Origin of the sequence: Rhizobium sp. Root1220 (assembly GCF_001426265.1) — a bacterium.
GTDB lineage: Bacteria > Pseudomonadota > Alphaproteobacteria > Rhizobiales > Rhizobiaceae > Rhizobium.
Genome location: NZ_LMDG01000002.1, coordinates 113,107 through 169,068, shown reverse-complemented (window position 1 = coordinate 169,068; position 55,962 = coordinate 113,107). Strand labels below are relative to the sequence as shown.

Annotated in this window: 54 protein-coding genes and 1 pseudogene (2 of these 55 cut by a window edge); 23 read left to right on the top strand and 32 right to left on the bottom strand. The window is 59.6% G+C overall.

All coding sequences use genetic code 11. The features are described from left to right. On the bottom strand, positions 1-177 hold the beginning of the coding sequence (greA, locus tag ASC90_RS03890; RefSeq protein ID WP_056535610.1) for a transcription elongation factor GreA. 306 nt of this gene lie to the left of the window's left edge; the window shows 177 of its 483 coding nt (coding positions 1-177); the start codon lies at positions 175-177; its stop codon lies off the left edge, out of view. 83 nt (positions 178-260) lie between these two features. Continuing rightward, a complete protein-coding gene (locus tag ASC90_RS03885) occupies positions 261-542 on the bottom strand; it encodes a hypothetical protein (protein ID WP_056535608.1) in 282 nt (93 codons plus the stop codon). A 170-nt stretch (positions 543-712) separates the two neighbouring features. Between ASC90_RS03885 and ASC90_RS27605 the strand changes: the two genes are divergently transcribed. Further along, complete coding sequence (locus ASC90_RS27605) at positions 713-1,255, top strand: CAP domain-containing protein (RefSeq protein ID WP_348270860.1); 543 nt, start codon at positions 713-715, stop codon at positions 1,253-1,255. 101 nt (positions 1,256-1,356) lie between these two features. Then, positions 1,357-2,820, top strand: a complete 1,464-nt coding sequence (locus tag ASC90_RS03880; protein ID WP_056535606.1) for an FAD-dependent monooxygenase — start codon at positions 1,357-1,359, stop codon at positions 2,818-2,820. Positions 2,821-3,015: 195 nt separating this feature from the next. On the opposite strand, the gene ASC90_RS03875 is transcribed toward ASC90_RS03880, so the two are convergent. The 5 genes from ASC90_RS03875 to ASC90_RS03855 all read right to left on the bottom strand — a co-directional run bounded on the left by ASC90_RS03875 (position 3,016) and on the right by ASC90_RS03855 (position 8,594). Next, positions 3,016-4,680 (bottom strand): arylsulfatase, encoded by a 1,665-nt coding sequence (locus ASC90_RS03875; RefSeq protein ID WP_056535603.1) that lies wholly within the window; start codon positions 4,678-4,680, stop codon positions 3,016-3,018. A 181-nt stretch (positions 4,681-4,861) separates the two neighbouring features. After that, positions 4,862-5,842, bottom strand: coding sequence for an HAD family hydrolase (locus tag ASC90_RS03870; protein ID WP_244480293.1), 981 nt, complete (start codon positions 5,840-5,842; stop codon positions 4,862-4,864). 26 nt (positions 5,843-5,868) lie between these two features. After that, positions 5,869-6,834, bottom strand: coding sequence for a formylglycine-generating enzyme family protein (locus ASC90_RS03865; RefSeq protein ID WP_056535598.1), 966 nt, complete (start codon positions 6,832-6,834; stop codon positions 5,869-5,871). A gap of 118 nt (positions 6,835-6,952) precedes the next feature. Then, the gene (locus tag ASC90_RS03860) at positions 6,953-7,141 is read right to left on the bottom strand and encodes a hypothetical protein (RefSeq protein ID WP_056535595.1); all 189 of its coding nucleotides are present in this window, start codon (positions 7,139-7,141) and stop codon (positions 6,953-6,955) included. Between the two features lie 202 nt (positions 7,142-7,343). Then, positions 7,344-8,594, bottom strand: coding sequence for an FAD-dependent oxidoreductase (locus ASC90_RS03855; protein ID WP_056535593.1), 1,251 nt, complete (start codon positions 8,592-8,594; stop codon positions 7,344-7,346). Positions 8,595-8,885: 291 nt separating this feature from the next. Between ASC90_RS03855 and ASC90_RS03850 the strand changes: the two genes are divergently transcribed. Then, positions 8,886-9,914: a CorA family divalent cation transporter gene (locus ASC90_RS03850; protein WP_056535736.1), complete on the top strand. Its 1,029-nt coding sequence runs from the start codon at positions 8,886-8,888 to the stop codon at positions 9,912-9,914. Between the two features lie 73 nt (positions 9,915-9,987). On the opposite strand, the gene ASC90_RS03845 is transcribed toward ASC90_RS03850, so the two are convergent. The 7 genes from ASC90_RS03845 to ASC90_RS03815 form a co-directional block, all read right to left on the bottom strand. Beyond that, entirely contained in the window at positions 9,988-10,614 is a 627-nt protein-coding gene (locus tag ASC90_RS03845; RefSeq protein ID WP_056535590.1) for a hypothetical protein, read from the bottom strand. A 113-nt stretch (positions 10,615-10,727) separates the two neighbouring features. After that, the gene (locus tag ASC90_RS03840) at positions 10,728-11,987 is read right to left on the bottom strand and encodes an ABC transporter substrate-binding protein (protein WP_056535588.1); all 1,260 of its coding nucleotides are present in this window, start codon (positions 11,985-11,987) and stop codon (positions 10,728-10,730) included. A 48-nt stretch (positions 11,988-12,035) separates the two neighbouring features. Continuing rightward, complete coding sequence (locus ASC90_RS03835) at positions 12,036-12,452, bottom strand: DUF4440 domain-containing protein (protein WP_056535585.1); 417 nt, start codon at positions 12,450-12,452, stop codon at positions 12,036-12,038. Continuing rightward, positions 12,449-13,504, bottom strand: coding sequence for an aldo/keto reductase (locus ASC90_RS03830; RefSeq protein WP_056535582.1), 1,056 nt, complete (start codon positions 13,502-13,504; stop codon positions 12,449-12,451). The genes ASC90_RS03835 and ASC90_RS03830 overlap by 4 nt, the downstream gene beginning before the upstream one ends. Continuing rightward, on the bottom strand, positions 13,501-13,860 hold the full coding sequence (locus tag ASC90_RS03825; protein WP_056535580.1) for a TIGR04076 family protein: 360 nt from the start codon (positions 13,858-13,860) through the stop codon (positions 13,501-13,503). The genes ASC90_RS03830 and ASC90_RS03825 overlap by 4 nt, the downstream gene beginning before the upstream one ends. Beyond that, positions 13,861-14,349: a DUF3830 family protein gene (locus ASC90_RS03820; RefSeq protein WP_056535577.1), complete on the bottom strand. Its 489-nt coding sequence runs from the start codon at positions 14,347-14,349 to the stop codon at positions 13,861-13,863. Positions 14,350-14,356: 7 nt separating this feature from the next. Continuing rightward, entirely contained in the window at positions 14,357-15,085 is a 729-nt protein-coding gene (locus ASC90_RS03815) for a GntR family transcriptional regulator (RefSeq protein WP_156392827.1), read from the bottom strand. A 118-nt stretch (positions 15,086-15,203) separates the two neighbouring features. Between ASC90_RS03815 and ASC90_RS03810 the strand changes: the two genes are divergently transcribed. From ASC90_RS03810 to ASC90_RS03790, 5 genes are read left to right on the top strand one after another with little or no spacing between them, the layout of a single operon-like run. Then, positions 15,204-16,004, top strand: coding sequence for an ABC transporter ATP-binding protein (locus ASC90_RS03810; protein ID WP_056535574.1), 801 nt, complete (start codon positions 15,204-15,206; stop codon positions 16,002-16,004). After that, positions 16,001-16,750 carry an ABC transporter ATP-binding protein gene (locus ASC90_RS03805; protein ID WP_056535571.1) on the top strand — a complete coding sequence of 250 codons (750 nt, stop codon included), beginning with the start codon at positions 16,001-16,003 and terminating at the stop codon, positions 16,748-16,750. Before ASC90_RS03810 ends, ASC90_RS03805 begins: the two co-directional genes overlap by 4 nt. Further along, on the top strand, positions 16,747-17,655 hold the full coding sequence (locus ASC90_RS03800) for a branched-chain amino acid ABC transporter permease (RefSeq protein WP_056535568.1): 909 nt from the start codon (positions 16,747-16,749) through the stop codon (positions 17,653-17,655). Before ASC90_RS03805 ends, ASC90_RS03800 begins: the two co-directional genes overlap by 4 nt. After that, complete coding sequence (locus ASC90_RS03795; protein ID WP_056535565.1) at positions 17,652-18,635, top strand: branched-chain amino acid ABC transporter permease; 984 nt, start codon at positions 17,652-17,654, stop codon at positions 18,633-18,635. The genes ASC90_RS03800 and ASC90_RS03795 overlap by 4 nt, the downstream gene beginning before the upstream one ends. Next, a complete protein-coding gene (locus ASC90_RS03790) occupies positions 18,632-19,924 on the top strand; it encodes an FAD-dependent oxidoreductase (RefSeq protein WP_056535563.1) in 1,293 nt (430 codons plus the stop codon). Before ASC90_RS03795 ends, ASC90_RS03790 begins: the two co-directional genes overlap by 4 nt. Positions 19,925-19,929: 5 nt before the next feature. Here the strand turns inward: ASC90_RS03790 and ASC90_RS03785 are convergent, their stop codons facing one another. Then, the gene (locus ASC90_RS03785; protein WP_056535560.1) at positions 19,930-20,682 is read right to left on the bottom strand and encodes a tryptophan 2,3-dioxygenase family protein; all 753 of its coding nucleotides are present in this window, start codon (positions 20,680-20,682) and stop codon (positions 19,930-19,932) included. Between the two features lie 135 nt (positions 20,683-20,817). Here ASC90_RS03785 and ASC90_RS03780 point away from each other — a divergent pair, with 135 nt between their 5' ends. Further along, positions 20,818-21,315, top strand: a complete 498-nt coding sequence (locus ASC90_RS03780) for an Lrp/AsnC family transcriptional regulator (protein WP_244480289.1) — start codon at positions 20,818-20,820, stop codon at positions 21,313-21,315. A 144-nt stretch (positions 21,316-21,459) separates the two neighbouring features. Next, positions 21,460-21,909, top strand: a complete 450-nt coding sequence (locus ASC90_RS03775; protein WP_056535557.1) for an Rrf2 family transcriptional regulator — start codon at positions 21,460-21,462, stop codon at positions 21,907-21,909. Between the two features lie 127 nt (positions 21,910-22,036). On the opposite strand, the gene ASC90_RS03770 is transcribed toward ASC90_RS03775, so the two are convergent. Beyond that, positions 22,037-23,065, bottom strand: a complete 1,029-nt coding sequence (locus ASC90_RS03770; protein WP_056535554.1) for a porin — start codon at positions 23,063-23,065, stop codon at positions 22,037-22,039. Positions 23,066-23,429: 364 nt separating this feature from the next. Next, complete coding sequence (locus tag ASC90_RS03765) at positions 23,430-24,530, bottom strand: NAD/NADP transhydrogenase subunit alpha (protein ID WP_056535551.1); 1,101 nt, start codon at positions 24,528-24,530, stop codon at positions 23,430-23,432. Between the two features lie 261 nt (positions 24,531-24,791). Here ASC90_RS03765 and ASC90_RS03760 point away from each other — a divergent pair, with 261 nt between their 5' ends. The 4 genes from ASC90_RS03760 (at position 24,792) to ASC90_RS03745 (ending at position 28,077) form a co-directional block, all read left to right on the top strand. Continuing rightward, positions 24,792-26,843 (top strand): NAD(+) synthase, encoded by a 2,052-nt coding sequence (locus ASC90_RS03760; protein ID WP_056535548.1) that lies wholly within the window; start codon positions 24,792-24,794, stop codon positions 26,841-26,843. A gap of 75 nt (positions 26,844-26,918) precedes the next feature. Then, on the top strand, positions 26,919-27,125 hold the full coding sequence (locus ASC90_RS03755) for a hypothetical protein (protein ID WP_056535545.1): 207 nt from the start codon (positions 26,919-26,921) through the stop codon (positions 27,123-27,125). Between the two features lie 52 nt (positions 27,126-27,177). Then, positions 27,178-27,432, top strand: coding sequence for a hypothetical protein (locus ASC90_RS03750; RefSeq protein ID WP_056535541.1), 255 nt, complete (start codon positions 27,178-27,180; stop codon positions 27,430-27,432). A 180-nt stretch (positions 27,433-27,612) separates the two neighbouring features. Beyond that, positions 27,613-28,077: an Rrf2 family transcriptional regulator gene (locus ASC90_RS03745; RefSeq protein ID WP_056535537.1), complete on the top strand. Its 465-nt coding sequence runs from the start codon at positions 27,613-27,615 to the stop codon at positions 28,075-28,077. Positions 28,078-28,081: 4 nt separating this feature from the next. On the opposite strand, the gene ASC90_RS03740 is transcribed toward ASC90_RS03745, so the two are convergent. After that, positions 28,082-29,185 (bottom strand): acyl-CoA dehydrogenase family protein, encoded by a 1,104-nt coding sequence (locus ASC90_RS03740; RefSeq protein ID WP_056535533.1) that lies wholly within the window; start codon positions 29,183-29,185, stop codon positions 28,082-28,084. A 208-nt stretch (positions 29,186-29,393) separates the two neighbouring features. Here ASC90_RS03740 and ASC90_RS03735 point away from each other — a divergent pair, with 208 nt between their 5' ends. Further along, positions 29,394-30,131 carry a metallophosphoesterase family protein gene (locus ASC90_RS03735; RefSeq protein ID WP_056535530.1) on the top strand — a complete coding sequence of 246 codons (738 nt, stop codon included), beginning with the start codon at positions 29,394-29,396 and terminating at the stop codon, positions 30,129-30,131. On the opposite strand, the gene ASC90_RS03730 is transcribed toward ASC90_RS03735, so the two are convergent. The 7 genes and pseudogenes from ASC90_RS03730 to ASC90_RS03705 all read right to left on the bottom strand — a co-directional run bounded on the left by ASC90_RS03730 (position 30,132) and on the right by ASC90_RS03705 (position 38,559). Next, the gene (locus ASC90_RS03730; RefSeq protein ID WP_056535527.1) at positions 30,132-32,483 is read right to left on the bottom strand and encodes a polysaccharide biosynthesis tyrosine autokinase; all 2,352 of its coding nucleotides are present in this window, start codon (positions 32,481-32,483) and stop codon (positions 30,132-30,134) included. A 4-nt stretch (positions 32,484-32,487) separates the two neighbouring features. After that, on the bottom strand, positions 32,488-33,495 hold the full coding sequence (locus tag ASC90_RS03725) for a glycosyltransferase family 2 protein (RefSeq protein ID WP_056535524.1): 1,008 nt from the start codon (positions 33,493-33,495) through the stop codon (positions 32,488-32,490). After that, positions 33,492-34,418, bottom strand: a complete 927-nt coding sequence (locus ASC90_RS03720) for a glycosyltransferase family 2 protein (RefSeq protein WP_056535522.1) — start codon at positions 34,416-34,418, stop codon at positions 33,492-33,494. Before ASC90_RS03720 ends, ASC90_RS03725 begins: the two co-directional genes overlap by 4 nt. Next, a complete protein-coding gene (locus tag ASC90_RS29195; protein ID WP_056535726.1) occupies positions 34,418-35,413 on the bottom strand; it encodes a glycosyltransferase family 2 protein in 996 nt (331 codons plus the stop codon). The genes ASC90_RS03720 and ASC90_RS29195 overlap by 1 nt, the downstream gene beginning before the upstream one ends. Before the next feature lie 75 nt (positions 35,414-35,488). Continuing rightward, positions 35,489-36,622: pseudogene (locus ASC90_RS30335) on the bottom strand (glycosyl transferase); the annotation flags it as partial. Positions 36,623-36,678: 56 nt separating this feature from the next. Beyond that, positions 36,679-37,473, bottom strand: coding sequence for a glycoside hydrolase family 16 protein (locus tag ASC90_RS03710; RefSeq protein WP_056535519.1), 795 nt, complete (start codon positions 37,471-37,473; stop codon positions 36,679-36,681). Positions 37,474-37,476: 3 nt separating this feature from the next. Continuing rightward, positions 37,477-38,559, bottom strand: a complete 1,083-nt coding sequence (locus tag ASC90_RS03705; RefSeq protein WP_244480288.1) for an acyltransferase — start codon at positions 38,557-38,559, stop codon at positions 37,477-37,479. Between the two features lie 582 nt (positions 38,560-39,141). Here ASC90_RS03705 and ASC90_RS03700 point away from each other — a divergent pair. Beyond that, on the top strand, positions 39,142-40,101 hold the full coding sequence (locus ASC90_RS03700; RefSeq protein ID WP_056535513.1) for a glycosyltransferase family 2 protein: 960 nt from the start codon (positions 39,142-39,144) through the stop codon (positions 40,099-40,101). A gap of 5 nt (positions 40,102-40,106) precedes the next feature. Here the strand turns inward: ASC90_RS03700 and ASC90_RS03695 are convergent, their stop codons facing one another. Both ASC90_RS03695 and ASC90_RS03690 read right to left on the bottom strand, forming a co-directional pair. Continuing rightward, complete coding sequence (locus ASC90_RS03695; RefSeq protein ID WP_056535510.1) at positions 40,107-41,108, bottom strand: glycosyltransferase family 2 protein; 1,002 nt, start codon at positions 41,106-41,108, stop codon at positions 40,107-40,109. Positions 41,109-41,238: 130 nt separating this feature from the next. Continuing rightward, a complete protein-coding gene (locus ASC90_RS03690) occupies positions 41,239-41,511 on the bottom strand; it encodes an exopolysaccharide production repressor protein (RefSeq protein WP_056535507.1) in 273 nt (90 codons plus the stop codon). A 770-nt stretch (positions 41,512-42,281) separates the two neighbouring features. On the opposite strand from ASC90_RS03690, the gene ASC90_RS03685 reads away from it, so the two are divergent. The 4 genes from ASC90_RS03685 to ASC90_RS03670 all read left to right on the top strand — a co-directional run bounded on the left by ASC90_RS03685 (position 42,282) and on the right by ASC90_RS03670 (position 46,635). Further along, on the top strand, positions 42,282-42,962 hold the full coding sequence (locus ASC90_RS03685; protein ID WP_056535504.1) for a sugar transferase: 681 nt from the start codon (positions 42,282-42,284) through the stop codon (positions 42,960-42,962). Positions 42,963-43,037: 75 nt separating this feature from the next. Continuing rightward, positions 43,038-44,309 carry a polysaccharide biosynthesis/export family protein gene (locus tag ASC90_RS03680; protein ID WP_056535501.1) on the top strand — a complete coding sequence of 424 codons (1,272 nt, stop codon included), beginning with the start codon at positions 43,038-43,040 and terminating at the stop codon, positions 44,307-44,309. 9 nt (positions 44,310-44,318) lie between these two features. Further along, positions 44,319-45,584: an O-antigen ligase gene (locus tag ASC90_RS03675; protein ID WP_056535498.1), complete on the top strand. Its 1,266-nt coding sequence runs from the start codon at positions 44,319-44,321 to the stop codon at positions 45,582-45,584. A gap of 43 nt (positions 45,585-45,627) precedes the next feature. After that, entirely contained in the window at positions 45,628-46,635 is a 1,008-nt protein-coding gene (locus ASC90_RS03670) for an acyltransferase (protein WP_056535495.1), read from the top strand. Positions 46,636-46,648: 13 nt separating this feature from the next. On the opposite strand, the gene ASC90_RS03665 is transcribed toward ASC90_RS03670, so the two are convergent. Both ASC90_RS03665 and ASC90_RS03660 read right to left on the bottom strand, forming a co-directional pair. Next, entirely contained in the window at positions 46,649-49,831 is a 3,183-nt protein-coding gene (locus tag ASC90_RS03665) for a multidrug efflux RND transporter permease subunit (RefSeq protein ID WP_056535492.1), read from the bottom strand. Next, the gene (locus ASC90_RS03660) at positions 49,828-51,003 is read right to left on the bottom strand and encodes an efflux RND transporter periplasmic adaptor subunit (protein ID WP_056535488.1); all 1,176 of its coding nucleotides are present in this window, start codon (positions 51,001-51,003) and stop codon (positions 49,828-49,830) included. The genes ASC90_RS03665 and ASC90_RS03660 overlap by 4 nt, the downstream gene beginning before the upstream one ends. Positions 51,004-51,503: 500 nt before the next feature. Here ASC90_RS03660 and ASC90_RS03655 point away from each other — a divergent pair, with 500 nt between their 5' ends. From ASC90_RS03655 to ASC90_RS03645, 3 genes are read left to right on the top strand one after another with little or no spacing between them, the layout of a single operon-like run. Next, positions 51,504-51,968: a MarR family transcriptional regulator gene (locus ASC90_RS03655; protein WP_056535485.1), complete on the top strand. Its 465-nt coding sequence runs from the start codon at positions 51,504-51,506 to the stop codon at positions 51,966-51,968. After that, complete coding sequence (locus tag ASC90_RS03650; protein WP_056535482.1) at positions 51,961-53,187, top strand: HlyD family secretion protein; 1,227 nt, start codon at positions 51,961-51,963, stop codon at positions 53,185-53,187. The genes ASC90_RS03655 and ASC90_RS03650 overlap by 8 nt, the downstream gene beginning before the upstream one ends. Next, entirely contained in the window at positions 53,180-54,724 is a 1,545-nt protein-coding gene (locus ASC90_RS03645; RefSeq protein ID WP_056535478.1) for a DHA2 family efflux MFS transporter permease subunit, read from the top strand. Before ASC90_RS03650 ends, ASC90_RS03645 begins: the two co-directional genes overlap by 8 nt. Here the strand turns inward: ASC90_RS03645 and ASC90_RS03640 are convergent, their stop codons facing one another. The 3 genes in view from ASC90_RS03640 to ASC90_RS03630 are tightly spaced (at most 47 nt apart) and all read right to left on the bottom strand, a layout consistent with a single transcriptional unit that may run on beyond the window. Next, on the bottom strand, positions 54,725-55,315 hold the full coding sequence (locus ASC90_RS03640) for a DNA-3-methyladenine glycosylase (protein ID WP_056535468.1): 591 nt from the start codon (positions 55,313-55,315) through the stop codon (positions 54,725-54,727). 33 nt (positions 55,316-55,348) lie between these two features. Then, positions 55,349-55,666 (bottom strand): hypothetical protein, encoded by a 318-nt coding sequence (locus ASC90_RS03635; protein ID WP_056535466.1) that lies wholly within the window; start codon positions 55,664-55,666, stop codon positions 55,349-55,351. A 47-nt stretch (positions 55,667-55,713) separates the two neighbouring features. Continuing rightward, positions 55,714-55,962 carry the 3' end of a LysR family transcriptional regulator gene (locus tag ASC90_RS03630; RefSeq protein WP_056535465.1) on the bottom strand. It continues 642 nt past the right edge of the window, so the window shows 249 of its 891 coding nt (coding positions 643-891); its start codon lies beyond the right edge, outside the window; its stop codon occupies positions 55,714-55,716.

The following is a 55,962-nucleotide window of genomic DNA, read 5'->3' as shown; positions in this document are numbered from 1 at the left end:
CACGTCTTCGATTGAGCGTGCGGCGTCGTAGGTTTCGCGCGCCTGCTGAAGCTGCGCTTCCAGCATCCCCAAGCCCGCTTGGGTAACGAGATTGGGATGCAACGAAATCGGGCGGTCAGGCAGCAGGGTTTCCGAGGCTGTTTCGAAACTCTCTTCCTTGGTGAAGGCAACGGCCAATTTCAAACTCCGTTCAGACGCGGTTCTGTGAGCAATACGTTTTCTGGATCGTGCACTCAACGGCAATCGGCGATGCTTCGGCTCTAGTGCGTGTCGCGCGGGCCTCGGCATAGCAGTCGATTGCGGACATAGGCGTGCCCGACGATGGAGGCCACCGTCTCCACGGCCAGTTCGTCATCGCCGCGACACCGCACGAAGCCTTCAAGCACTACATAATCGCCAAGCATCGATACCGTAATTTGCGTCCCGTCAAACGTAGACGCGGCTTGAAGTGCGCATTTCACGCTGGCTACTGTTGCTGCCGTGCAATGCCCGGCTTCGACGCTACTCAGCGACCATCCACTACCATCCAAACGCAGGACCATGCTCACCTCCAATTCGAAAAAGGAAGGCTATAGATTGGTAAATTAGCAGTCTATTAAATAAGACATGTGGGCGCCAACTGCTTTGTCGACCGTTTGCCGGTTGATTTTCGGTCTGGCGAGGATACCTCGTCGAGACAGGGATTCGCCACGCAGTGCATTTCAACCAGCGCATGAGGCAATGGTACGCAGGGTGCTTCAACCGCCCGGCGACTAAAGAGAGGAATGGGGCTCCATCTATGATGCGAGGCAGCATCGGAGCCGCAGCGAGAGGTCCGACAATGAGGATGCTAAAGGCAGTTGCACTAGGGTTGCTGATTTCCGGATGTCTTGGGGCTGCAAAGCCGCCTGCCGCGTCAGGCGACTTTGGCCATCAGACGCTTACCCTTATCAATAACTATCGGGTGAGCCGTGGATTAACTCCTCTAAAGGAGAATGCAACGTTGAAAGCTCTGGCACGGCAACACAGTCGGTCCCAGGCAACCCGACGAACCCTTGGCCATGATGGTTTCCGCCAGAGATCCGCCCAAGCCAGAGCTGCCGGCCTCAGCATCGTGTGTTCAGAAAACGTCGGTGTCGGCTATCGAAATCCGCAGCAGCTGTTTTACGGATGGAGGAATTCGCCGGGCCACAACACAAACTTGCTTCGACCTAACCTGCGATATGCAGGGGTCTCTGTTGTCGGCAGCTACTCGACGTTCTTTGCATGCCAATAGTATTCTGCGCGTAGGCTCGCTCAAGTGGCTGTGGAAACGAATTGCAGCAAAATCTGTGTCAATACGGCGGCATATATCTCCGCTAACCAAGGAGCAGTGACATGCCGACCTCAGTTTTGATTTCGGGCGCTGGTCCCGTTGGCCTGACGATGGCGGTCGAACTAGCGCGCTACCAAGTACCCATTCGTATCATCGACAAGGCTACAGCGCGCACAGACAAGTCGAAGGCTCTGGCTGTCTGGAGCAGAACGCTCGAATTGCTGGACGGGAGCGGTTGCGCCCGGGACCTCATCCAGGCCGGGCTTAAAACCCGGGCCGTCGTCATCATGTCAGGCACGAAAACAATCGCCCGCGTTGCGCTGGACGAACTCGATTCTCCATTTCCATTCGTTTTGATGGCGCCGCAGTCCGAAACCGAGCGCGTTCTCGAGGAGCGGCTTGCGTCTCTTGGCGTCGCGGTCGAACGAAATGTCGAATTCATCGATCTGGAACAGAGCGACCGGGGGGTGCGATGCAAAGTGCGCCGCCCGGATGGTGAGATCGAAGTTGTCGAGTCCGATTGGCTTATCGGCTGCGACGGTGCGCATTCGCCGATCCGCCACCAGCTTGGCATGCCGTTCGAAGGTGAAACGGTTCCGGGCAATTTCGTCTTGGCGGACGTCCATGTTTCGGGTCTGGAAGTGCCTGACGCCGAGTTTCCGATCTTCTGGCACAGGAGCGGCATGGTCGGCTTCTTCCCGATCGCCCGGGATCGATACCGGGTCATAGCCGATGTCGGCATCGGTGAGAAGCAGGAGCCGACGTTGGAAGACGTTCAGGTCATCGTCGATCAGCGTGGATCTGGTGGGATCAAGCTGACCGACTGCATATGGATCGCCTCGTTTGGCGTCAACGAGCGCAAAGTGAAGGAATTCCGCAAGGGACGAACGTTCCTCGCGGGGGACGCGGCCCATATTCATAGCCCCGCAGGCGGTCAGGGCATGAATACTGGCATGCAGGATGCATTCAATCTCGCGTGGAAACTGGCGATGGTGGTCAACGGCGATGCTAAAGCCGATCGCCTTCTCGACAGCTACGATGTCGAGCGCAGCGACAACGCCGCGCAGGTCCTTAAAGATTCAGGCCGGATGCTACGGATCGGCACCATGCAGAATGTAGCTGGTCAGGCCGTTCGAGATTTTCTCGTGCATCAATTGGTCGGACTGTCGTTCGTCGAACACGCTGCGGCCGAGCGTCTTTCGGAGTTGACGGTCGGATATGCACAGAGCCCCCTCAACGGCGGTGCCGCCAAAGGCGCAACCTTTGCGAAACCCGGCCAACGCATGCCGATCGATGCGCAGTATGGCGGCGGGAGCAGTCCTCGGTTTGTTGTCTTTGCCAACGACCGCAATCAGGCCGGGCCAACGCTGAAACGCTACAGCAACCTCGTCGAGGAGACCATCCGCGGGCCTTCCGGTGGGGAGGGTATCTGCCTGGTGCGTCCAGACGGCTATGTCGCGATGACGGCGCACGACGGTGAATGGGATCAGGTGGACACATATCTCGATCGGCTCACGACCACCTGAACCCACCCAGGCCATAGTGCACGCAGAGCTGAGAACCGGCGGATTGCTTGTCGATCTGAACCGGGCTCGCCGCAGATCCCTTTGTCGATGCGCACCATTGATCGCCGTGTGTGCTCTCGGTGTTGCGTGCATACAGCCACGCATCTTGCGGCGTTCGTTGGGAGACCGTGCACGACCTCCCAACTCCCGGACGACCTACTGTGGTGCCAAGCGTTCCAATTCATTCAGTCGCTTCATTGCCGCCTGTTGTCGCAGGAGGCCGTAGTTGATGTTGCTGGCGTTAAGCGTGCTGCCTTCCTGGTAGGGGAACTCCGTGAAGTCGGAGAAGAACTCCTTGATCTTCCCCTGTACAGGCACGAGTAGCCACATGTTCCGAGCGAGAAAATCTATCGCGCCTCCGCCCTCGTGAAGCCCACGCTCGTAGGGATCCATCCTCAGATTCGCGATATTCGCCCAACTCGGGATCTCTCGTGTCGCGGTCGCGATGTTGCCTTCGCTGTTGATCGCAAAGCTCAGCTTCCAGTCGTTCCAGCGGATTGCGTTAAGATTGCCACCCTGGTCGAAGTAGTAGACCGCGTCACGCGGGCCGGTCGTGACTTCGCCCTTCAGCAAGGGAACCAGATCATAGCCATCCAGGTGTACCTTGAAGTCCTTGGTTCCGGCCTTGAAGCCTGCCTTCATCTGCTCCTTGACGTCAGGAATCCCAGCGACATTTGCGAATGTCGGCATCCAGTCCATCAGGGTGACGATATCGTTGATTTCGGTTCCCGGTTTGACGACACCTGGCCAGCGAACCATCATGGGAATGCGGAAGCCGCCCTCCCATGTCGTGCCCTTTTCTCCATGGAACGGCGTCATGGCGCCATCCGGCCATAGGGCTATCTCCGCGCCATTGTCGGTGGTGTAGAGAACGATGGTGTTGTCCGCGATGCCGAGCTGGTCCAACTGATCGAGAAGCTGGCCAACGTGGCCGTCATGCTCGACCATACCGTCGGCATGGATGCCTTTACCGGTCTTGCCAAGCGAGTCCGGCTTCAGATGGGTAAAGACGTGCATCCGGGTTGCGTTGAACCAGACGAAGAAGGGCTTGTCTGCCTTCGCTTGGCGATCGATGAAGTCCTTTGCGGCTCCAAGAAACTCTTCGTCGACCGTTTCCATGCGTTTCGTGGTGAGCGCTCCGGTATCTTCGATCTTGCCATCCGCACTCGACTTGATCACGCCGCGTGGGCCGAACTGTCTGCGGAAGGCGGGATCCTTCGGATAGAAATAGCCTTCCGGCTCTTCCTCGGCGTTGAGGTGGTAAAGATTGCCGAAGAATTCGTCGAAGCCGTGCTTGGTCGGCAGGTGCTGGTCCTGATCGCCGAGATGGTTCTTGCCGAACTGTCCCGTTGCATAGCCCTGTGTCTTCATCGCGTCGGCGATGGTCGGCATCCAGTCCTGAATGCCGTGCGGGTCGCCGGGCATGCCGATCGTCAACAGGCCGGTCCGAAACGGTTCCTGTCCGAGAATGAAGGAGGCGCGGCCCGCGGTGCAACTCTGCTGACCGTAGGAATCGGTAAAGATCGCGCCTTCTTTTGCAATGCGGTCGATATTGGGCGTGCGGTAACCCATCAGCCCCATCGTGTAGGCGCTGATCTGCGGGATGCCGATGTCATCGCCAAATATGACAAGAATGTTCGGCTGTTTTCCGGATCCGCCCGCTGGAGATTGGGCAGGCTGCTGGGTTTGCGCGCTTGCGTGTTCAGTAGTCGATGCAACGGCAAGCGCCGTGATCGCGAGTGAGCTGCCTGCAAGCAGCAGATCGCGGCGGCTGACAGATGCTGGCGCATCGGTCGGTCGCCTGGTTTCACAATCTTTCATCGGGTGTACTCCTCAACGGGGAACTATACACCGGAAGCTTGCTTGTAAGCTGGCAGCTTCGGAAGTACGTTACGGTAAACGTCGCCGTAAATTCACGGCTCAAACGTGTAAGCCGGGGTGTGATCTACAGTCTCCGGTTCTGCCGCTGGGCGCCGCTCATCTTTCTCGGGGCGCACGAGTGTCAGTTCCAGGCGAATATCTTGCCCCAATCGTTCTTCATGTCCACGACCAGCCAGTTGCGGGCCTCGGCTTCATCCAGTGCCTTGTCCAGCTTTCCGAAAGCCGACTTGCGGTCATAGGCGTATTCACGAACCGCGTCTGTATGGTGGACGATCAGGCCGAAGCCGGGCGGTTTGGCGGTTCCCCATTGCAGCATCTCGTAGTCGCCATCGGAATTTCCCGCGACGAATATCGGTCGGCGTCCGATGAACATGTTGATGCCCACCGGCTTGCCGGGTCCGTCGTCGATGAAATCGATTTTTGGCAATCGCCTCAACACCGGCACGTCGTCAACCAATGCGTATTCGGTGACAATCGTGCTGCCAACGACCTGTTCGGGCGGGATACCGTACAGTTTCTGGGTAACGGGGCGCATGAACTCGACGCCGCCTCCCGAGACAATAAACGTCTTGAAGCCGTTGGCGCGCAGGTAATCGAGCAGTTCCCGCATCGGAAGATATGTCATTTCGGTATAAAGTCTGCCGGTCTTCGGGTGTTTGGCGGTCGCAAACCAGTCTGTCGCGATCTTGTTGAACTCATCCGTTGTCATTCCGGCATGGGTCGCCATGACAAGCTCGATCACACCCTTTTCTCCTGAAGCGGCGATCGCTTTCAGGTCGCCGCCCAAGACGCTTTTGAACGGCTCCTTGGTCTTCCATTCGGGATGTTGGGGTGCAAGCGCCCTCACGCGATCGAGCGCGAAGCCGAGTTGGATGTAGTATGGCTGCTCCGTCCAAAGCGTACCGTCATTGTCGAATACCGCAATGCGATCGTCCGGAGCAACGTAGCCGCTGCCGCCCTCGGTTACGGTTGCACTCACGAAGTCCATGATACGCGTCTTGGCCGACGTAGCGTTCCATGACGGAAGCGCATCTGCCGCAACGGCCGGGATCGCCAGCAACAAGACGACGGAAACGGAAGCGAAAATCTTGCTAAACGGCATACGGGATATGTACATCTCGGTCTCCTTCAAGCCGAAACCCTTTTGATGCAGCGGAATCCGACATGGCTTGTCGATGTATCTTCCGGTTCGGCGTGGCGCGCCGCGGGGCGGTAGCGGCGGCAATAGTTGGGCGCACACAGATGCGACCCTCCCTTGAGAACGCGCCGAGCAATGCGGATTTCCGGCTGGCGCGGATCATAACTGCCATCGATCGCGCCTCCGCGGGGGTTCTGCGGAATGCAGCAGGATTTCGCCGCTGGCTCCGCGTGACGAGTGGTCCAGTAGTCGCTCGTCCATTCCCAGACGTTGCCGATCATGTCGTAGAGACCATAGGCGTTGGGAGGAAACGACCGGACGGCGGATGTGCGCTCGTGACCCTTGGGTTTTGTCGACAGGGTCGGGAATGTACCTTGCCAGGTATTGGCCATCAGCTTGCCATCGGGTGCCAGCTCGTTGCCCCAGGCGAATTCGTTGTCGTCCAGGCCTCCGCGAGCGGCCAGTTCCCACTCGGCTTCGCTCGGCAGATCGAGCCCGGCCCAATCGGCGTAGGCTTTCGCGTCGGACCAGGCCACGTGGACAACGGGGTGATCAAGCTTGCCGCGTAGGTCACTCAGGCCGCCCAGAGGCCTGCGCCAGGTGGCGCCAAACTTGAAGGTCCACCATTGCCGGATGTCGGGTCCATCGACGCCTTTCGGCTGAAAGAACACCAACGATCCCGCACGCAGCATCTCGGGTCTAGCGCCGGGATAGTCTTTTGCATCCGGCACCTTTTCGGCCACTGTCACATGGCCTGTCGCATCGACGAACTCCATGAACTTACGGTTCGTGACAGGTATTTCGTCGATCCAGAAGCCGTCGACCGCTACCGGATGGGCAGGAGCCTCCTCCTTGTAATGATCGTTCGATCCCATGACGAACGTGCGACCGGGGATCCAGATCATGCCATCTGGCATCTCACCGGGAGAATGCTCGCCGTTGAATGCAAATGACATCGCCGCCTCCAGGTTTCGAGTTCGTCAGCTTCGCGCAATGCGATCCCGGATGGAAGTACTTTACAGTAAATGCCCCCGCATTATGCCAAAGATCCGACAGGCAGCTCCTGCCCGAATCCTAGTTCGGGTCGATGTTCACCACTTTGATTGCCTTGCGGCGATACTTGGCTTCGACTGCCTGCCGCAGCAGGGCGAACTGCAGTTCCAGAGCTGTGGTTTCGACGGACGATGGAAGCTTGTTTAGCTCATCGGCAAAACGCTCGAATTCCTTGAGGAGAAATGGGAGATCATTGCCTTCTGTGTCCATTGTTGCCGCCCTGCGATTCATACAAGCGATTCTTGCTTGCGAGTGTGTACACGCTCTCGCATCTGCTCGGTCCAAGCACCTTCGGAGTTGTTAATATCCAATGACCGATAATACGCTGATGACACAAAATGGCACGATCCGCTCGTACGTCATAGCGCGGCCGTGGGTCGGCCACGCTGAAGTCGGTACGTCCGAGGTCGGACTATCTAGCGAGTGCATGCGGGGCGAGCGCTGCGATCGCCTCCTCTGCAGCGCGCACGCCGCTTTCATAAGCGCCATGCGCGGTTGAGAAATCAGTTCGGTGTGTTGCTTCGCCAGCAAAGAAAATTCGACTGTCGAACGGTGTTGCCAGCGCGATTCGGGCTGCGGCTTGCCCCGGCAGGGCGTGGCTATAGCCGCCGCCGATCGATGGCGTGCCCGCCCAGTCGGAGCCAACGAGCGGCCGCAGGCACCGGCGCACCGACGAGCCGAACTGTGATGCAAGCTGGTCTATGGCGCGGTCGAACGCGGCGTCCTGTCCTTCGGCGGCAGCCCTCCTTGCTCCGGCGCCGCCCAGGAAGCATTCGATCACAGGCGATCCGAAAGGGCGAATGTAGTAGGTTCCGGTTGCCGGATCGCGTGGATTGCCGAGGACATGACTTTCGGCTGCGAACGGACTGCTGCCGACGATTTCCAGGTAGAGTTTTTCGTTGTCGCCCAGTGGCAGGCGCGCGGCGGCGTCACGCCATGGATCGAGCGACGATGGCAAGACAATCGTCTCGCCTGCGAGAACGTTCGTCGAAGCGGTGAAAATGACTGCGAGAGGCTGGATGGTGCCAACGGTGGTCTGTAGTGCGACACGCTGCCCGGCGAGCCTCAGGGCTTCGACGGGCGTCGAGAGATGAAGGTGCGCGCTGGCGGGCAAGCTTGCCGAAATCAGCGTGCCGTAGCCAGCCATTACACGCCAGTTGTGATCGGTCGATGCCGCATCATAGGCGGCATAGTCTTTCGCCGAGATACGCTCGAGTTCGTCGCCGCTGATGTATCCACTCAACGCCTGCAGATAAGGTCGCCAGGGCTCATCCTTGTCCAGCGCGTCCGAGGCTCTGTCGCTGGCTGGCGGTGTTGTTGAAATCTGCTCGCTCCACCGCGCAAACACGTGCCTTGCGGCTTCCTGGTCGGCTTTCGGAAAGCCGAGGTTGCGAAACTGTTCGCCCCATGCCGTCGCCCGGCGGTCGACCTCGAATCCACTTTCTTCGGCAATGTGCGTCCACGGGTTGCGGTCTCCCGAATGAAGCCAGCCGCAACCAAGATCGACAGCGGCGACCGGCGTCTTGAAAGTCCAGGCGCGTCCCCCGAGACGCGGCAAGGAATCGAGGATCGAAACGCAGAGACCGGTTCCTGCCAGACGTCGTGCAGCGCCAATGCCGGCCGCACCTGCGCCAATGATTGCTATGTCTGGTTCTGAACTCATTGCTGGAACTGGAGTCTGTGCGGGTGACCCGCATCATGCGCCAACTCCGGTGCGCCGCGCAAGTGAGCCTCGTGCTCCTTTGCGGGGGCACGTCCGCCGGCAATCTGCGGAATTACGCTTGCCGAAACAATGGCCGAACTACGTGGCGAATGCAGCATGTGGCGCAGTTTCGGTGTGGACTGCAAGGTATTGCACCTTGCATCCTACCTGATAAAATCCCAAAGGCTTGCTCGAGCAAGCCTTTGGGTCGGCGGCGTTTTTCGGTTCGCTGATTGGATGTGGCGGGGTGCGATGGATACGCCAAATACCTCGACGGTCAGCTATGGCGCCGAACCCGGATTGCGGTTCGCATTGCTGCTGGATGGGCGCGGCGGGTGCAGGCAGCTGGATATGGCTCAGGCCCGCGCTTGGAGGCCCGAGGATGGCGTGATCTGGTTGCACTTCGAGCGGGATCATGCCGCGGCGACCGAATGGGTGTGTCGAGAGAGCGGCCTGGATACCTTCGTCAGCGAAGCGCTTCTCGCCGAGGAGAGCCGGCCTCGCGTCGAGCCGGTAGACGAGGGGTTGCTGATCATCCTGCGCGGCGTGTGCGCAACCGCGCCCGACGAGGCGCAGGGGAAACCCACGGACATCGATCTCGTGCCCCTCCATCTCTGGGTCGACAGCAAACGGGTTGTGTCTCTACGCGATAGCGGCCACTACATCACGGCATTGCGCGACATTCGCCTCGCGCTTGAAAAGTGCAAAGGCCCGCATCGCACCGGTGACTTGCTGGCCCTGATTGGCGACAAGCTCGTGCGTGATCTAGAGCCGGTGCTCGACGGGATGGATGAAGAGGTCGACGAACTCGACGAGATGATCTTCCACGGCGACGCCAGCGCGGTGAGGGAGCGCCTTAAGCTGCTTCGCCGGCGCTCCGTCCAGCTTCGTCGCTATCTGGCGCCGCAGCGCGACGCCTTGAGCCGTATCGAGCACGACGACGCGCCATGGCTGCTGGAACGCGACAAGCTGCGGATGCGTGAAGTCATCGACAAACTGATGCGTTTCATCGAATATCTCGATGCGATCCGCGACCGAACCGGTATCCTCCACGACGACCTCTCGACGGTGATCAGCGAGCGCATCGCCCGCAATTCCAATCGGCTTGCAGCACTGGCCGCGCTCCTCCTTCCACCGAGTGTGGTCGCGGGTCTGTTCGGAATGAATGTCGGAGGGATTCCCGGCGTCAACGACACATGGGCGTTCATCGTCATTGTCGCGTTTGTAACGATCACGTCGGTTGCGACGCTCTGGGGGCTGCGACGCATCGGATGGCTTTAGGCACTGGCTGGTTCGTCACAAATCTGGACATTGATGGCGCGCCTCCCGCGCCACCCTTATCTCTCGCTGACCGTCAGTTCGCGGCGAAGCAGTAGAACAGGCCATCGCCGCCGGTTGTCTTGAACGCAGCCACCGTGCATCCGCCGCGCGTCGGGTGCGAAGAATTCCAAGACTTGGCCTCCGCTGAATCGTTCAGGCCGGTACGGTCGCTGTGTCCTACCACCGCGGCCCCGTCGGCACCGCCCATTGTCCAGTTGCCGCATGTCTCCGCCGCTGCGGTGCCGTCCGCCTTTGTTCCCGTCAGCATATCGTGCCGGTTCGGCGTGTCGCCGCGTCCGCTGATGACCTGCCCCTTTTCGTCGAGTGCTGTCTGCTTGGTTATGCTGTTGCTGTCGCCATGCAGCGAGGCAACGGAGTCAGCGACTTTCTCGCCCTTGGCGTTGTACCATGGCCCGGCGCCGATGCGATCCTTGGCGTTCTCCGCGTCGGTCGACAGGTAGGCCTTCCAGGTCTTGCCGGTCGAGCCGGCGGCCGCCGCAAGCGTGTTGCAATAGGCATCGGCGCCGGCGAGCCCGCCGAGATCTCCACCCTTGCCTGGATTTACACTGGTGACAAAGAAGCTCATCGCGGTGTCCTGGGCCTGGGTGCCGACGGCTGAGCAGGCCAAGGCGGCCGCAACGAATACAAACCTGCGCTTCATGGTGTCTCTCCCCGGTTGAATTTCAAGCAGGGCGCAGCGTATTTCAGCTTGGCATCAGCGTAAAATCGAAATCGCGTGATGAGGGCGCCCGGCGGGCGGGCGCCTCTCGAAGTCTACTGGATTTTCGCCTGCAAGGCGTTGACCTCGTCCGTTGTCATTTCGCCGTCGGTCGTAACCTTGCCATCGGCGATCTTCCAGAGGCGGAAGGGACCGGTGATGTCGCCATGCTTGTCGAAGGCAACAGGACCGATCACGCCTTCGTAGCGGATCGGCTTGCCGTCCTTGATAAGGTCGAGCGCCTTGGTGAACTCTTCCTTGCCGGCATAGATCGGCGTGCCTGCCGGATCGACGGCCTTGAAGATAGCATCCTTGATCTTGGCGGGATCCTCTGATCCAGCGATGGCAATTGCCAGCCCGACGATTGCGCCGGCGTCATAGGAGCGGTCGGCAGCCGGGTTCGATGGCTCGATACCGGAAAACTCCTTGTAGTTCTTCGTGAAATACTCGGTGGACGCCGTCGGGCTGGTGCCGGAAGAGGTGCCATAGGCATCCTTCAGATAGTCGGCGCCGACGGAATCGATGAAATCAGGGCTGTTCATGCCGTCATTCAGCAGGAACTTCTGGACGCCGCCCTGCGAAATCCAGGTTCTGGCGATCGTTGCGCCGTCGACAGGGGTGCTGACGAGGTAGAGGCCGTCGGGCTCACCACCCATGGCAGCCGTGACTTCGGAAGCATAGCTCGACTGTTTTTCGTTGTACGGCGTATCGGAAACGATCGTGCCGCCGAGCGCCTTGTAGGCACGCGAAAACTCCGCGACCATGTTGACGCCGAAGTCGTTGTTGACGTGGATGATCGACAGCTTCTTGAAGCCCTTGTCGATGGCGTATTTTGCTGCGGCAACGCCCTGCAACGCATCCGAGGTGATGGTGCGGAAGAAGATTCCGTTCGTCTTGCCGTCGCGGCCGAGCGCCGTCAGCGTCGGGGAGGAGGAAGCAGGCGATACCTGGACGATCTTTGCCGGCGCGGTCACGGATGTCAGGATCGGGATCGACACGGAGGAAATGATCCCACCGATGATGACCGGAACCTTCTTGACCTGCACGAGCTGGGTGGCAGCATCGACGGCGACGTTGCCTTGGCTCTGGCTGTCGCGCGTATCCGTCACGAGGTCGCAACCGCGTACGCCGCCGGCGGCGTTGATGTCACGGAACGCCATCTCGACTGATTTTGCGCCCGCCTGGCCGTATTCGCCGGCAGGACCCGTCAGTTCCATCACGAGACCGACGGTGATCTTGCAATCAGCGGCATTGGCGGCACCTGCTGCTGTCAGCAGCGCCAGCGCCGTGGAGATTTGAAATATCGTCTTTCGCATTTTTTGTTCCCCTTTTGGTACACGACTTTTATTTCATCTTGAGCCTGTTCAGCTTTCCGGCACCTGCAGCCAGGTTTCATGCAGATGACGCCATTCGACGCCGTGAGGCGTCGATGAACTTGTTGTAAAAAGAGCGCTCGCCTGCCGGCGGCTCTCCTTGCCGCCGCGCCTTTGCGTCTCGATATAGCAGACGATGATTGCGTCGGCGCTCTGCCAGCCGGGGCGAATGTCGCTGATGTCGATCGCAAAGTCGCCTTGGTGCGTCGCGCGGTTTGCCTTGACGTAGGAGACCACTGCGTCCCGGTCGAGGACAAGGCCACTGGGCGGAACCATGTGGAAACCATCGCCCATCACCCGCTCGAAGCGTCCGAAGTCGGCAATCGCGGCACTCTTCATATCGTACCAGTCGACGAAGAAGCGATGAAGATCAACGATCTCGGCGCTGGCGCGCAATAGGAGGGTCATTTCTTCCCCGCGTTGAGGTTGTAGTGCATGATCGAGCCATGGCGGCCGGTCCGGTCACGCTCAAGGGTATAGACGTCTCCCTCCAGGCCGTTGCTTTCGGCGATGACGGCGGCGATCCTGTTCTGGTCCTCGTCGCTCAGCGCGACGTCCATGATTTGGGCATTTGCCAAGGCATGTGCCTGGTTGCGGGCGCCGACGATGACCGCAGCGACCTGTGGCTGTTTGAGCACCCATGCACTGGCAACGGTGGCGATATCAACGCCATGGCTGTCGCCGATGGCCTTCAGGGTCCGGAGCAATGACTGGAAGAGATCCCAGCCGCCGAAATCGTCGATGATCAGCTTGTATTTGACGAGCGACCGGTTCTCTAGCGGCATGTCGGGTTCGGGTGCGCCGAGCCACTTGTCACCCAGGAAACCACCGGCGACCGAGCCGTAGCACAAGAAGCGCAGGTCGTGCTGTTTTGCCAGCGTGGCAAGGCTGTTGGCCGGCCTTTGGTCGAGAACCGAATATTGCAATTGCTGGCTCACCAGCGGAACGCCTGCCTTAAGGATCTCTGCAACGTGCGGCGTGTCGAAATTGGTCGTGCCAACGTTGTGAACCTTGCCTTCCTGGCGCAGTTCGTTCAGCCAGGCCATGGCGTCGAGATAACCGGGGAGCGAATAGTCCCACCAGTGAAACTGGACGAGATCCAGCCGCTCCGTCTTCAGGCGCCGCAGGGATTGCTCGACAATGCCGCTGATGTAGTCGCGGCTGATATTGGCCAGACGCGCAAGGTCTGGCACCAGCTTTGTATGGACCTTCATCCTTGCGGCGGCATCAAGGCCACGCTCGTTGGCGATCCTCAGGCGCGTCGCGCCGATCAACTCCTCGACGCCGGTGTAGATATCGGCACAGTCATAGGTCCAGATGCCTGCGTCGAAGGCGGCCATCAGGTCGGTGACAGCCTGATCGCGTCCGATCGCGCCGTGTCCGCCCGCCAACTGCCAGCCGCCGCGGATAACGCGGGAAATATTGTAGCCGGGGCTGAGTTCGAAGGTCTTCGCGTTCATTTGTCGTCATTCTCCTGCGGCAGCGGGACCGCGGTCGTTTCGGCATGGCTGAACCGCCGTTTTCCCGTCCTGACGATGCGCAAGCGGCTAGCACAATTCGGATCCGGACAGGCGATCTCGGCATCCGAGGTCATCCAGTCGTTCTTGTGGGTCGGGCGCTGTTTTGCGGCAAGAAGCGGCAGAACGGCGGAGATGGAATAGATGGAAAAACCCTGACCCGGCGGCAGGCTCAGCATCTCGCCCTTCAGCTCGAAATAGTCGCCTTCCCTGGCGCCGCAATAAATCGCACCACCTTCAGGAACAACGGCCTCTACCCGGAGATCGAAAAGCTCGAAACTATCGTCGTCCGTTCTCATTCAGTCCTCCATCCGCGTGAAGGTGACGTCGCAGGCACCGTTGCGGCGGATGATACCGCAGGCAGTGGCGAAATGATCGCGCTCTTCGGGACGCACCTGCGCGACGACACTGCCGGCAAGCCAGCCGATCGGGAAGAGCAAGCGGGCGCCCTGACCGTAGAAGAGACCGATGTCGAAGATCGGGTTCGGGTTGCCGCCCCACATGCGGGCCGGCACGTAGCTCAGCACGATGTCGCCCGGCTGCGGCGTCAGCGTGGCATTTTCCGAGGGCAGGGCCGCGGCGTAGGATTGACCTTCCAGATGCGCCGGTGGGACGGGGCAGGAGATTTCGGGACCGGTCCACATGGCATGGATACCGGGAACGATGCGTGCCTCTGCGAGATAGTCCCAGAGGAATGCAGCATTGTCGGGGGCTTTTTCTGCCAGCAGTGGTGCGGTGACAGAGAGGCCCGAGCGTTGTTCGGTGATCCTGATGGCGCGTTGGGTCATGTCCTGTTCAGTCCTTGCTGTCGGCCGATTGCATCTTGTTGCGGAGGAAAGTGAAGGGGCGGCTGATATCGGCGACCAGCGCCTCGCGCGCGGCCTGCGCATCCTGGGCGGAAAGGGCTGCAACGATGCGCCGATGGTATTGGGCCGTATCGACCTCGCCCGCGTCCGAGAACGCGTAGATCGCAACGCGAATGCATGGACCCGATTGCAGCCAGAGGCTCTCGATCATCGGTATCAGGACGGCGGAGCCGCAGGCACGATAGATTTCAAAATGGAAACTCTGGTTGAGGGTGACTTCCCTGTCGACATCTTTCTTGTGTTTCAGTGCGCGCATCTCGTCCCATTCGCCGAGCATGGCTTCGACAGTGGCGATCTGGCGCGATGTCATCAGCGTTGTGGCAAGCGCGATCGCTTCGCCCTCGATCAGAATACGGGCGCGCAGCAGGTCGTCGATGCGTTCAAGGGTTATGGGTGGGACGCGCACCGAGCGGTTGGGGAGGGCTTCAAGCGCTTTTTCCGTGATCAGACGGCCCAAGGCTTCGCGCACCGGCATCGTGCTGGTGACGAGCGCATCGGCAAGGCCGCGGATCGTCAGGACCTGGCTGGGCTCGAAAAGGCCGCCGATGAGGGCGCGTCGCAGTTCCGAATAAACACGATCCTGAACCGTCTCGCGGCCGACCGGCGCAAGCTGCGCGGCGATGACTTCGTTGTTCTTGTCGCTGGCAGCCTTTTGCATTTGTCGTCCTGTTTTTGGCTTGCGGAAGCGAGTAAAGCTGATTAGCGTGATCAATGCAAGTGTGATCACAAATCAAAAAACAGGGGGTGGCGTTGACCATTCTCGACCAGAGGGATCCATGAGTGACAAGATCGAACGGCAGGGGGAGGATGCCCATATGCCCGTTCTGACTGCGCGCAACGTGGTACGACGCTTCGGCGGCATCGCTGCCGTCAATGACGTTTCGTTCGATGTCCGGCGCGGCGAAATCCTCGGGTTGATCGGCCCGAATGGCGCTGGCAAGACGACGATGTTCGACCTTCTTGCAGGCAGTGTGCCGGCTTCGAGCGGCGAGATTTTCCTGAATGGTGCTCTGGTCTCGAGCGAAGCCGCCCATCGCCGGATCGGGCGCGGGCTTGGCCGTACATTCCAGATCCCGAGACCCCTTCCGAACCTGACCCTGATCGAGAATGTGATGCTCGCCGCGCAAGGGCAGGCGGGAGAACGGTTGCTCGCGAACTTCGCAATGCCCTGGCGCGTGGCGGCGGAAGAGCGCGCTGCGCAGGAGAAGGCGGAAGAACTTCTGGGACTGGTGGCGCTGACGCGACTGGCGTACGAGCCTGCCCGTGTGCTCTCCGGTGGTCAGCGAAAGTTGCTGGAACTCGCCCGTGTCATGATGGCGGATCCGTCCATCATCCTGCTCGACGAGCCTGCCGCCGGTGTCAATGCGACGCTGCTCGAAGTCATCATCGACCGCATTCGCGACATCAACGCCCGAGGCATCACCTTCCTGCTGATCGAGCACAACATCGACATGGTCACACGGCTCTGCAATCGCGTACTCGTCATGGCGAGCGGCCAGCTTCTCTGCGAGGGCACAGCAGATGAAGTCGCACGTGACCCGCGGGTGATCGAAGCCTACCTCGGCGGTGCGGCATGAACGAACCCGTTCTTCTCGTGCGCGATCTCGTTGCCGGTTACGAACCGGGCGTGCCGATCGTGCGGGGCGCATCGATTGCCGTCAACAAAAGAGAGATTGTCGTCGTGCTCGGTCCGAACGGGGCGGGTAAGTCCAGTTTCATCAAGGCTGTCGCGGGCCTCGTGCCGATCACCGGCGGGACCGTGCTGCTCGACGGCAAGGATATCACCGCGGCACCCGCTCACAACATGGTGCGGCTCGGCCTTGCCTTCGTGCCGCAGACCGAGAACATCTTTCCGCTGATGTCCGTCGAGGACAACCTAAAGGTCGCAGGTGGCATCCTTCCGCCGCGCGAGGTACCAAAGCGGATCGACGAAATGTACGCTGCGTTCCCCGACCTAGCTAGCCATCGCCGCATTGCTGCCGGCAACCTTTCCGGCGGCCAGCGCCAGATGCTCGCTGTCGCACGGGCGCTGATCGTTCATCCGAAGGTGCTGGTGCTGGACGAGCCCTCGGCTGGGCTCTCGCCGAAATTCGTCTCCATGGTTTTCGAAATGCTGAGCACCATCCGCAAATCAGGCGTCACGATCCTGCTTGTCGAGCAGAACGCTAGGGCAGCGCTCGCGATCGGCGACCGTGCCTATGTGCTGGTCGAAGGCAAGGATCGCCACGAAGGCGTGGCCTCCGAACTCTGGAATGATCCAGTCGTTGCCGAACTCTATCTCGGCCAGCGATCGGCTCACGCTAAGACGGGAGATGCGCCATGAGCCTCCAATTCATCGTCGACGGCCTTTTGACAGGCTCGATGGTCGGTCTCGGCGCCATCGGCGTAACGCTGACCTATTCGATCCTGCGCTTTTCCAATTTCGCTCACGGTGACTTCATGGCCTGGGGAACCTATGCGACGCTTGCCGCCGTCACGGCCATAGGCGCCGTCTTCGGCAAGGTTGCACCGATCGGGGCCCTGTCCTTCGGCTGGCCGCTGATCGTTGCGGTCATCGTCGGCATGGCATTCACGGGATTGCTTGCACTGCTTCTCGATCTGGTTCTTTTCGCTCGGCTGCGCGCCAAGGGACAGGCGATCATCGTCGTGATGGCGAGCTTTGGCGCTTCCATGGCGCTGCGAAGCCTGCTGGAGTTCCTGTTCACGTCGCGCCCAACCTATTTCAGCCGCGCCATCCAGATCGCCATGCCCGTGGGGTTCGGTATTCGCATCACCGCAGACCAGATTGCATTGCTTCTGGTGACAGCGGTGCTCGTCGCCTCCGTCCATCTGATGATGACACGAACACAGGCGGGCCGCTCGATGCAGGCTCTCAGTCAGAATCCGGCGCTCGCGCGCATCGTCGGCATCGATGTGGCAAAAGTCGTTCGGTTGACCTGGATCGTCGGCGGCGGGCTTGCCTGTGTTGCCGGCGTGATGATCGGCATCCTCGTACAGATCCGGCCGCTGATGGGTTTCGACATGCTGCTGCCGATGTTTGCAGCGGCGATCCTCGGCGGTATCGGCAGCGTACCGGGTGCGGTTCTCGGTGGCCTGATCATCGGCGTGGCCGAGGCCGGCGCCGTTCAGTTGATCGGTGCGGAATGGCGCGCGGCCATTTCCTTCCTCATTCTGATGGCAGTTCTGTTCGTCCGGCCGATCGGCCTTTTCGGAGTGAAGGAGCGGTGATGGATCTTCTCGGCTACGGCGCGTTCTTCCTGACCACGGCGCTTATCTTTTCGCTGATCAGTCTCGGGCTCAATCTGCAATGGGGGCTGACCGGCCTCTTCAATGTCGGGCTGGCAGGGTTCGTGGCAATCGGGGCTTACACCTCCGCGATCCTGACGACACCCGACGATCCGGCACGCCTCGGCGGCTTCGGCATGCCGATCCTGATCGGATGGCTGGGCGCAATGGTCGTCACCTGCATCGCCGCGGGAATCACCGGCGTCGCCACTTTGCGGCTGAAATCGGACTACCTCGCGATCACGACGTTCGGCGTTGCCGTCGTTGTTCAGCTGGTCGCATTGAATTCGCAGCCGTTGACCGGCGGCGCCTTCGGCATCGGCTTTATCCCGCGCCCCTTCGGTGGTCTGGCCGAAACGCCGCTGCTCTTCAACCTGTCCAATCTCGCGATCGTCGCGATCGTCACGCTTGCCGTCTACCTGGCGCTCGAACACCTCTCCCACAGCCCTTGGGGCAGAGTGCTGAAGGCGTTGCGCGAAGACGAGCGCGCCGCAATTTCTCTCGGCAAAAGCGCACGCTTCTACCGCGTTCAGGCGTTTGCCGTTGGTGGTGCGATCATGGGACTGGCGGGTGCCGTGCAGGCACATTTCATCGGCTTCATCGCGCCTGACAACTACGTGCCGACGCTCACCTTCCAGGTCTGGGTGATGCTGATTGTCGGCGGGTCTGGCAGCAACAAGGGGGCCGTGATCGGCAGCATTCTTGTCTGGGCGATCTGGGCCGGTTCGGGCGCTTTGACGAGCGTCTTGTTTTCGCCGGAGCAGCAGGCCCGCGCTGCGTCGCTGCAGATCGTCGCCATCGGCGTGATGCTATGCGTCATTCTTCTGGTGCGGCCGAACGGCCTGTTCGGCGACATGCCGCGACGCCTGCGGTTTGGAAAGCGTGCCAAGACGCAAGCCGCTGAAGGCAGCAACGGGCCATGACGACGCCGGAGCAGGGGCTTTCCCTCTGGCACGCCGTCGGCCGCAACCGTAGACAACGACCGGCCTTGGACAAGAATCTCCACGTTGACCTGGCGATCATTGGGGGTGGGTTTTCGGGACTATCGACCGCATTGCACGCGGCCGAAAAGGGGATCTCAGTTGCCGTTCTCGAGGCGGAGATCGTCGCCTGGGGCGCGACGGGCCGAAACGCGGGCTTCGTCGTGCCGAACTTCGCCAAAATGGACCCTGTCAATGTTCTCGCTTCTCTGGGAGAGGAGCGCGGCGAGCGACTGATCCACTTTGCTGCGGGCAGCGCAGACCTCGTGTTCAACCTGATCGAGCGACATGGGATCGTTTGCGATGCGCTGCAAAGCGGCTGGATACAACCAGCGCATTCGCCTGATGCGTTTGAGAAAGTGAAGTCCCGGGCTGGCCAGTGGGCTGAGCGCGGAAGGCCGGTAGAGGTGCTGTCGAAGGCCGCCGTTGCCGAGCTCACGGGCGCGCGGGACTATTTCGGCGGTTGGGTTGACCGATCGGGCGGCGTTCTCAATCCGGTGGAGTACGCACGCGGTCTGGCGGATGCCTCCGCGCGCGCCGGAGCGCTTATTTTCGAGGGAACGCGGGTAACTGCGATCGATCGGTCCGGCGACGGCTGGGTCCTCGGAACCAGGTCGGGTGTCGTTCGAGCGGGAAAGGTGGTCGTCGCGACCAACGCCTACGGCGGACCGCTGCTGCCGACGCTGCGACGAACCTATTTCCCGTTGAAGGTATTCCAGATCGCCACGAATCCGTTGCCGCGCGATGTCCGCAAACGTCTGCTGTCGAGCGGTCAATGCGTTTCCGATACCAGGCGCAACCTCTTCACTTTCCGCTTCGATGCTGCGAACCGGTTGATCAGCGGCGGCATGCACGTGCTGGGGCCGGGGGCTGACGACCGCGTTCCGGAGGTCATCCATCGCCGCCTTGCCCGGCATCTGGATCTCCCGGATCTGCCGCCACTGGACTTTTCATGGTCGGGAGTGGCTGCGGTCCAGCCCGATTTTCTCCCGCATCTCGTGGATATGGGGCCGGGGCTGATCGCCGGTTTCGCCTGCAACGGACGCGGCATTGCCATGACCACGGCGATGGGACGAGCGTTGGCCGACTGGGCGGGAGGAACCGAAGCGCGCGATCTGGCAATCCCCTGCGCACCGCCCGCGCCGATACCGTTCCATGGCCTGATGCGACATGCACCCAACATGCTCCTGCCGTGGAGCATGTTGCGTGACAGGTTGGATACCGCAGCCTGAGACTTCTATTCCGCCGCCGCCTCGGGATGGCTTATGGAATCGCGGACGACGCCGTACTGGCCACCCCACCGGTCAGTCATTGTACAGCGAATATCCCAAAGCTCGGGGAAGAAGCGGTGTCGGGCGCCACCCTCGAGCATTTCGACGGGCCGGCCCTTGAGGGACTTCGAGCCAAGGCCGATAGAGCGGTGAATGAGGTAGAGGTGATTGGCACGGAACTTCTGGAACAGTTCGTCGAATTCAATCAGCGCTTCGGCGACCACATAACTGTCGCCATGATCGTACCCAGCATCGTAGACGTCTTCCACCGTCAGTTGACGGCCGTCGAGATATGAAGCCTTGAAGGCTCGCCAGAGGTCGGGCGGAATGCGAAGCAACAGCTTGAATCCAGGTGATTCCTGGCCGCTGCCGTTGCCGAGCTGGAGGCGGATTTCCTGATACTCCTTGGGCGACATCGTTTCGAGCAGATCGAGTTGCGCGGTCATCATTCGCATCAGCCTGTGGACGCGACCCATCAGCGTAACGATGCGGTGAGTGTTCTGCTTCTCGATATAGTCGATGACGTCGACCAGCGTATAGGTAATGAGCTTCATCCATAGCTCTTCGACCTGATGGACGATCTGGAACTGCAACTCGTCGGCATTGGCCATATCGGCGAGCGGCCTCTGACAGGCTAGTAGCTTGTCGCATTGCAGATAGACGCCGTAGTCGCGCATTTCCGGCGCCTCGATGCGGGCATAGTAGTCTTGTTTGATCATCAATGCGCTCCCTGCGGACTGCGTTCCGGATACTGTTCGTCTCAAATTTCACATTAGCGCTTTCCACTTGAACATTGTTTCTTTCTGTTGTTTGAAATGATGCATTCGTAGCACGATTGGATGATTGGGTGGACAATGATGGAACATCTGGTGCTCGATAATATCGATAGAAAGATCATCGGCGCGTTAGAAGCTGACGCGCGTATCTCGTTCGCGGCGCTGGCCGACGAGGTGGGTGTCAGCAAGACGCCGTGCTGGAAGCGCGTGAAGGCGCTTGAAGAGGCTGGCATCATCCGCGGCTACGCCGCGCGTCTCGATCCTGCAAAACTCGGCTTCGGCATCGAAGCATTTATTCAGGTCTCGATCGATTTCGAGGTATCGGCGGAATTCGAGGCGGCCGTGCGCGAGCATCCATTTATCTGGCGTTGTCACGCGACCACCGGCGAGGCGGACTACCTGCTACATATCGTGACGGTCGACATGGCCGCTCTCGACAGGATGCTGCGCGAAGACCTTAGCCGCCTGCCAGGTGTCAAGCGCACCATAACCTCGATGGCGATGCGGGAGATCAAGGGCGAGATCTCGTTTGCGGCTGCCCAAAGCCGTGCTCGACCGGCGAAGCGCAAGGAGTAAGGCAGGGCGCTGTTCAAGTCGGCGTGATCGCCTTCCTAATTCTTGACAAGCGATTCCCGCGGGAAATATCTGTCATACAGACTTCAAGTCCGGAGGCGCGGGGTGCCGATGGACTGGCTTCAGATATAGGGCTCCAGGTTCGGCATGATCGATACACGGTTTTCGACAGCTCTGCAGATCGTGATAAGCGTCGCGGTCAATCAAGAGGCCGAAATTCGAACAACCAGCCAGTCACTTGCGCGCGGGCTGGATACGAGCGCAAGCTTTGTGCGCAAGTTGCTCCTGCCGCTGAACGATAGCGGCATTCTGATCTCTTCCGTGGGCGGCAAGGGCGGCATCCGTCTCGGGCGTTCGCGCAACGAGATTTTGCTCAGCGAGATCTATGCGGCCGTGACCGGCGAGAAGAAGATCTGGGCGACGCGGCACGATATTCCACACGAAGGTCTTGTCGGTGAGAATATCGGCGATCTCTCTGAATATCTTTGCGATCGGGCGGAGCAGGCCGTGGTGGATATGCTTGGGTCAGTCACCGTCGGCGACAGTATTGCCGAGCTTCGGCGGCTGGAGGCGCGGAAATCAGTCAGCCCTATTTGAAAAGGGTCGCCCGGCAGGGAACCAGGCAACCCTTCCTAAGCTGATCGGAGGTCAATCTGATCAGAAGACAGTTGGCGCAGTTTGCGCTGGACCATTTCCAGGCCAGCGCAACGTTTGACTTAGGATATTAGAACGCACGCTGCAGGCGGAAGTAGCCGGTCGTGACGTCGCTGAAATCGTCCGGATTAGTGTACTGGACGCTAGCCTTGGCGTAGAAGTTCTCGGCGATCTGGTAATCGACCGTCAGACCAACGCGCCATGCATCGCCGCTGTTGAAGTCAGCGTCGCCGCCACCAGCCGGAGTAGCATTAACACCGTAGTCACCATACCACTGAGCACCGGGGGTGATCTTCAGCTTGTCGGTAGCCTGGATAGCGTACTCGGCAGCGATAGCCCACTGTGCAGCGTTGTAGTATGCGCCAGGTGCATCAGCATAGACGGCTGCGAGGCCGACTGTGCCAGGACCAATTGCAACCGTGCCCATGGCGCGGACAGCAACGGCTTCGTTGTCGAAGTCATAGCCAGCCGTGACCTGGTACGAGAAGGCACCAGCCTTGCCACCGATGCCGACAGCAATACCTTCGTTGTTCGGCACTTCGCCGTTGTAGAACGGGCTGTCTTCCAGCTCGTCAACAGAGATACCAGCGTAGAAGTCGCCGCTTTGATACTGATAGCGGATCGAGTTGTGCAGCGTGACCGGGCTGCCGATATCGTCGGTTTCACCCGAGAGACCATCGTCCCACCAGCTGTAGAACAGACCAGCGCGGAAGCCAGCGACATCAAGGTACGCCGAGTCGAGATGCGTTTCCTGATTGGTATTGTTGTCGGCATTCGCCTGCAAAACAATAACGCCAGTGAGGGGGCCGTATTCTGTATCGCTCTTGGCAGTGAACTGGAGCTGACCGCGCGTGACGGCATCCCAGTCAGAGGTGCCGCTGGCGTTCGGCTTCGCGTTGACCTGGAAGCGGATATAGCCGTTGATCTTCAGGCAGGTTTCCGTGCCCGGGATGTAGAAGTAGCCAGTGCCGTAAGCGTCGCAAACGCGGACGTATTCGACGGCTTCCGGTTCAGCAGCGACGATGGCGTCGGCAGCCTGAGCGCCCGAGAATGCGGCGAGTGCCGCCGCCGAGCTGATAAGGATCATTTTAATGTTCATAACGAAGTCCAATCTTTGTGGATTGGGCACAGGTCACCATTGCCGAATGATCGGCCCTACCTACCCCAAAATTTTTTCGTACAAGCCCTCGGGAAAAACGAACGTCTCCCGCCGCGTCAAATTACATTTTTGGACAAATGTATCAATAATAGATACCGTCAAATTCTGCTTTTGCTGCAATGCGAAATAGGCGTGTTGCATAAAGGCAACGGTGGGGATGGTCATGATGCTACGGCTTGGAGGCGGCGTTTCAAGCCGTTGTTCCTAATGTATTATTTAAAACCTATTTCCTGCCGCAACATTGCTGTAATGCAGCATTCTCTCGGTCGAAGGTGTTCGATTTCTGCTTCGGTTTACGCCCCAGTCACGACGCAATCGACCTCTCAATGGGCTGGTCGCCGATCATGGCGCGGATAAGCGGATCGAGTCGATCGAACCGCAGGTGGCCATTGATGTCGAGCAAATGCTCGATCAGGTTTCGCAGGCCTTCGCTGAAGAGGCAGCTCGCCTCGGAGGCCGCTCGACTGGCAAGAGTGGTGGAGCCGACGATGCGGACGTTGGAAACGTCGACCGTCTGTCCGGCGTGAGTCGAAGCGCAATTGCCACCGTTCTCGGCAGCCAGATCGACAATGATTGTTCCCGCGTGAAGAGCGGAAAGCATCTCGTCGTCGAGGAGAATGGGAGCGGGTTCGCCGGTGGGCGCTACGCTCGTGACAATCAACTGCATATTCGAGAGGCAAGTGGCCAGTTGGCGGCGCAAAATCGCGAGTTCGGTCGTCGATTGCGCGACGAAAATATCAGTGCTCGAGTATGCCAGGTCGGCTCCAAGAAACCTTGCACCCAGGCGTTCGATTTTCTGTTGTGCCGACTGTTCGAAACCGAAGCCGTGGGTTTTGGCGCCGAGACGCTTCGCCGTCGCGATTGCCTGTAGCGCCGCCGGGTCCGTGCCGATTGCCACCATGGCAATCGGGCGCACAAAGTTGCCGTCAACGGTCAGCATCGCGTGCGCAAGACCGAGTTCGCGCGTAGCCTCGAGGACAGCAACGTGGCCGGTAATTGCCGCCTGCCTGGAGGAAACATCCATACGACCTGCATCGCGCATACCCGAAATCCGAGCAAGATCCAGATGCAGTGGCCCCCCACGGGAGCTGTTTGCTGGTGATCCCGCGCCGGACCCGAGATAGGCAAGAACAGAATTTGACTCGAAAGTCCCGGTCTCCTCCGGCCGGCGGACGCCGACGATGATCTTCGAGAGCGACACTAATTCCTCGAATACCGCAGGCAGCGCGCCGGCTGCGACGTAAGCATCGTCGGTGTGGCCCGCCCCGGCACCGCAGCCGCGCTGGAACCGAATCGACATCCGCTCGGACAGCGCGCGCACGTCACCCGGCGTCAACGCAACGCGACGCTCGCCGGGAAAGGTTTCCCGGAGCAGTCCCAGACGGGCGCGGACAACGTTCGGCATTTCATCGCTCTGAAAGAGGGGATTCGAAGAGGTGCGGGAGCGATATAGGCGTCCTGGCCCATAGTTTTATGACAGTTTGGTAATTTCTTTTTGGGCAGATTCCCGGTTTCAACTAGCAGTAAATCCTGTCTTTTCTGGATGCTGAGTCCAGCTTGCATGAGCGTCGTTGAATAAGAACGGCCATGTTGCGAGTTCAGGTTTTGCGAAGAGAGATTTGGATGTATTGATCACTGCTGAAAGCACGGGCTGCTGGAGGCATTCTTGGATTTTTACTCGGTTTATGATCAGGGGTTTGTGCGGGTCGCGGCTTGCACGCCGAATTGCGAGATCGGCGATCCTGATTTCAACGCGCAAGCGACGCTTGAGCTGGCACGACAGGGACATGCCGACGGCGTCGGCCTGATGGTATTTCCCGAACTCGGCATCTCCGGGTATTCGATCGATGACCTGCTCGGGCAGGACGCGCTGTTGAAAGCAGTGGATACCGCGATCGCGGCGATCGCGCGAGAGAGCCGTAACCTCACACCGGTTCTCCTCGTTGGCGCGCCGCTGCATAGCGAAGGGCGCCTGTACAATTGCGCGGTTGCAATCCATGCCGGACGCATTCTCGGCGTGGTTCCGAAAATGCATCTGCCGAACTATCGCGAGTTCTACGAAAAGCGCTGGTTTGCATCTGGACGCAGCGTGCGCGGGGCCAACATTCGAGTTGCCGGCGAAATAGTGCCGTTCGGTACCGATCTCATCTTCGAGGCGGCTGATATCGATGACTTCATCTTCCACATCGAGATCTGTGAAGATCTCTGGGCACCGGCGGCGCCGAGCGATTTCGGCGCGTTGGCAGGCGCCTTGATCCTCGCCAATCTATCGGCGAGCAACATCACTGTCGGCAAGGCCGATACCCGCAAGCTGCTGTGCTCGGCGCAATCCGCCCGCAGCCTGTCGGCTTACATCTATTCGGCGGCGGGGCCGGGCGAGTCGACGACCGATCTTGCGTGGGACGGTCAGGCCTGCATCTACGAACTCGGAACCCTGATGGGTGAAACCGATCGGTTTCCGACAACATCGCAGATGTGCATTGCCGATATCGACGTCGAACGACTGCGACTCGAGCGACTGAGGACCGGAACGTTCAACGATGCCGCGACGCTCAATCTCACAGCCGATCATGAATTCCGCCGCGTATCCTTTGCCTTCAGCAAGCCGGAAGGGGACATCGGCCTGAAACGCGACGTCGCACGCTTTCCTTTCGTGCCAGCAGATGAAAGCCGGCTGGATCAGGATTGCTACGAGACCTTCAATATCCAGGTGCAGGGGTTGATGAAGCGCCTGCGCTCCACCGGAATCCGGCGGCTCTGCATCGGCATTTCGGGTGGGCTTGATTCGACGCATGCACTGCTCGTGGCGGCGCGGGCGTTCGATCAGCTCGATTGGCCACGCTCCGACATTCTCGGCTTCACGATGCCTGGTTTTGCGACCGGCGATGCCACCAAGTCGAATGCCTGGGCCCTGATGCGCGGCCTGGGTATCACCGCGGAAGAAGTGGACATTAGGCCGCTGGCGCTGCAACTGCTCAAGGACTTGAAGCATCCTTTCGCCGACGGAGAGCCGGTCTACGACACGACTTTCGAGAATGTGCAGGCTGGGTTGCGCACGGACTTCCTGTTCCGTGCCGCCAATCAGAGAAACGCACTGGTGCTGGGTACCGGCGATCTCTCGGAAATCGGTCTTGGCTGGTCGACCTACGGGGTTGGCGACCAGATGAGCCACTACAATGTCAACGCGTCCGTGCCGAAGACCTTGATCCAGCACCTGATTCGTTGGGTCATCCGGACCGGTGATTTCGATGCGGAAGCAAAAGCTACGCTCGAGCGGATTCTCGATACGCTGATTTCGCCGGAACTGGTTCCGGCTGATGAAAATGGCGTCATGCAGAGCACCGAAGACAAGATCGGGCCTTACGACCTCCACGACTTCGCGCTCTACTATACCACCCGCTTTGGTCTTCGTCCGTCGAAGGTTGCCTTCCTTGCGTACATGGCGTGGAATGACGTGGACGCCGGTGTCTGGCCGCCGCATTTTCCGGCGGACAAGCGCCGGAGTTTCGACCTTCCAACCATCAAAGTCTGGATGGAGGTGTTTCTCTTCCGGTTCTTCACCATCAGCCAGTTCAAGCGCTCGGCTTCGCCGAATGGACCCAAGGTGACGTCGGGCGGCTCGCTCTCGCCGCGTGGCGATTGGCGTGCGCCGTCGGACGGCAACGCACGAGTATGGATCAAGGAACTGAAGGCGAACGTGCCGGATGTCAAAAGCTGAGTATGAGGCGGCATCCGCGATGCGGGACCTCGCTTTGTCGCAGTCCGACGCTGTTCACACAGGAGGTGCATGCGAATGGACGATTGTTGTTCTGAAGAGCAGCTTCCGCGCTACGAAGTGCGACAGCAGCCAGGCGGCCGCTGGGCGGTGATCGATACCCTGACGTCGCTGCCAGCAGCAACGGATGGAAGGGACCTCGTCGGTCTCGATAGGCAAGACGCAGAGGATATCGCCCGTGAGTTGAACAGCAGCGAAGCGGATGGCGTGGATCCGCTTATCTGATCGACGGAACCCGATCGGCCGGGACCGAGTTGTTGCTACAGGAGATGAGGCAATGACCGAAAACCCGGAAGCCCCTGACAATCGCGCAATCGATGAGCGGACCGCTTACAAGGCGCGGGAACGGGTTCTTTCCAGCGAAGCGAAGAGCCTTTCCGCCTGGGCGCTGATTGGGGCAATCGGTTTCGTGCTGCTGGTCGTCATACTGGCCTTTGGCGCATGGACAAGCAGCGGCACAAACCCGGCCCCGGCAGGCCCGTCCGGTGGCGGGCAAATTGTCGGCCGGCCGCCAACCCAGCATTCCAATTGACCAATTCATCGAGCGATGTTCGGCAAATCGCCTGCTGCCTGAGCAAGGTTAGAAATTGCGATTAGAAGGCAAGATGGATACAAACTATATAAAAGATGGCCATTTGTTGTGTATTCATGCTTTCGGCGTTATTGGCTGTTTAGTGGGGATGAAAATACGGGGGCTACAGGGCGAGCGGACATGCTGACGAAAAAAGGAAAATACGGCTTGAAAGCGCTGGTAGACCTCGCTCGCCTGGCTCCGGGTGAGACGGCCTTCATCAATGACGTCGCGGCGCGCAACAACATACCGAAAAAATTCCTCGATACGATTTTGCTAGAGCTGCGCAACGTTGGGATTCTTCGCTCCAAGAAAGGCCCCGGCGGCGGTTACTCGCTGTCGCGTCCTGCCTCTGAAATTCGCATTGGTCACGTCATTCGCACGCTTGACGGGCCACTTGCACCGATCCGCTGCGCCAGCCGCACCGCTTTCGAGGCGTGTGACGACTGTTCCGATCCCGAGACCTGTCAGGTTCGGCGCTCGATGACCGAAGTCCGGGACGCGATCGCCGATATTCTCGATAACATGACCCTGGAGCAATTCGTGGCGTCCGGCAGCAAGCTCGACGATGCCGACGAAAAGCTCCCCGTCTCGGTCGCCAACTAGGACGTCAGACGCTGCCGAAATAGTGTTCCGCGGCTGCTATGTAGAGGTCGTCGGTTGCGGCGCCGCGCGCATGAATGCGGGCGTTTCGCCAATGCCTGTCGAGGTTCAAGCCAATGCTTGCCGCGTCGTCGCTCGACAGCTGGAATAGACTGTTGGTCGCTTCCAATGCCGCTGCGCTTGCTGTGCTCTGGGCAGCCGATGCGGAGAAAGAGGCTATCTCGATAGTCTTTGTCGACGGGGTCACCTGCGCGAAGTCAACCTTTCCGCCGGCACTTTCAACGAGCGCCGCCGTGGCCTCGAGGGAGATGACAAGCTTGCCGACAATTGCAGAACGAGGCGCGTGCTTCAGACTGGCGAGTGCGGCGCGTGCAATGCCAAGATCGGTTGCTGCGTGGAGGAGGGCTGCCAGCGCGCTGGTGATCAAGGGACCTTGGCGAACGTGCCGGGAGACCGCGTCAGAATTGACCCGAACGCCGTTTGCAACCGCCGTCGCGGTGCCGTTGGCCCGTTGGCCGAAGCCATCCCAATCATCAATGATCTGGAGCCCGTCGGCTTCGCGAGGCAAATAGAGCGTCGTCGGCTTGCCGTCGGCGTCGATTGCCCGCGCTGCGATCCAGTCGGAGAAGAGGATGGCGGTCGATGGCACGCTTCTGCCGCTCAATTGGTAGCCCATGCCGCTGGGCGTGGCGGTGCCGGGCCCGAGGAAGACGGACTCAGAGAAAAGATCGCCCGCAAGTGCCCGCGCGAACAGGAAATTCTTCAGCTCATCACCGCCCTCGATCCGCAGCTGCTCCAGAACCCGAAAATGAACTTCCAGGCACTCGGCAATCGATGGATCGCCTTCGGCCACAATAGCCACGATCTCGCCAAGCAGTGCGTTGGCCACATCGAGGCCCTCATGCTCCGCCGGGATCGTGATCGCGGTCAGGCCGGATTGGGCGAGAGTATCGAGCTCTGCATAGGGCAAGATACGATTGATATCGCGCTCACTCGCTTGCAGGGCGAAGCCCGCAGCGAGGTTGCGAGCGGTGGCGACCGCTTCCTCCTCGCTCTCGATACGATGCGCAGCAGATCGTACTCTGTCGTGCAATTGCGATATGGTTCCCATCTGCGGGCCTCTGTTTGTCCGAGCTTTAGATGTGACGGATACGCAACGCGATGATAAGGCCTGTTTTTCTACACAGACATGCATCGCGGAATTTTATTACCCGCTTGATTGCGGCGTTCATCTGCGTAGTTATGCTTCGGCGTCTCTCAAGGCGCTGCTGTTCGGATGGCGTAGTCAGTCCAGAGCATCCAATCAGATGAGGTTCCATATGCCGTCGACCATCCGCCAGCGGCTCACGCTCGATCCCGGCGATATGCCGATCTACGCCATCGGCGACATTCACGGGAGGCATGACCTCCTGAAAAAGGCAGAGCAGGCCATCGTGGAGGATGCGGCAGATATCCCCGGGCGCAAGCTTATCGTGACGCTTGGCGACTATATCGATCGCGGCCCGTCTTCGGCGCAGGTGATCTCGCACCTGATGGCGCCGCCGCCCGAAAATTTCGACCGCGTCTGTATCACCGGAAATCATGAGATCGTCATGCTCGACTATGTCGATGGGCTGGTTTCATATGCCGACTGGATGCGAATGGGCGCGGATGCCCTATTGCGCTCCTATGGTCTCGACCCGGAGCAATTGCCATTGATCTTTCCAGGCGCTGCAAAGCTCGACGCCTTCATCCGGCAGTCCTTGCCCAGGCCGCATATCGATTTCCTGCGCTCGCTGCCAATTTTCGTCGATACGCCCAACGTGCTATTCGTTCATGCTGGCATCGATCCCATGCTGCCGATCGAGCATCAGAGCGACGACGATCTCGTCTTCATCCGGCAGCGTTTTTTCGAAAGCCACAAGCCGTTGCCGAAGCTGGTCGTTCACGGGCATACTCCGGCCGAAAGGCCGGAGGTTTTCGCAAAGCGTCTGAACCTTGACACGGGCGCCTACTACAGCGGCAAGCTGACGGTTGCAAAGCTGTGGCGGGGACGCGTGCATCTGTTCCAGACCTGATCAGGCGCCGGCCTCTGCCGGTTCCCGTGTTTTCAGCGTTTCCTCGGTGTAGTAGCTGACATACTTGTGACGGTAGCGTTCTGCGCCGCCGAAATTGGTGAACTTGCCGAGCTCGGTCATGTCGGTCTTGTTGAGGATCACACCCAGAATCTTCGACTTGATCTGCGGCTCGGCATTGAGGATGTCGCGCACGACGTTGGTCGGGGTCGAGCCCCATTCAGTCACGAAGAGGAAGCCGTCGACCTGTGGGGCAAAAGCTTTCGCATCGATGACCGGGCCGAGCGGCGCAAGGTCGACGACGATGTAATCGAACATCTTGCGGGCATTTTCCATCAGGTTGAACATGCCCTGTGACGCCAGCAGTTCGCTGGTGTGCATCAGGTGATCGTTCTGCAGGACCGGGAGGATGGCCAGCTTGGTGATCGGGTCGACCTTGACGGCGCTCGCCCACGGAACGTCGCCGAGCACAGCTTCGACCAGACCCTGCTTCGGGGGTGTCTTCAGCATGCGGGTGAGGCCGGGATTGCGAAGGTCGGCGTCGATCAGGAGCGTGCGCTTGCCGCTCGAGGCAAGAAGTGCCGCGAAGTTGGCAGCAGTGGTCGACTTGCCTTCGCCGGGCATGACCGAAACCACGCCGATCACTCGGTCCGATTTGCCCTGGAACATCACGTCGCTGGCAAGCTTGGCGTTGCGCAAGGTTTCCGCAAAGACCGAGCGCGGTGCCTCCAAGACGACGCGCATGATGCGTTCGAAGGTTGCTTCCGTGTCCGGGGCGGCGTCGACCGCCTGCGGCGGTGCGGTGCGCGGCCGGAAGATCTTGTTCTCCCGTGAGCGGCCGACCAGCGGCAGATATCCGAGGAATTTCAGTCCGAGGATGGTCCGCACATCGCCTTCGACGCGGAAGAAACGTTCGCGGAACTCCTGGAAAGCCGTCAGCGCACCACCGGCCATGAGACCGAGCACGATTGCAAGGCCCAGTGTCATCGTCTTCTTCGGGCTGGATGGGGAAACCGGCACGCCAGCTTCGGAGATGACGCGGGCCTTCGCGATCGGAAAGGACTGCTGCTGCGACGCTTCCTCGTACTTGCCGAGGTAGGATTCGTAGAGCGTCTTCAGAGCAGAGGCTCGCTGCTCCAGGTCGTTCAGCTGAACCAGAGACTTATCCGATTCCGAATTCTTGCCGGTAAGGTGCTCGACGTTTTGGCGAAGCGATGCCTCGCGGGAGCGAGCGACCTCGAATTCGTTGCGATAGCTCGACGTCAGTTGCTGAAGCTCCTGATAGATCTGGCGCGTCAGGTCCTGCTTTTCAGCACGCAATGCGACTGCTTGCGGGTGATCCGCACCGAAGTTGGTGGTGACCTCCTGCTCGCGTTTGCTGACCGAGATATAGCGCGTGCGCATATCCTGAATCACGGTGTTGTCCGTCTGGCCAGAGGAGATCGCGGCGTTGTTGACGGCGCTGTCCGGGCCCATGTCGACGATGGACTTGAACTGGTTGTACCGTGCCGAGGCGCTGGCCGCGTCGGCCTGGGCGACAATCATTTGCTTGTTCAGATCGGCAAGCTGTTGTTCGGACATCAATTCGCCGTTGGCCGATGTCAGGCCGTTATCGGCCTTGAACTTGGCAACATCCAGCGCTGCCTGCTGCGAGCGCTGCCTAAGATCGGTGAGGCGCTGCTGGAGCCACACCGAAGCGCTTTCCGTCGCATCGAAGTTGGCGTTGAGCTGATCGCTCAGATAGGCCGTTGCGTAGGCTTTGGTTATCCGTGCGGCAAGGAGCCGGTCGGTGGAACGGAAGGACACCGCGAGAACAGAACTGCGGTTGACGCGGGAAACCGTCACGGCGTCCTGCAGCAACGCGGCGGCCTTCTGACGCCTGCCGTTGCGGGCGTCATCTTCCGACACCGGCGGGCCGCCCGGTATCAGGGCGCTGACAATCAGCTTCACGCCCGACTTGATGAGCGAGGCAGGCGATCGCGCCGGCGTGAGGATCGTGTCGTTGTCCTGAAGCTTCTCGGCGTCGACCACCCGAAGCGCCAGTTCGTTCGATTTCAGGATTTCGACGGCGCTGGCGATCTGCATGTCGACCTGCTGCGAGCTCGCGGCGGGGGTCGCGTCCTGCGCATACTTCGCCATGTTGTCGTCGAGCAGAATCTGAGTCATCGACGTGTACTGGGCCGTCGCGAACAGCAGGTATACGACGGCCAGCAGCACCGTTGCACCAACGCAGAGGGCGATCGAACCGGCGCGGCGTATCAAGATTGCAATCAGGCGATCGATGTCGATAAAGGAATCGGAATCGTCAGCCGCTTTGGGCAGAGTGCTGTGCAAGGTCAGGTTCCGTTGGTTCATGGCTCTATCCTTTGCGGGAGCGGGTCGCGCCATCGATGGCTGTGAGGCCGGTCTGCGGGCTGATCAGTTTGCGGAGCGGCGCCACTGCGCGATTGACCCTCATGGCGATGGGCATCTTCAGATGCATCACCGCCAAAGGGTTGCTCCAGGCTGTCCTGATCGCTCCGAAGATCGACCGATCTTTGATATTCTGTACGAGGACGAGGAAGGCGCGGCCCCGGCGGAGGCTTCGTTCGCGAAACTCCTGTGCGGCTGCTGCCTCCACATCCAATGTGTGATCTCGAAGGAAGGCCTTATCGCCCTCGATCATGGCGTCGATGTGATGAAGGGCGAGAACGCGCGAAATCGAGCCTTCGCGGATATGATAGTCATAGCCGGCGACGGGTTCGATGACGCATCGCCCGCCAAGTGCGATCGCCGAGGCAAGAAACAGATAATCCTCGCCGACCTTCAGGGCTTCGTTGAAGCGCAGCCCATGGTTCTCGATGAAAGCTCGCTGAAAAATAGGCTTGAGATAACCAAAATTATGCGTTGTCTGAAACAGGGCGTTGGAGCGGATAAAAGCGGGAAGCGTCAGTTCAGGCGTATTCGCGAGCGACTGTTCGGTGAACATCGTCTCGGGTGGCGTTCCGTCGGCACGGATGACGCGGAGATTGTCGACGGCGACTTTGGCGCCGACTTTCTCGGCGCGGGCGATCATTCGCTGTAGCCGCTCGGGCTCCACGGCGTCATCAGAATCGAGAACCGCAAGCCAGCGACCCGTCGCGGCGGCGATGGCTGCATTGCGGGCGGCGGCCGGTCCGCCATTGCGGGCAAGCGCCAGCAACCGGACATTCCGGTCCGCATACGTTGCCGCGATCGTCCTTGTCTCGTCCACCGAGCAGTCATCGGCGACAATCACCTCGACCGAAACGCCGCGCTGGGCAAGCGCGCTGTCGATCGCTTTCGCGAGTGTCGCTGCCGCATTGTAGGCGGCAATGATGAAGCTGACGTCGGGCTGGGTTTTTGTCATGCGGCCTCCGCCGATCCGTATTGACGGATCTCACGAACGCCAAGCAAGCCGCTCAGAACACCGGAGTGCATGACGCCACGAAGGGCGTAGCGATAGCGGGGAACTGCGGAGAAAATGCAGCCGATTGCCGCAGCATAGCAGAAGCCGGCCTTGCCTGCCGCAAGGCCAACCTGCTTGACGCGCTCCAGGCCACGGCTTTTCTCCTGCAGCAACCGGCCGTGCGTCTGGCCAAAGCGGAAACGGCGCTTGGCAAGCCAGGAAAGATCGGCACGCCCTTCGGTGACCGGCTCATAGACGTAAGCATCGGGTGCATAGGCTATCTTGCCGCCTGCGATATGCATATGGCTGAAGAACTCCGTGTCCTCTCCGCCTGTGCGCCCGAGAGCAAGATTGAAGCGGCGACCGGCCACGTGGGGCGAGGCGAGGCGGAGAAGCGCATTGCAGGTGTAGCCGGTGCGGATCTCGCCGCCCACCCAGACGGGCAAGGTCGAGTGGAAGTCGCCTTCACGCATCCAGCTTGGTGCCGTCGACGAATAGACGCTGCGAACGGGGCCGAGCACGGCATCCGCGTTCGTTGCACGGGCAGCGGCAAGGAGCTTGACCAGCCATTCCTCGCTAGCATCCTCGTCGTCATCAATGAAGGCGAGGAAGTCGCCGGTTGCATTGTCCAGACAGGCGTTGCGGGCAATCGAGATGTTCGAGGCCGGGCAGTGCACGTAGGCGACTACGTGGGGGATCGTGGCGCGAAGCGCGTCCACGCGTTCCCGGGCACTTGGCACCTTGTCGTTGTCTGCGACGATGATGCGAAGCGTCGTATCCGCAGGGATCGCCAGGACCGCAAGCGACAGCAGCGCTTCATCGAGTGAAGCGCGGCGGTAGGTGCAAATGCCGATATCGATCTGCAAAGGTCTGACTTCGGTCATCAGGATACCTTTCGACCACGGAAGCTTAGCAGTTCCATCCAGAAGCCGGCCGACCAGGCGAAGTGCATCACCATCGCCGAGAGTGCGGCAAGCGGGCCATAAGGGTTCTTTTGTCCGATAGCCATCCAGAAACCGTAGCCGACGCAGGCGACGGCCCACAGGCTGAACGGAATGACAGCGGCCCAGTTGAGCACGGCCAGGAAGGCGCCGATGAAGACAGGCACGACCAACAGCGGCAGCAACTGGCGGATACTCGGCATACTGCCATGCTTCAGGATGTTCTTTGCACGACCCCGGCCGTAGCCGAGATACTGCCTGAAAAGCGTGCTGACGCTCGAGCGCGGGTAGTAGATCATCCTGGTCTTATCGGTCATCCAGATGCCGAAGCCGGCTTTCTTCAGGCGGTAGTCGAGTTCTGCGTCTTCGTTATGGCTGAACGTTTCATCATATCCTCCGACCGACTCGAACGCGGCGATCCGCATCAGTGCGTGGTGGCCATGGTTGGCCCAATGTCCCTTGGCGCCTTCGCGGTGCTTTGAGCCACCGTTGCCGAGCTTCGAGTTCTGTGCAAATGCCGTTGCCTTCTGGAAGGGGCCAAAGCCTACGGTTTCCATAGCGACAACGACGGAATCGGCTTGGGTCAACACGGCTTCCTGGACAAGGCGCCTGCAATAATCGGCCGGGTAATCGCCATGAGCGTCGATGCGGATCAGGTAGTCGCAGTCGCGCCCGAAGGTCTCGACGGCGAGGTTGACCGCGGCGCTCTGGATGCGGCGGGGATTGTCGAGCAGGACTATGCGCGGATCCTCTGCGCTGATGCGCGCGACGATGGCGCGCGTCGCGTCCTGGCTGCCGCCATCGGCAACGACGATCCGGGCATTCATGTCGTCCAATTCCAGGCTGAGCTTCGCCAGCAGGGTCTCGATGTGTTTCTCTTCGTTCAGGCAGGGGATGATGATGAGACTGGAGACGCTGGCACTGACATCAGACTTCATGGTTGTCCACCCTTCTTGATATATGGTTTCGGGAATAGTTGCCCCCGTTGCGCCCCTCTCTGCGGTGGCCGGAACAAGGCGGGAAAGGCTTGCGACGAGAGCAACGCAGTCGCTGCGGTCGGCTAGCCAGGTCTTACGGTCCTTCGCGGCGACGGCTTCGGCCAGGTCGCCGTGGCGTTCTCCGGTCATGCTTTCAAACAGCGCCTCGAGGCCGGAGGAACTCGCTTCCCCGAGCACGAGGCCGATGTCCCTTTCGGCCAGGAAACGCGCTGTCTGGGTGCCGTCCAACGCGATTGGAACGGTCCCGTAGAGGCAACCCTCGTAGAGCCGGTTCGGCAGCAGCCAGCTGGAATTCAGGCCTTCCTCGAAGAAATCGATCGCCCAGGAGAAATGGACGTCATCATAGATTGCCCTCAGATCCTCGGGATTGCGGTAGACGCCTTCAAAACGGAGATACGGCTCGTCGCGAACGAAGGAATCAAAATCCTCGAATTCGGAATAGGCAGGGCGCCCGCGAAGCACGATCTCGACACGGCCTTGCATGCGGCGCGAGAAATCCGCGAGGAGGGCAAGTGACTTGCGGCAGCGAAGGGCGCCGAACCAACCGATCTTCCAGGGCTGACCCGGCTGCTTGAGCGGGCGAACGAAAGGCTGCTCGATCTCAGTTTCCTCGAGCGCTATCACCTTGTTTTCGATCAGTAACGTTTCGGCCTTGATGCCAGATCGTGCATCGAAATAATTCTCGATGAAGGCGGGTGAGCTCGTGAGGATCAGTTTCGTGTGTTGGCCGAAGTGAGCCTCTGCACGACGAATTGACTTGCCGATCAGGTCGTCGCGCGACAGGAGGCGGTGGATATCCAGGCACTCGTAGACAACCGGCAGATTGCCGCCGAAAAGTGTATTGGCGCGATGAGCGACGGCAAGAGCTTCAAGATTGCGTCCGATAATAACGTCGGGCTTGGCAACGCCCTTGAGCAGGCTCTTCAGCCCTGCCATCGCCTTCACAACCGCGCTCATGCGCTGGGCGAACTTGGCATCGGCCGTGCGCCCGAGTTCGATCGGGGTAATACCATGCACCTCGGCAAGCCGGTTCTCGCCGCGCCGGAAACCGGCAAGCACGACATCCGCGCCGCCTTCGCGCAGCATGAGCACGCGCCGCCGGACAGCGGGATCGGCCAGATCATGCACGAGGTACAGCACTTTGAGCATCGATGTTCCTTTTGACGTGAAAACGGTAGGCCGGAATTCGGCACCTTGGGGCGTGCTCAGTTCAGCGTGCATGCAATCGATTCAGGAAACTGGCACTTGTCGCCAAGTGCGGTGAAAGCCACTCGGTCGACGGTCAATACCGCCGGCTGCGTGTAAGCAAAGCGGCCCATCCAGTCCGACAACGTGTCGGAGCCCCACAGGCTGAAGAAGATCTTCTGTGGGTTCGACGGGATTTTAGCCGGATCGGTGACGTCCTGAACCAGCTTGCCGTTCAGGTAGTAGCGCAAGCGATCCTTCTCCCAGACGAAGGCGTAGTCGTTGAATCCCAGGTCGGCATTGCCGGCGACGGGGACAAGCTTCTCGTTGCCGCCCTTGGCTTTGACATACTGGTTGACCTGGACTTCGCCGGTGTTCTTGCCCAGCACCTCGAAATCGATCTCGTCATGCGGCTTCTTGTCGGACGGTCCGATGTAGGTGAAGAAAGCTGAATTCAGGCCCGATCCGGTGCCCGCCTTGATGCGGGCTTCGTAGGTCCCGTAGCTATAGCGTTTGGTCGTCTGGATTTCGCCGCACAGATAGTTTCGATCCTTCGACTTTCTGTCGACGAAGGAGAGTTCCAATGCGCCACCGTTGACCTTCACCTGGTTCTTGGACCACGTGCAATTCTGGTGGGGACCATTGTTCCAGCCGTCCGACACGTACCAGAAGCCGCGGTCGATCCTGTCGAAGTCATCGACAAACGATTGTCCGGCGGCTTGCTGCGCCGACGCGGGCAGGACCGATGCACAGGTTGCTGCGACGGTGATGAGGCCTAGGCAAAGTTTTCGCGCATGGGCGATTTGGGTCGTCATGTGTCACCTTCGCTGAGAAATGAACTTGGGGGAGATGGCACCGGAAGATACAGCTTGGGCGGATTGCTTTCTGGTCCGGCCGCCCGTGAGTATCCCGTAGAGTCGGGGGGCCTTTGCGCGCACCACACCGTTCGTCGCCATGAGAACCGGAAACAGCAGTGCCAGCGAACCGACAAAGAAAAGCGGATAGAAGTGGATTCCCGTCTTGCCCCAGAGAATCCAGAGGAAGACCAGCAGCGGGTAGTGGGCGCAGAAGATCCAGAAGCTCAGGCTGCCGGTTTTCGCAAGGCGCTGGCCGATTTGCGTCCTGATCATTGGCGCAGACAGCAGCCAGAAGCCGAGCGCGCCGACGATTGCCAGGGCATTTCGGAACAACTGAACCCAGTCGGGCAGCAATGGTCCCGTGCTGTAGATCGCAGTCGCCAGAAGCGCAGAGGCGGCCAGCAACAGTCCGACACCGGCTGAGGCATAGCGGTCCAGTGCCCGCAGGTCGAACCTTTGAAGGCCGATGTAGATACCGAGGCTGAAGCTGAAGAGAATCGAGCGTTTGATAACGAGATAAAGCGACAACTCCGGAAGCAGCGCAAGGATAAGCAGTGCCGACAAGGTAAGCAGCGGGACCCGGCTGATCAGCCATGCGAGCAAAGGCGAGATCAGGATGCAGACGAACAGGTCGCGCAAAAAGTAGAGCGGTACGTTCGCCGGGAAGTTCTCCACCGCCAGCACTTGCGTCACCAGCTCACGCGCCGAAGCATGCCAAATTTCCGGCAGATAACCGTCGCCAACACCGATGGTGGAGGCTAGAATGATGGCCAGAACGAATGCCGTGTTCCAAAGCAGAAACGGCAGAAGGACCGTCTGCGCCTTCGTGCGCACGGTCTTTGGATAGCTGAAGTTTTCCAGCCCGCCGCGAAACAGCAGGTAGCCGGAAATAGCGCTCAGGCAGGGCACACCGACCCGAAACAGTGCTTCGGTCAGAAATACCCTGATCCAGTCAAATACCCCATACGTCCCTATAAAGGGACTGCTCGCAGCGTCCGAAGGAATATGGACGAACACGATGCCCGAAATGAGCACGATGCGCACCAAATTGATCCTCGACGATACGTTTGCATCAACATTCACGTTATCAGTCACCCCTTTTGGGCCGCACCTCCCCTTGCGACCGGTTCAATCAGAGCAGACTCGAGCCCGCACGCATAAGTTAGTGCGAATTCCCGGAAGAAAATATGGCATCGCAGCAAAAAATGAGCGCCGGTCCCATATCGGGACTGCATCGGCACACTGGATCGATATGGGAAACGGTCCGTAGAGTGGGCTGCTTGGCAACCTTCAAACCCAACGCCAGCAACGCATTTCATAACATGATGATATTCATTAATTTCTAGGCCTTTCCGGCTACCAAAGGAGCGAAAGTTTTTGCGGATTGGTGAATAATTTCCTGTTTTCGGGAGAGGCAGAGAGCTCGGATCATGGCGAAAATACGGCGGCTGAGCCATAGCCTGCTTCCTTCCGGGACAACTTTCCGCTAGGTAGCGACTGACGGCCTTTGACAAACTTCGGCCGAAATGAACCTCATGCTTTTGCAGCGCAGCAATTTTGCCGCTGATTCATTCGCCTCTAGCGTGCGATGACTGAAACCTAAATTCTATCACTCGAGGAGAGAGTATGGCGACTTTCACGACCATCATTCCGTTCTACCAGCGCGAGGATGGCATTCTGCGCCGCGCGCTGGCATCGGTTTTCTCCCAGAGTTTTCAGGATTTCGATGTCGTCATCGTCAATGATCAGTCGCCACGTTCACCGGACGAGGAGCTCGCTCCTTTGTCGGAAGCGGAGAGGGCGCGGATCACCGTAATCAACCAGCCGAACGCGGGGCCGGGTGGTGCCCGGAACACGGGGCTCGACCACGTGCCGCCGGAAACGCGCTATGTCGCCTTCCTCGATTCCGACGATCTTTGGACGACGGACCATCTGAGCAACGCCTACACTGCGATGGAGGCACTCGGTGGCGATTGCTACTGGGCCTCCATCGAGGGAGGCGAGGAGTTCGACTACCACTTCGGCATTGCCGCACTGGAACAGGCGGCTGGCGCACGCCGCCGGATGGACAAGCCGCTGATCCTTGACGTTCCCGATCTCGCGAGCCTGATGCTGAATGACTGGGCGTTCCTGCACATGTCCTGCATGGTGATCGGCCGGCCGTTGATCGACAAGGTTCGGTTCGACGCAGCCTTGCGGCTTGCGGCCGAGGACGTTCTGTTCTTCTGCGACTGCATGCTTGCGGCAAATCAAGTGTTGCTTTGCGGCGAGGCCGGTGCGTTGCGCGGCGAGGGGATCAACATTTTCCACGGCGTCGACAACGCATCGCCGGAGTTCTTGAAGCAACAGTTCATCACTTGGATGGCGCTTGATCGGCTCGAGAGCCGGTTTTCGAGCCGGCCACGCGAGATCGAAGTCATCAAGCAGCACAAGAACACGGCACGAAAGCAGGCCATCTGGAGCCAGATCGGCCTGTTGCGCCGTCGCCAGCGGCCAGACTTCGGATTGCTGGCGCGCTGGGTGATGCAGGATCCGCGCCTGCTGCAAAGTGTGCTGCAACTGGCTGCGGGCAAGCTCGTAAAATAGCCTGGCTATTTTGCCGGGGCGTCCAACAGATACCGCAGCCTGCCGCTCTGGGTGACCGCGACGCCGCCCGGATTGCGGAGGCGTTCCGTCTTGTCCATCACTATGCCCGTCGCAATCGCCGGAAAGGCGAAGGGATTTGCGGCGATGTAGGCGAGGGCAGCCAAAGCGCCTGACTGCGCCTTGATATCGAGAAACCGGCGAAGCTCGTATTTGCCGCGTACATGGCGCTCGTGCCTACGCACGGCATCGACCGCTCGCGGCGGCAATCCGGTGGACGATCCGAGGAGCGCGCGATCAGCCTCGTAGAGACGGCGGAGATCCTCCGTGCGGTGGCTGCCGCTCAAGGAGTTGCTGCGGACCACTGCGCCGTAACCGCAGCTGTGGATGACCTTGTAGCGTGCGCCATGGGCCAAGGCACGGATGTAGAGATCGTAATCTTCTCCGAGACGCATTTCCTCCCGGTACCGCAGTCCGTGCCCATCCAGGAAGCTGCGGCGCATAATCGGCTTGAGGAAGCCGATCTCGCCGCGGCGCACGCCGGGTTTTGAAATGTTGCCGTCGACGAAGGTTGCGAGGTCGAGGAAGAGGGGGCTGTCGGCAAAGACATCCAGTTTCTGAGGCGCCTGCTCGACCGTGTCAGCATCGACGAAGGCGATGTTATCGGCAACAAACTCCCAGTCGCTGTCCGCCAGCATGCGCCGGAACCGGCCCTCAAAGAAGAAATCATCGGCATCGAGGATGGCGATCAGCGGTGCCGAGGAGATGTCAATTGCGTGGTTGCGGGCCGCCGACGGCCCCCGGTTCTTTTCAAACCTGATGACATTCAGTCTGCCGCTGGCATCATCGGCGCGCCCTGCCGCTTGCGCAGTGCCATCGTTGGACCCGTCGTCGACGACCACGACCTCGGCGACCTCCGGCTCGCGAAGAGCAGATTTTACAGCGACCTCTATCGTATCGGCCGCGTTCTTGGCGGCGATGATCACGCAAATGCTTGCCGTTTGAGCCACGCTTTACCTCCATTGTTTCGTCCCAGAACTAGGACGTTGGAGGGCGGCGCACAACGGATCGCCTTTCACATGATGTTACGGACGTGGCTTGGCGCGTCGAAGCGCATTGAACAATTGGCCGGTCGGGCGCTTAGCGGTTGAAGGGCTCGGAGCCTTTGAAAGGGCTGACATGCAGCTTTTCGGTCTCTTCGCTTCGCGCTGGCGAAGCCTGCTTGGCGCCGCGGCTCCTGGACTCTTTCCAGACGAGGTACAACACGCCGCCAAAGTAGCCGGTCTGCAGAAGCACCGCGCAAACCGCCGTCTTGATCGCGGTGCCGGAAAGGGAGCCGCTCAGCCAATAGGTCGCGATCGCAAAAACGGCCAATGCGCCGACCATGCTGACGAAAACGCGAGGTGCATACATCTGTTGCCTCCCCTTCGAAACCTCGTTCAATGAACATCCACTGAATACGATAGTTCCACCAGGACCCTTTTGAAGATTCGTTTTACAGGACTTCTTGGATCAACTGAAGCTCTGGCGACGCTTTTTGCGTCTACGAAAGCGCTACTACCGCCTCGATCTTAAATGTTTCTTCCAGGCATTGGTAAAAATACCACTTATCGATGCCGTCCCGTCGGCGATCGTCCAAGATCCTTAAAGTTGGGTTATTATCGGGGGTTGCGTACAATTTGGCATTGCACCCGGACGATCTTGCCATATTCACTTACGCTTTGGACGGGTATTGGCCGCTCCGCGTTCACCTTTTATTACAAAGCTTTAATTTCAAACGATTTGTGAGTGCGTCGCAAAAAGTATGTTGCGATGCAATAAAAATGCCGATTCCAAGATCAAAATACGGGCTCTCGCAGAAGCCATGCGTTCAACCCATGACTTTGCGACCTGTGGCCGGAGTGACTTAAGCTTCAGTATTTTTGCAACACCAAGCAGTGTGTGCAGTTTCTATTACAACGTTCCGAGATTTTCCAAATAACGTCGGGCAATTGTAAATATGTTTCAGGAAGCTCTCACAAACAAAAAGTTGATCGGACCCGTCAAAAACGCCTTCAATACGAACGGTTTTTAAAATGTGGCTTAAAAAAACAAAATCCTCTCATACACTTCGAATTCGTCACCGCTAGTCAAGCGGCCTGAGCCCTACCGACCAAACGGCAAACATAAGTGGAGTTACCTCTATGAAGTCTGCGACGAGATCGGACAGTTCGCCATTTTATGGCGCAGTTCACGAGAGCGTGTTTCCGCCCACCGGCGGCATCGCAAAACGGGCATTCGATGTGTCCGCCGCCTGCCTGGGGCTTATCTTCTTAAGCCCCGTTTTTTTGATGGTGATGCTTCTTGTAAAGCTTTCGGACAAAGGTCCAATGTTTTACGGCCATCGTCGTATCGGCCATAACGGCCAGGAATTCGGTTGCCTGAAGTTTCGGACAATGGTCACCGATGGTGACAAGGTCCTGCAGGAACATCTGCGCAACAACCCGAAGGCCATGGAAGAGTGGCGTGCGACGCGCAAACTGCAGGATGACCCACGGGTTACTGCAGTGGGTGCCGTTCTGCGCAAGCTGAGCCTTGATGAGCTGCCCCAGCTCATCAACATCATCCGTGGTGAAATGAGTGTTGTCGGCCCGCGTCCCGTCGTTCAAGACGAACTTGAAATGTACGAGCACGCCGCCGTTTACTATCTGCAATCCCGCCCGGGCCTCACCGGCCTCTGGCAGATCAGCGGACGCAACGATGTCTCCTATGCAACCCGCGTCGCCTTCGACACGCACTATGTCGAAAACTGGTCGCTGGTTCGTGATGTCGTCATCATCGCGCGCACAATCCCTGCGGTTTGCGCTCAACGCGGCAGCTACTGAGCCGCACTTCAAAACTCGAACGGTACTGCGCGGCAATGCCTTGCGGCTTGGCGTGTTGAAACTCGGGGAAGGTCTATGGAAAAACGCTTACTGGACGGCAAGGCCGGACGACTTCGCACGCTAAGATCCGGCATCGTTATCGCAGCCGGGTTCGGCGCTTTTCTGGTGTCCTCTTGCATAGCCAATGCCGACGGCTACCGCCTCGGCATCATGGACAAGCTGAAGATCAGGGTCGCTGAGTGGCAGACGGCGGATGGAACGATCCGCGACTGGTCTGTTGTCAGTGGAGACTACACGGTCGGGCCGTCGGGAAGCATTTCCTTGCCTTTCGTTGGTGATATGCCGGCTTCCGGAAAGACGACGGATGCGATTGCCCAGGAGATCGGTGCAGCCCTGCAGAAGCAGTTTGCTCTGAAGGATCGGCCATCCGCGTCGGTCGAACTGTCCGAGTTCCGTCCAGTGTATCTGTCCGGCGACGTCGAGAAGCCGGGCGAGTATCCATTTGCTCCGAACCTCACGGTCGTAAAGGCAGTGAGTCTTGGGGGCGGCTTGCGCCGCGCAGATTCGGGGCAACGCTTTGCCCGCGACTTCATCAATGCCAAGGGCGATGCGGTCGTCTACATGGCGGATCGCGCGCGGCTCCTTGTGAAGCAAGCGCGCTTGCGGGCAGAAACGGCAAATCAGGATTCGTTCGAGATGCCGAAGGAACTCGCGAACGTGCCCGAAGCGAAGGCTCTGGTGGCAAGCGAGATGTCGCTCATGACCTCTCGCAAGAAGCGGCTGACATTGCAGCTTCAGGCGCTCGACGACCTGAGGTCGCTTCTGCAAAGCGAAGTGGAGACGCTGGCCAAGAAGACGGAGACGCAGACCCGACAGCAGCAGCTTGCCGTGGAAGATCGCGACAAGGTCGAGGATCTCGCCGAGAAGGGGCTTGCTCTCAGCGCGCGCAAGATGGCCGCCGAACAGCGCGCCGCTGATATCGAGGCGACGCTGCTCGACATCGATACGAATTCACTTAAGGCAAAGCAGGATATCAGCAAGGCCGACCAGGACACCATCACTTTGAAGAACGATTGGGATGCGCAGCTTGCCCAGGAACTTCAGAGCGCTGATGCACAACTCGACGAGCTTAATCTCAAACTCGAAACGAGCAACTCTTTGATGTCCGAAGCATTGACGCAATCGACAGATGCGGCACGCTTCGACACCACAACCGGTGCCGCCAGTATCGCCTATTCGATCGTGCGCGAGGTCGATGGCAAGGCAGCTGAAATTCCGGTTCAGGAGAATACGGCGCTGCAGCCCGGAGACCTGATCAAGGTGACCGCCGGGCTCTACATGAGATAGCGAGGCCGCATGCGGATCGCAAAATCGGCGCTTATTCAGCCCGGCAGGAATTCGGCTTACGCTGTTCCTGCCGTGGCATTGTCACTTTTCTGTTTCGCCTACTCGATCAAGTTCGGGCAGGTAGCGATTCTGCTCTACTATGCATTGTGGCTGCCGCTCATTGCGGTCGACTATCGCAAGGTGCTCGGGAGCTACAGCCGCTATATGTGGCTTTTCGCCTTTGCCGCGTTGACGTTCCTGTCGGTTTTCTGGTCGGCTGTTCCCAGCACCTCCCTGCGCGCGAGCATTCAATATCTCACGCAGGTGATCTGTGCGTTGATAGCCGTCCGCGTGGTCGATGCGAGAACGCTCACGGTCGGCATGGTCGCTGGCGTCTGTATCGTTCTCATCTACTCGGTACTCTTCGGATATTACGAGTACGATCCGCTCGACGGAACGTTCAGCTTTGTCGGAGCCTTTGCGTCCAAGAACCAGCTTGGTTTTTATGCCTCGCTTGGATTGATCGTTTCCTTCGCCGCGGTATTCATTTTCGGCGAGCGGCGATTGTGGATGGTTGCTTCGGGCGTCGTTGGCGCGTTGTCGGCCTATTGCCTGCTGGCATGCCAATCGGCAACCTCGGTCCTTACTACGGTTGTGTCGATAGCACTGATGATGGGGCTGCGTGCGGTGCTTACGCTTGCTCCCAATCAACGCAAGCTCCTGATCATCGGCGGCGGCGTTGCAGTCATCATTCTTGCTGTTGCGAGCGTTTATCTCGGCGTCGTCGATGCCGTGCTTGGCATCTTCGGCAAGGATTCTACGCTGACCGGACGTACATATCTCTGGCAACAGGGAATCGAGGCGGCAACACAGAACCCGATATTCGGCGTCGGCTACCAGGCCTACTGGGTCCAGGGATTCTCCGAGCCGGAGCGCCTTTGGGAAGAATTCTTCATCGGTTCGCGCAGCGGTTTTCACTTCCACAATACCTATATCGAGACAGCCGTGGAGCTTGGGCTCACGGGTGTGCTCATTCTCGCAACGATGCTGGTGAGAATCCTGTGGGGACACCTGCGCCGGCTGATCGAGGACTTCAAAAACGATGAATCTCACCTGCTATTCACCATCGTGGTACTTCTGACGATCCGCTCCTTCGTCGAGATCGACATTCTGACACCCTACAATGTCGGAACTTTCCTTTTCTACTTCGCGGCCGGGAAACTGGCGACGGCGAGCCGGCGACAAGCCGTCGGTTTCTGGCGACATCAAACACCATCAGAACCCATAGCCCAATAACCACCATTTCGGCCGGTCCTGAACCGGTCCTTCGAGGAACCGGATGAAAACCCTTTACGGCATCCAATATTTGCGCGCCTTTGCGGCGCTCGCGGTCGTGGTCTTCCATGCGGCAGAAAAGTCGGGTGAGCATTTTGCGATCGGCGCCGCCGGCGTTGACGTCTTCTTCGTCATCAGCGGCTTCATCATGTGGGTGATCAGCGACCGTCGGCCAATGACACCGCAGGGATTTCTGCTGGATCGCATTCGTCGTATAGCTCCGTCCTACTGGCTGGTTACGGCTGTCATGGTCGCGGGCGCTCTCGTCGGGCTGTTTCCCAATCTCAGGCTGACAATCTCCCATCTCTTTGCGTCGCTCTTTTTCATCCCGGCGCATTCGCCAAGCAATGGCGAAATATGGCCGGTTCTCGTGCAGGGCTGGACACTGAATTTCGAACTGTTCTTCTACGCGCTGTTCGCCGGGGCGTTGTTCCTGCCGCATCGCTGGCGGCTGATCTTTTTGTCGGTGGCCTTTGGCGGCTTCGTGCTCATCGGCATGATTTTCCAACCGACCTCGGCACTGCTTCAAACCTATACCCGCCCGATTATCCTGGAGTTTCTCGGAGGCGTCTTCCTGGCGGAACTCTGGCTGCGCAGATGGATTGCCGGCACGAGCCTGGGGCTTGCCTGTGTGGGTGCAGCGCTCTCGGGCTTTGCTGCGATCTTCCTCATGGGTGCGAACTTTGACGAGACCATTTGTGGGCCGCTTGCCATGGCGCTTGTCTACGGCATGGTGTCCCTCGAAGCAGACGGCAGCATTGGCCGCGTGCCGCTCCTGACCTATCTCGGCGACGCATCTTATTCTATCTACCTCTGGCACACGCTTGCAATATCGGTGATCGTCAAGGCTGCGGGCGTCATGGGGCTGTCGGTAACGCCGACGGTTCTTGCGGCAGTCGTCGGGGGCACTATCCTCGGCGTAGCTGCCTATGAATTGATCGAGAAGCCGATCAGAAAGATACTTTCCGGAGACGGATTGAGGCGCCGCCAATTGCAGCGGCGCCCGTCCTGAGGCCGATCAATTCCTACGCCGCAGTCGCCTCGTCATCCTTTTGCACCTCCGGCGGCGGAAGCCGCTTTCTTCCGATGGACCGCAGGACCACGTAGAAGACCGGCGTCAGGAAAAGTCCGAAGAACGTGACGCCGAGCATGCCGGAAAAGACGGCGGTTCCGAGGGACTGGCGCATCTCGGCACCCGGCCCGGTCGCGATCGCCAGCGGCAGGACGCCGAAGATGAAGGCGAATGCCGTCATCAGGATCGGGCGAAGACGCAGATGGCTCGCCTCGACGGCGGCATCCACGGGCGACTTGCCTTCCTCTTCCGCTTGGCGCGCGAACTCGACGATCAGGATGGCGTTCTTTGCCGCGAGGCCGATCAACACGATCAGCCCAATCTGCGTCAGGACGTTGTTGTCCATCCCCCTCAATGACACGCCGATCAATGCGGCGAGCACCGCAAGCGGGACGATGAGGATGATTGCCAGTGGCAGAACCCAGCTTTCATATTGTGCCGCCAGCGCGAGGAAGACGAAGATCACGGACAGGGCGAAGATGTAGATGGCCGTATTGCCTGTGTGGGTTTCCTGGTACGCGAGTTCCGTCCATTCGTATGTCGTGCCGGGCGGCAGGATCTTCGCGGCGAGCGCCTCCATCTTTGCAATAGCGTCGCCGGTCGAGGTGCCCGGTGACGGATTGCCCTGCAGCGGAACGGACACATACATATTGTAGCGCTGCACGAGGGCAGGGCCACTGGAATCCTGGATGTCCATCAGGGTTCCAAGCGGTACGAGCGCGCCGGTTGCCGATCGGACCTTCAGGGCGAGGATGTCCTCCCTGTCCATGCGATACTGCCGGTCTGCCTGGGCACGAACCTGGTAGACCCGGCCGAACGCGTTGAAATCGTTCACATAGGACACCCCGAGATTGATGGAAAGCGCGTTGAAGATATTGGGGATGGGCACATTCAGGAAGCGTGCCTTGTCGCGGTCGATTGCCAGGAAGTATTGCGGGCTGGCGTCCGAGAAGGTGGTGAAGACGCCAGTCAGACCCTCGGTCGTTGCCGCCGCACCCATCATCTGTCGGGCGAGACCGAGCACGCGCGTCATGTCCGGGTTATCGAGGTCCGAAATCTGCATCTTGAAGCCGCCGGAATTGCCGACGCCGCGCACCGATGGCGGCGGGATGGCAATGATGAATGCTTCCTGGATGCTCTGAAGCTTGCCGAAGAGTTCGCCGATGATCTTGTTGGCTGTCTCTCCGCCTTCGTCGCGCTCGGCAAAGGATTTGAACGGGACAAAGACGACGCCGGCATTCGAGGCATTGGTGAATGTCGCGCCACTGAAGCCGGCAAACTGCACGGCATTGCCGACACCGGGCACGGTGCGGGCGATATCACCGACCTGTTTGACGACCGCGTCGGTACGCGCAAGGGAGGCGCCGTCGGGGAGTTGGATGACGATGATCGCGTAACCCTGGTCCATTGTCGGGATGAAGCCCGCAGGGACTTTGTTTGCCATGTACCAGGTCGCGCCCAGCAACCCGGCGAAGACGACGAGCGAGCAGGTCAATCCGACCCAGCTGCGCACCAGATGTCGAACGATCCATGAATATCCGGAGCTCAGGCGATCGAATCCGTAGTTGAAGCCGTTGGCAAGACCTCTTCCGAAGCGTGAGACGATATTTGTCGGGCGCGTTTCGTGGTCGTGAGGTTTCAGCAGGATGCCGGCCAGTGCTGGTGATAGCGTGAGCGAATTCAGGGCAGAAATGGCGGTGGTTACCGATATGGTAACGGCGAACTGCTTGTAGAACTGGCCCGATATGCCCGGAATGAAGGCGGTCGGCACGAAGACGGCGATCAGGACCAGCGAGATGGCGATGACGGCGGTACCGACTTCGTCCATCGTGACGTGCGCAGCCTCCCTGGGCGACATGCCGCGCGCCAGATTGCGTTCCACGTTCTCCACCACGACGATCGCATCGTCGACGACGATACCGATCGCGAGAACGAGCCCGAAAAGCGTGAGCATGTTGAGCGAGAAACCGAAGGCGAGCAGCACGGCAAAGGTACCGATCAACGATACCGGTATCGCAACGATGGGGATGATCGCCGTTCGCCAGGATTGCAGGAAGACGAGAACGACGATCGCCACCAGAAGGGCTGCCTCGGCAATGGTCCGATAGACCTCCGTGATCGAATCCGAAATGAACTCGGTCGTGTCATAGACGATCCGATATTCCAGTCCCTCCGGGAAATTCTGCGAGATGTCCTTCATGATCCCCTGGATCTGATGCGCGGTATCCAGCGCATTGGTCCCGGGGCGGGCAAAGATGCCGAGCGCAACGGCGGGGTCATTGTTGAGGTAGCTGTTGGTGACGTAGTCCTGCGCGCCAAGTTCGATACGGGCGATATCCTGCAGCGTGACGAGCCGGCCGCCGGGAGTCGATTTGACGATGACGTACCGAAACTGTCGAACGTCGGAAAAGCGGCCCTCGGTCCGCACCGTGTATTCGAACGCGTTCTTACCGGTGACGGGCGGCGCGCCGATCTTGCCGCCCGATACCTGGACGTTCTGGTCTCTCAACGCCGCGACCACGTCGTCCGATGTCATCTCATAGGCGGACAGTTTCTCCGGATCGAGCCAGATGCGCATCGAGTACTGTCGTTCGCCGAAGATCTGCACATCGCCAACGCCGTCAAGGCGGACGAGAACGTCGCGGATGCGGTTGCGAGCGTAGTTGGAGACGTAAAGCTGGTCGTAGCGGTGCGACGGCGACAATAGATGCACGACCATCATCAGGTCGGGCGAGCTCTTGTCGGTCGTGACGCCGAGCCGTTGGACTTCGTCGGGAAGCCGCGGTAGCGCGATGGACACGCGGTTCTGGACCAGCACCTGAACCTTGTCGAGGTCCGTGCCGAGCTTGAAGGTGATGGTCAGCGACATGGCGCCGTCGGCGCTGGAGTATGAAGACATGTACAGCATGTCCTCGACGCCGTTGATCTGCTGTTCCAGCGGCGTCGAAACGGTATCGGCAATCGTCTGCGGGTCGGCACCCGGATAGGAGGTGCGCACGACGATGGTCGGTGGCGCAATCTCCGGGTACTGCGATACCGGCAATTGCGTATAGGCAATGCTGCCGACAACCAGGAGGACGATCGAAATAACGGCCGCGAAGATCGGCCGGTCCACGAAGAAATGGGCAAATCTCATTGTCCGCTCTCCGTAGCGCCGGTCTCGGGGGGCGTGTCCTGACGCTCCTGCGGCAGTTCCGTCATCTGCGGGGTGACCATTGAACCCGGCCGTGCGCGCATCAAGCCGTTGACGATGATCGTCTCCGTGCCGTCGAGGCCCTCGCGAATGACGCGATAGCCGTAGAGCCGAGGTCCGGGCCGAACCTGCTTGGTCGAAACCTTGCCATCGGCGCCGACAACAAACACGACACGCTCGTTCTGGTCGGAACCGATCGCCTCGTCGGGAACGAGGATGGCCTGGTAGGTGTTGGAGGCCGCGACCTGGATGCGGCCGAACAGTCCGGGCTGAAGTACCAGGTCCGGATTGGCGAAACGAGCACGGAGCCGAATGGTGCCGCTCTGGTTGTCGATGCGGTTCTCCGCGAAGTCGAGCCTGCCCTTGAAGGGCTTGGCATTGGGATCGCTGATCGTCACGGTGACATCGACGCCGCCGCCACCCAGTTGAAGGTCCTTGCCCTGTTTGCGCGCGGTGTCGGCGAAATTCAGCAGGCGGCGCTCATCGACGTCGAAATAGAAGTCGATCGGATCGAGCGAGACAATGGTGGTCAGGATGGATTGATCGGCCTGGACCAGATTGCCGACGGAAATCAGGCGACGGTCGATACGCCCGCTCAAGGGAGCGGTGATCTTGGTGTAGACCATGTCCAGAGCGGCACGGTCTGCGGTCGCCTGCGCACCGCGGACATTCGCCTGGGCCGAAATCCATTCTCGCCGCCGGTCGTCGAGGATCGAGATCGACTGGCTGCCGCTGGTCGCCAGCGTGTCGGCGCGTTTGAACTGCGCCTCCGCATAGGTCTGGGTCGACTTGGCCACTTCAAGGGCAGCATTGGCCTCGTTGAGCGCGGTGACGAAAGGTCGTTGATCGATCACGAAGAGCAGATCGCCCTGTTTCACGAGCGCGCCGTCGGTGAAATGAATTTCCTGAAGGTAGCCGCCGACGCGGGCGCGAACGGAAACTTCGTCGACAGGCTCGAAGCGACCGATGAATTCGTCGTTGTCGATGACATCCCGGATGACCGGCTTTGCAACGGAAACAGGCGGTGGAGGGGCTGCCTGCTGTGCGATTGCGTCACTTAGCGGCAGAAGAGAGGCAAGGCTGAAAACCAACAGAGATCGAAGCGAGCAAGGCATGGCGGTCCTCAATTCGGGCGGCCGAGAATTGCCGCCGTTATGCTGAAAGGATGCAATTCATGTCTGGATGTCCTCGAATGATCGCCGGTGCTCTCATTCGCCTATGCTGTAATCTGCTTCGTGGTCCTAGCTGTTCGCCAGGCCCACGGCTTGCATTCGAGAGTTCGGCCGAAGATCAGTCCCTCTCCGTAAGCCTCTGGATTTTGACTATAAACGGCTGTCGAGCGCAATTGCAAATGACGGTGGGTTGAAACTGCATCCGCAGCTGAAATCTGTAGGAGCAACGTCGGGTGCCGGATTTCCGGACGTTTTACGGGCGCCTGCTGCCAGTGCAACCCCATTGGGGGGACGCGCTGCTCGGTGCGCAACGCCTGTCCATTGGTGGGCTGCGGCATTTTCGCCGCACTTGCGGAATCTCGGGGTGGGGCTCTTGTGCGTCGCACACGCTCACTATATCTAGACATATTATAAGTGCGCTATCGATTATCGGCATGGTTTCTATGAGTAGCAATCCGACCTTGGGCTTCCTTCTGCATGATGTCTCACGCCTGCTACGCAAGCGGTTCGATCAGCGTGCCAGGTTTCTGGGGTTGACGCGCTCGCAATGGCAGACGCTGTCCAATCTCTCGAACAACGAGGGCATCCACCAGGCCGGGCTTGCCGATATTCTGGAAATCGAGCCGATCACACTTGTCCGCATTCTCGACAAGCTTGCCGACCGTGGGCTTATCGAGCGCCGCCAGGATCCGACTGACCGCCGGATCTGGCTGCTTTACTTGCGTGAGGAAGCGCATCCGCTTCTTGCGGAGATGCGGGACCTCGGCGACGTGACCCGAGGCGAGGCTCTGAACGGCGTTTCCGCTGAAGAGCGTGAGCAATTGTTCCAAGTCCTATCCCACGTGAAGACCAACCTAGTGCAGGCCTGCAGGACACCTCTGGCCGAGAACGAGACCAAACATGGCTGACAAATCCCCCTTGCGCGTCGTTGCCGACGCAAATGCCAAGAATCCAGTTGAAGACAATGACGTTCCTGTACGCGAGGGACCGGTGGCAGAGGCGCCTTCATCCAATTCAGCGCCCGCCACTGCGGTGGCTGCGCCCGGCGGCACGAAGGTCGGCCGCCGGCGCAGCTTCACACGTCCGGTACTTTTCGCGTTGCTGCCAGTCGCGCTCGTCGTCGGCGGCTATTACTACGTGAATGGCGGTCAGGTCATGTCGACGGACAACGCCTATATTCAGGCCGACATGGTGGGCTTGACGACGGACGTTTCCGGTATCGTGGATCAGATCAACGTTCACGAGAACGAGGCCGTCAAGAAAGGGCAGGTGCTCTTCAGCCTACGTCAGGATGCCTTCAGAATTGCTCTCGACGGTGCCGAGGCGCAGCTTGGCGCCGTCCGCAACCAGATCCTCAATCTCAAGGCCAGCTATCAGCAGTCGCTTGCCGAGATCACCCAGACCGAGGCGGATATCCCGTATTTCCAGACCGAATTCGACCGTCAGCAGAGCCTGATGAACAGTTCGGCGGCCACACGCGTCGCTCTCGATATGGCCAAGCACAATCTTGATGCCGGTCACCAGAAGGTTGCCGTCGCCAAGGCGGAAGCCGCGGCTACGCTGGCACAGCTCGGCGGCGATGCCGATCAGCCAGTCGAGCAAAACCCGCTCTATCTCGAGGCCAAGGCCAAGGTCGACGATGCCCAGCGCGAGCTCGACCACAGCGTCGTCAAGGCACCCTTCGATGGCATCGCGACCAATGTGAACTCGCTCCAGCCGGGATCCTATCTGCAGGCTTCGACGCAGGCGTTCTCGCTCGTATCAAGCGATAAGCTCTGGATCGCAGCGAGCCCGAAGGAAACCGAGCTGACCTATGTGAAGCCGGGTCAGCCCGTCACCATTTATGTCGACAGCTATCCGGGCGTCGCTTGGAAAGGCAAGGTCGAGAGCATCAGCCCTGCTTCCGGCTCCAGCTTCTCGCTTCTGCCGGCGCAGAACACCACCGGTAACTGGGTGAAGGTCGTGCAGCGAATCCCGATGCGTGTCAGCATCGATGATACCGCCGGCAAGCCGCCACTTCGCGTCGGGATGAGCACCGTGGTCGATGTCGATACGGATCACGCCCGCGGCCTTCCGGATTTTGTTTCCAAGCTTTTGGGCCGCTCCGGCGGCAAGGATCATGAGTAACGCTGCTTCCTCCCCAGTCACCCCGGTTGTTGCCAATCGCGGTGCGATCACGGCTTGCGTCATCCTTGCCGTCATCATGCAGGCGCTGGACACGACAATCGCCAACGTTGCGTTGCCCTATATCCAGGGCAGCGTTTCGGCAAGTGCCGACCAGATCAACTGGGTTCTGACGTCCTATATCGTCGCTGCCGCCATCATGACCCCGCCGTCAGGCTTCCTGGCTGCCAAATTCGGCCGCAAAAGAGTTCTGCTCACAGCGATCATCGGTTTCGTCGTCGCGTCGGTGCTGTGCGGCCTCGCGCAATCGCTCAACCAGATCGTCGCTTTCCGCCTGCTCCAGGGGTTGTTCGGCGCGGCACTCGTTCCCCTCTCGCAGGGCATCCTTCTCGACATCTATAGTGTCGAGGAGCGCGGCTCGGCGATGGCCTTGTTCGGCGTTTCGGTCATGGTCGGCCCGGTCCTCGGTCCGGTGATCGGCGGCTGGCTGACCGACAACATCAGCTGGCGCTGGGTTTTCTACATCAACGTGCCGATCGGCGCGCTGGCCTTCGCCGGGATCGTGATCTACGTCACCGAGACGAAGCTTGATGCGCTGGCGAAACTCGACTGGTTCGGCTTCGGGCTGATGAGCCTTGGGATCGCCTCGCTGCAGCTGTTCCTCGATCGTGGCGAGCAGCTCAACTGGTTCGGGTCCGGCGAGATCATGGTCGAGGCGGTAGTCTGCGCCTCTGCCTTCTACCTGCTGATCGTGCATACGCTGACTGCCGAGAAGTCTTTCGTGAACCCGAAGCTGTTCCTCGACCGAAATTTCTCCGTCAGCATGATCTTTATCTTTGTGATCGGGATCACCTATCTCGCATCGTTGGCACTAATGACGCCCTATCTGCAGACGCTGATGGGCTATCCCGTCATCACTGCCGGTATCGTCATGGGGCCGCGCGGGTTGGGGACCATGCTTTGCATGTTCATCGTCGGCAAGCTGATCGGCAAGGTGGACACGCGCCTTCTCCTTGTTCTTGGCCTCGGGCTGACAGCATGGGCAATGTACGACATGACCGGCTGGACGCCCGATGTGTCGCAATGGACGATCATTTCCGTTGGTTTCGTCCAGGGCGCGGGGCTCGGGTTCCTGTTCGTGCCGCTGACGACGATTGCCTTCTCGACGTTGCCTGCCCACATGCGCGGCGATGGGACGGGTCTTTACAACCTGTCGCGAAACATTGGTTCGAGCGTGGGTATCTCGATTGTTTCTGCCCTGCTGGTCGAAAACGCGCAGGTCAACCATGAGACGATTTCCGCCTATGTCACGCCATTCAACCGCGCGTTCGAGACGGCAGCCGCACAGGGGCTGAGCCCCCTGACGGCCGCCGGACGGGCGGCGTTGAACGAAGTGATCACGCTGCAGTCGACCATCATTGCCTATATCGATGACTTCAAGCTGCTGATGATCATGTCGCTTGCGGTCATTCCGCTGGCACTGCTCTTGCGCAGACCGAAAGTCGCGCCGGCGATCGACCACAGCGCCGTGATGGAATGATCAGCGAAACGGCTTGCTGAGATATCGAGACCCCAGAATGCCGAAGCGCCAGGGGGCATCGGCATTTTTCGTTATGCCAATGCGCTTGCCTGAGACGATTTCGGCGGGTGTGGTCGGCGCGATCGAAAACGGTTGCCGGTCCAGCAGGCGGTCGTTCAGGGAAATGTCGATGCCGAGCGCCTGGCACAGCTTGCCGGGACCACTGCAGAGCTGCTTCAGGCTATCGGTGCCGCGGCGCTCGATCATCGCGCCAATCCCGGTTTCCGGTTCGATCGCCCGGATCAGTACGGCCGAGCCCGGAGTGCACACGAAGTTGACACACCAATGCAAGCCGTAGATGCGGTAGATATAGACGTTGCCGGGTGGGCCGAACATCGCACCGTTGCGCGGCGTAGGCCCACGAAAGGCGTGCGAAGCCTCGTCATCGGGGAAATAGGCTTCGGTCTCGGCAATGCGTCCACCAATATCGCCAACCGAAAAATGGCACCCGAGCAGATCGCGTGCGATAGCGACGGCATCGCGCCGAAAGAAATCAGCCAGCTCCCGGCCAATTAGCGGGATGGTCCCGATCGCACTCGGCGAATGTGTCATGGATTCTCGAAGTTTGGCTGGGAACTGCAGCCTCTAGCGGCCGCTGGTTTTTGGATGGGCGATGGACGATCCTGTCACCGAGACCGGATCGCTGGCCGGGAACGTGTCTTCAAGGCCCTCATCCAACTCTTCCTCGAGAAGTGCGGGATCCTTGCCGCGCGGGCCATCCGTCTGCGAGGTTTGCAGAGCGGTCTCGAGCAGCGACTTGGCGCGCGCTATGGCATTGTCGTTTGTCAACCCTGGAGAGGCTGCGGTGTAGAGAGTGACCTCTATGCCATTGCCCGACTGGTCGCCAAACGCGACGACGAAACCGCCGTTCTTCGGGCGAACTGTGACATCTGAAATGGCCATGGGCATATCTCCGGTTCCGAGAGTTGGCCCAAGTGAACCGCTTTTCGCTACGATTGTCGAGCAAAGACCTTCGCCAGCCAGTCGATGAATACCCGAACGCGGGGCGAGAGTTGCCTGTTTCGAGGGTAGAGTAGCGACACGGGAGTCTTTGTCGGCGGAAAATCGGCCAGGACGTGAATGAGTGTTCCGGCGGCCAGATCCTGTTCCGCATGGTAACGGGGTACCTGGATTATTCCTAGTCCGAGACGTGCTGCCGCGATGAAGCTTTCAGCGGCGTTGACAGTGACCGTTGCGGG

Bases quoted from the DNA above. Each gene is read 5' to 3' on its own strand.
- ASC90_RS03785 (WP_056535560.1), bottom strand. From the start codon at position 20,682: ATGATCAAACAAGACTACTATGCCCGCATCGAGGCGCCGGAAATGCGC.
- ASC90_RS03875 (WP_056535603.1), bottom strand. From the start codon at position 4,680: ATGAAAGATTGTGAAACCAGGCGACCGACCGATGCGCCAGCATCTGTC.
- ASC90_RS03720 (WP_056535522.1), bottom strand. From the start codon at position 34,418: ATGACCGAAGTCAGACCTTTGCAGATCGATATCGGCATTTGCACCTAC.
- ASC90_RS03845 (WP_056535590.1), bottom strand. From the start codon at position 10,614: ATGAAGCGCAGGTTTGTATTCGTTGCGGCCGCCTTGGCCTGCTCAGCC.
- ASC90_RS03810 (WP_056535574.1), top strand. From the start codon at position 15,204: ATGAGTGACAAGATCGAACGGCAGGGGGAGGATGCCCATATGCCCGTT.
- ASC90_RS03670 (WP_056535495.1), top strand. From the start codon at position 45,628: ATGAAAACCCTTTACGGCATCCAATATTTGCGCGCCTTTGCGGCGCTC.
- ASC90_RS03885 (WP_056535608.1), bottom strand. From the start codon at position 542: ATGGTCCTGCGTTTGGATGGTAGTGGATGGTCGCTGAGTAGCGTCGAA.
- ASC90_RS03660 (WP_056535488.1), bottom strand. From the start codon at position 51,003: ATGCCTTGCTCGCTTCGATCTCTGTTGGTTTTCAGCCTTGCCTCTCTT.
- ASC90_RS03855 (WP_056535593.1), bottom strand. From the start codon at position 8,594: ATGAGTTCAGAACCAGACATAGCAATCATTGGCGCAGGTGCGGCCGGC.
- ASC90_RS03655 (WP_056535485.1), top strand. From the start codon at position 51,504: ATGAGTAGCAATCCGACCTTGGGCTTCCTTCTGCATGATGTCTCACGC.
- ASC90_RS03635 (WP_056535466.1), bottom strand. From the start codon at position 55,666: ATGGCCATTTCAGATGTCACAGTTCGCCCGAAGAACGGCGGTTTCGTC.
- ASC90_RS03710 (WP_056535519.1), bottom strand. From the start codon at position 37,473: ATGACGACCCAAATCGCCCATGCGCGAAAACTTTGCCTAGGCCTCATC.
- ASC90_RS03725 (WP_056535524.1), bottom strand. From the start codon at position 33,495: ATGACAAAAACCCAGCCCGACGTCAGCTTCATCATTGCCGCCTACAAT.
- ASC90_RS29195 (WP_056535726.1), bottom strand. From the start codon at position 35,413: ATGAAGTCTGATGTCAGTGCCAGCGTCTCCAGTCTCATCATCATCCCC.
- ASC90_RS03765 (WP_056535551.1), bottom strand. From the start codon at position 24,530: ATGCCGAACGTTGTCCGCGCCCGTCTGGGACTGCTCCGGGAAACCTTT.
- ASC90_RS03650 (WP_056535482.1), top strand. From the start codon at position 51,961: ATGGCTGACAAATCCCCCTTGCGCGTCGTTGCCGACGCAAATGCCAAG.
- ASC90_RS27605 (WP_348270860.1), top strand. From the start codon at position 713: ATGAGGCAATGGTACGCAGGGTGCTTCAACCGCCCGGCGACTAAAGAG.
- ASC90_RS03700 (WP_056535513.1), top strand. From the start codon at position 39,142: ATGGCGACTTTCACGACCATCATTCCGTTCTACCAGCGCGAGGATGGC.
- ASC90_RS03775 (WP_056535557.1), top strand. From the start codon at position 21,460: ATGATCGATACACGGTTTTCGACAGCTCTGCAGATCGTGATAAGCGTC.
- ASC90_RS03645 (WP_056535478.1), top strand. From the start codon at position 53,180: ATGAGTAACGCTGCTTCCTCCCCAGTCACCCCGGTTGTTGCCAATCGC.
- ASC90_RS03880 (WP_056535606.1), top strand. From the start codon at position 1,357: ATGCCGACCTCAGTTTTGATTTCGGGCGCTGGTCCCGTTGGCCTGACG.
- ASC90_RS03860 (WP_056535595.1), bottom strand. From the start codon at position 7,141: ATGGACACAGAAGGCAATGATCTCCCATTTCTCCTCAAGGAATTCGAG.
- ASC90_RS03830 (WP_056535582.1), bottom strand. From the start codon at position 13,504: ATGAACGCGAAGACCTTCGAACTCAGCCCCGGCTACAATATTTCCCGC.
- ASC90_RS03815 (WP_156392827.1), bottom strand. From the start codon at position 15,085: ATGCAAAAGGCTGCCAGCGACAAGAACAACGAAGTCATCGCCGCGCAG.
- ASC90_RS03745 (WP_056535537.1), top strand. From the start codon at position 27,613: ATGCTGACGAAAAAAGGAAAATACGGCTTGAAAGCGCTGGTAGACCTC.
- ASC90_RS03640 (WP_056535468.1), bottom strand. From the start codon at position 55,315: ATGACACATTCGCCGAGTGCGATCGGGACCATCCCGCTAATTGGCCGG.
- ASC90_RS03690 (WP_056535507.1), bottom strand. From the start codon at position 41,511: ATGTATGCACCTCGCGTTTTCGTCAGCATGGTCGGCGCATTGGCCGTT.
- ASC90_RS03770 (WP_056535554.1), bottom strand. From the start codon at position 23,065: ATGAACATTAAAATGATCCTTATCAGCTCGGCGGCGGCACTCGCCGCA.
- ASC90_RS03835 (WP_056535585.1), bottom strand. From the start codon at position 12,452: ATGACCCTCCTATTGCGCGCCAGCGCCGAGATCGTTGATCTTCATCGC.
- ASC90_RS03680 (WP_056535501.1), top strand. From the start codon at position 43,038: ATGGAAAAACGCTTACTGGACGGCAAGGCCGGACGACTTCGCACGCTA.
- ASC90_RS03870 (WP_244480293.1), bottom strand. From the start codon at position 5,842: ATGCCGTTTAGCAAGATTTTCGCTTCCGTTTCCGTCGTCTTGTTGCTG.
- ASC90_RS03825 (WP_056535580.1), bottom strand. From the start codon at position 13,860: ATGAGAACGGACGACGATAGTTTCGAGCTTTTCGATCTCCGGGTAGAG.
- ASC90_RS03755 (WP_056535545.1), top strand. From the start codon at position 26,919: ATGGACGATTGTTGTTCTGAAGAGCAGCTTCCGCGCTACGAAGTGCGA.
- ASC90_RS03735 (WP_056535530.1), top strand. From the start codon at position 29,394: ATGCCGTCGACCATCCGCCAGCGGCTCACGCTCGATCCCGGCGATATG.
- ASC90_RS03730 (WP_056535527.1), bottom strand. From the start codon at position 32,483: ATGAACCAACGGAACCTGACCTTGCACAGCACTCTGCCCAAAGCGGCT.
- ASC90_RS03790 (WP_056535563.1), top strand. From the start codon at position 18,632: ATGACGACGCCGGAGCAGGGGCTTTCCCTCTGGCACGCCGTCGGCCGC.
- ASC90_RS03740 (WP_056535533.1), bottom strand. From the start codon at position 29,185: ATGGGAACCATATCGCAATTGCACGACAGAGTACGATCTGCTGCGCAT.
- ASC90_RS03805 (WP_056535571.1), top strand. From the start codon at position 16,001: ATGAACGAACCCGTTCTTCTCGTGCGCGATCTCGTTGCCGGTTACGAA.
- ASC90_RS03800 (WP_056535568.1), top strand. From the start codon at position 16,747: ATGAGCCTCCAATTCATCGTCGACGGCCTTTTGACAGGCTCGATGGTC.
- ASC90_RS03865 (WP_056535598.1), bottom strand. From the start codon at position 6,834: ATGTCATTTGCATTCAACGGCGAGCATTCTCCCGGTGAGATGCCAGAT.
- ASC90_RS03840 (WP_056535588.1), bottom strand. From the start codon at position 11,987: ATGCGAAAGACGATATTTCAAATCTCCACGGCGCTGGCGCTGCTGACA.
- ASC90_RS03780 (WP_244480289.1), top strand. From the start codon at position 20,818: ATGATGGAACATCTGGTGCTCGATAATATCGATAGAAAGATCATCGGC.
- ASC90_RS03850 (WP_056535736.1), top strand. From the start codon at position 8,886: ATGGATACGCCAAATACCTCGACGGTCAGCTATGGCGCCGAACCCGGA.
- ASC90_RS03820 (WP_056535577.1), bottom strand. From the start codon at position 14,349: ATGACCCAACGCGCCATCAGGATCACCGAACAACGCTCGGGCCTCTCT.
- ASC90_RS03750 (WP_056535541.1), top strand. From the start codon at position 27,178: ATGACCGAAAACCCGGAAGCCCCTGACAATCGCGCAATCGATGAGCGG.
- ASC90_RS03675 (WP_056535498.1), top strand. From the start codon at position 44,319: ATGCGGATCGCAAAATCGGCGCTTATTCAGCCCGGCAGGAATTCGGCT.
- ASC90_RS03685 (WP_056535504.1), top strand. From the start codon at position 42,282: ATGAAGTCTGCGACGAGATCGGACAGTTCGCCATTTTATGGCGCAGTT.
- ASC90_RS03665 (WP_056535492.1), bottom strand. From the start codon at position 49,831: ATGAGATTTGCCCATTTCTTCGTGGACCGGCCGATCTTCGCGGCCGTT.